Genomic DNA, 57671 nt, shown 5'->3' on the forward strand with positions numbered 1-57671 from the left:
CGTCATGAAAAACAAACTTTTCTACCGGCTCGGTTTTACTGTTATAGACATTCCAACCCAATCCATAGGATCGTGTACTGCTCCCCATTCTGAAAGCCTTACCATCTGACAATGTTAGCGGAGTAAATGCCATCTCCATCATTTCCGGGCTGATTAGTTTTCCATTAGATAGCGCTTTGTCAAAAGACCAAAGATCTTGTATCGTGCTCACGACGTTATTTGAACCCGTAATTCCGCCTAAATGATAATAAGTCTGGTAACGATTGTGATCGAGTGAATCAACATTTCGAAATTCGGACTCGTACATAACCGGCCTGTTATATCTGGTTGTATTAGGCATTTCACGTGACCTGATATAGGTGCCCTTCATTCCGGCAACTTCAAAAATGTTCTTCTTCATATAACTGGCAAAATCATCACCGCTTACTTTTTCCACAATCAGTGCAAGAATCAGATAATTCATGTTGTTGTAGTTCCATTGTGTCCCGGGGATGAATGACAATGGTTGTCTCGACTCGACCAGGTGTGAATAGACCGTTTCATTGGCAACGATTTCGCCAGGGTGGCTTTTAATGTATTCTCTTTCACTTCTTTCCAAACCAGGCAGTCCCGAGGCTTGGTTTAACAGGTGCCGGATGCTTATTTGTTTGTATGAAAAATCGGGCAGGTGGGATGTAACAAAATCGTCCAATTTGAGTTTTCCTTTCTGGATCAGCTGTAAAATAGCAAGGGAAGTAAATGGTTTTGATAAAGAAGCCAGGTTGAATGGAGTGTTCTCTGAGTGATTGATGCGGCGGCCCCTATCCGCATAGCCAAATGATTTTTTGTAAACGATCTCTCCTTTTTCTGCAACCAATATACTCCCGTTAAATAGTTTGTGGTGTGCCATCAAGGTGAGAAATGAGTCAATTTTGGCTACCCTTTGCCCTACAGGGGCAAGTTGCTGACCGAACGATGCGATTGTTAAAAGGACCATTAAGCTGGTCAGGACTCCCGGATAAACAGTTTTTCTTTTCATGGATCTAATAAGTGTATTATTTTTTACTGCTAGTAAGAAATATTTCTTATGTTCAGTGCATTGATTTACAGGGCACCGGACAATATTATCAAAAAATATTTAACATAAGAAATATTTCTTATGTTTTCTAAGAAACTTTTCTTATGTTTGAAACATGAAAGATAAAAACCAGCAAAAAGACACCAATCAGGAGCCGACCAGGTCGGAGCTCGAAATCCTTCAAGTGTTGTGGGAGTTCGGTCCGTCAACGGCACGCTTTGTAAATGACCACTTGAACCAACATACGCGGCAGGTCATTTATATGTCGACCTTGAAGCTGATGCAGATCATGGTAGAAAAGGGTTTTTTGAAAAAGGACGAAAGCCAGATGAAGCATATTTACTGGGCTGCACAGGAAGAATCCAAAACGAAAAGCCTGCTTCTTGACCGGGTAGTGGATACCATATTCAATGGTTCTGCCAGTAATTTGATGATGCAGTTGCTCGGCAACAAAAAGATGTCTGACCAGGAAATGGAGGCTTTCAGGGAATTGATTAAAAAGATAGATGAAAAATAGCGAAACATGAATGCATCCCTGCTTCCAGGAATTTTTGAAGATGAACACATCCGGGTCATCTGCTGGACGCTGATCCATTCATTATGGATTGGTCTAATTGCTGCTGTGTTGGCCGGTGCAATTCTCGTTTGTGCTCAAAAATCGTCTTCACATCTTCGCTACCATTTGCTGTGTGGTTGTTTGATCATTTTTGTCCTGATTACCGGTTTTGTTTTTTATCAGGAAAGCGGATCGTTTGATCGGGTGAATATGGTCACCAGCATTCCGGATCGTATAACGTTAACCGTTTTTTCGTCATCCGAGAGTGCATTTGTCCGCAGGGACATCGACGTCCTGGTTCATCTGAACGCCTTTATCAACCAAAACGCGGGGTGGATATTTACGGTTTGGTTTCTTTGTTTTGCGCTCAAAAGCCTGGGATTGATCAGCGGACTGTTCTATGTGCACCGGATACGCTTTTACAAAGTGCACCAGGTTAGCAGAGAATGGAAGGAGAGAATGGGGAATTATACTCAAAAACTTGGTATCTACCAATCAATCAGCCTACTGCAATCTGAGTTGGTAAAGGTCCCGGTCACGGTCGGACACTTCAAACCAGTAATTCTGATTCCCATTGGTCTGATTTTTCAACTTCCTGCCGAACAGATTGAGACCATACTCATCCATGAACTGGCTCACATAAAGCGAAGAGATTATCTGGTCAACCTTTTACAGAGTTTGCTGGAAACGGTCTTCTTTTTTAATCCGGGATTGCTTTGGTTGTCTTCACTGATAAAGGAAGAGAGAGAAACTTGTTGCGACGATATTGTACTTACCAATACAACCGTCAAAAGCAACTACCTGGAAGCTTTGCTTGCCTTCCATTCCCAGCAACCAGCGAGGTCTGATCTGGTTCTCGGGCTTGGCAGCAATCAATTGGTAAACCGTTTAAAGAGAATTATCAACCATGAAAATAAACGACTGAACAAGATGGAAAAAATCGTTTTGCTTGCAGGACTGCTGATTGTTTCGGCCTTTTCCTACATCCCAAATCCGGAGCCGCTGCTTAAAGCTGTTGCATCTCAAAAGGTCAAGCGCCATGAAGTGACTCAGGTTGTTTCGCAGGAACATACATCCACAAAACAAGAAGGTTTTAACGGAAAAGAGCGTTTGACTGAAAGGTCTGGGAATGTTGGTGTTGCACAGGATATTTTAGAGGAAATCCCAGTTGATACGAGCTGGAAGTTTCAAAGTTTCAGGTTTTTTTATACCAATGAAGACCCTGCCAACCGCGACATGGAAGTACGTGACGATAAGGATAATATGTATCGCGTGAAAATCGAAAACGGCAAGGTGGTCTCCCTTAAAGTAAATAACGCTCAGATTCCGGAAAGCGAGCTGGGGCAATACGAAAAACTCCTGGCGGAAATCGATAAGTCGTATTACGCGGCACGTGAAAGCAAGCGTGCCTCCATGGAAAGGGCACATAATTACTCCCGAAAGGAAATGGAAATCAGGGAGTTAAAAAGCAAGGACTGGGACAGGGCTAAATTCAGCAAGGACACGGACTCCGCTAAATCTAAATTTGAAAAGTCGGGTGATTTTGCCTACGAAAAAAAGAAGCTCGAAAAAGGCGAGGGCCGGGATTGGAATGGTAAAGGTGGAAGGGAAGTTCGCAAAGAATTCAAGATCGATAAAAATAGCCAGAAAGAATTCAAAAAAGATAAGGACAATCAAAAGCATCCCAAATTCGAGAAACAAAAAGACAAGGAGTGGAAAGAGGATAAAAAATTCAAGAAGGACAAAGCATTTTCCAAGGCTGACTTCGAGCAGGGTTCTAAGACGGATCAGGCTGTTTGGGCAAAAGGGAAGGGAATGGATGGAAAGTCGGAATACAAACCCGGTAAATCGAGTCCTGATGTCCACAGGGCTGCAAGAGTAAAAAAAATGCCAGAGCCAGCCGATATTTCTGCCGACCAGGAGCGCGTCAGAGGCGTAATCTCGGAGCTGGTACAGGAAAAGGTAATTTCCAAACCGACAGATCTGGAATGGTTCGGCCTCAGCGAAGATGAACTGGTTGTCAACGGAAACAAACAACCGGTTGAACTACAACAAAAATTGAAGGAAAAATTTAAAATCAAAGCCGATCACGGTCTCTATTACGGACCAGTGAAAATGAACGGCAGTGGCGTATTTTTGGATAAGGGCGATTTGTAAAGACGTTATCTCAAAAACTGTGTAAGTGAAGAATCGAGGTTAATGATCTCGATTTTTTTTAACAAAACACAGCTTATAGACGAGAGGATCTGTTAGCCGATGATTTTTAAGAACAGTTCAAAAGCCGTGATGCGCTAAATGAGTCCCTTGGCAGTTGCAAAAGCGAGGTATGAGAAGGTGCTCGAAGGCGAGCTGGATGGATATTTAGCTACGACAGGAACGAGCATCAAGGGGAGCGCGACATTGGGTATTTTTCTTTTCCTGACATCAACATTCTTAACCTGCCCTCCTCATTCCGATCTTTTCGCTCGGGCCAGTTCTGAATCTTTTGCCTTGTAATTTTGAGCCATATCCTCCCGAAGTCAGCCGCCAAACCCGGCCCCCTGGCTTCTAGACGCGCTGGATGGCGTGATCGTCCAAAGACTGATATGTAAGTGTCCCGATTTTCAGACAATAATTTGCTGCTGGGCTCCCTTTGCAAAACGCCTTACGGCCCCTGTAAAGCTGGTGCACAGGATTATACACGAAACCCGAATACGTTGCTTGTTAGTACCTGCCGCAACAAATAAATAATGAAAATATTGGTGGAGCTAAACGGTCTCGAACCGGTGACCTCTTGTAGGCTATGTTTGCCAAAGGTGTTTGTACGTGCACACTAGTTTTTATTGGAGTACGGTGATATTAATTGGTGTTATGTTGACCATCAAGACATTTAACGGGTTTAGTTCCCACCCGTACCTTTTGTTCCGACAGGTAGTGCGGTTGGAGGGATTGTCAAGGCATTGCCGTTATTCAGCTGATCCGCACCGATATCCAGTATACTCCCTCTGTCGGCTCCGTCATAATCCTTTTCCACGAGATTCTCCAGCGATTTGCCCTTTCCGATACACGGACTGCCGCCGGACAAATGATACTGTGTATTTAGCCTAGGATCAACGTTGGAGCTATTGGAGTCGAAGCCGGATTTAGATTTCCAGAGTGAAAAACCCTCAAATTCTTCGTAATCATCCTCGCCTCTGTCGATCCGATAAGTAAGGCCCCCTTGCCGGTAATAGAAGTTATTCCCAATATCGTTGGTTCCGGTTGGCTTAAGACGAAGCCGGGCCATGGAGCCCTTCGCAGACGCAGACTGAATAAAGATGTTGTTTGCTATTTTCAGGTCTTTGCAAACTGGGTGCCGGTCGCCGCCCGGGGTACCGTAAATTTCACCCCGGGAGATGATCAGCGCAGAACTACCTTCATCGGTGGCCGCATTGACAATCGTATTGTTGTAAACCTGCGCTCCGGAGGCGGCATATAACCCAATGCCTTCGCGTTTGGTATTGACTACGATATTGTTTCGGATGATGATGTCGATGCTTTCGTGATAATTTGGATTAGTCGTTGTATTGAACCACTCGCTGTCTGTATCCAGGTAGCCTGCAAGCAGACCGCCCTCGCCACAATTCATGATCAGGTTTTGCTCAAAAACGCAATCCTTTGCTCCCCCTTTGGCATAAAGTGCATTGGTGGCAATGTCGTGGAAATAGCAGTTTTTGACAACCATCCGGTCAGCATTTACATTGTCAATACCTTCGGCATTTTGGGCCTCTATGTTCGCTGGACCAACACCCGATTTATAAATTTCGCAGTTAAGAATCTGGATATCCTTGCAACCGGGGGTGATCTTGATACAATCGCGACCTGTATCGTGAATTTTACAACTTAGTATCCTGACATTGGATATCCCTTTTTTGTTGGCATACGAAACGCTCCGGTCATCGTCCCAGTCGCTTTCAAACTTGATGCCGTAGTAGAATCCCCCTGTAATTTCCAGATTCTCAAGAGTTACATTGGCTGTGCCGGGTTCTCGGAACCAGATGCAACTGGCAATGTCTTCCACGTTGGTAACTGCCCTGATCACGGCCCACTCCCCCGGAAAGGAATGCATGTACACATTGGATGTGCGAAATTTTATTTCCCTGCTTTCGTAGGTTCCGTCTCGCAAAATGATTTCAATTCCCTTTGAAGGGTCGGCGCTGTCGGCAGCTTTTTGGATGGTTTTAAATGGTTTGCTTTCGCTACCGTCGTTGTTGTCGTTACCCGAAGGGGAGACGTAAACCTTGCCGCTCAATGCTCCGGGGTTTTTAATTTCAGTTTCGCAACTCGCCGGTGCTTCGGGGCATCCGCAGGCAGTGGGGGCGGCATTGCACTCGTCGGTAGCAACCTCTTGCTTCTGGCAAGCCAACAGGGGTAGAAACAACACCCAAAAAAATAAACGTCCCAGGTATTTCATGGTTTGGTTGATATCGGGTTAAAACAAATTATTGCCTGGCAAATGAGGCAGCGGCGCTGATGCGAGTCGGGACACTTCCCAGCCCCGGTGCCGACATGATATTGGCGGCCATCAGGCTTTCATCTCTGAACACGCCGAACAGACCTGCACTATCCTTGCCTTCGAAGTTCCCATTGCTGATTGTCAGAATTGGGCCGTTGAGTGTGTAATTCCCACCACCGCCGATGACGGTCGGTATTCCCGCATAATAAAACACCAGGCGGTCGTTGGTAAATGTGAGCAGCCAGGAGTAAGGGTCGAACCACTTTGAATCACTCAGTTTTACGGGGTACTTTTCAATCTTGCTAAGTTCCAGAATGGCCCAGTCGTTGTGATTCACGTTCGCTTGGCCTGTCAGTTTTTTGTCAGAAACAATAAACGTTGTTTCGTGTTTGTTGAGATCAAAAATGATAGTCAGCTTACCATCGGTTAGCTTCCAGCTACCGGTATACATGCCTGAGGCGTCATGCCATTCAAAGCGATCACTTTCTTTCAGGTACAGGCACATGACACGTTCCAGCGTGCCCGAGGAATAATGGAACCGGCCATACCAATAGCTATTTTCCAGCGGATTTTCCGCTATGGGCTCGTTGCTTTTGGAGCAGGAAAATAGGCCGGCGGTAAAGATAATCACGCATAAAATGGCAGCTATGGACATGGATCTTCCATACGCCTTGGCTAAGGTTTTCATGATGTTGGTTTTAAAATGTAATCGGATTAGTAGGCAGAATGTTGTTACCGCTTGATTTACAGGTAAAATTGCACTAACAGCAATATTGCATCATGGCTTTCTTTTCATCCACCATCTTAGTACTTTATAGTCAGAGCTTCCAACGTATGGATTACCGGTAATCACCCAGCCAAATTCGTTATCGTCAATTATTTCCAAGTGCCCGACAGTTTTCTCACCGTACACGGAGGCTATGTCCTTATTGTCGTTGAAGAACGTTAACTCCCCGGTTCCCGCAGCCGCGTTCTTAACCTTATAGCTCCATCGGCCCTGTTTCGCACAGGTTTGTTTGTGGCAGCCATCCATAGTCCCGTCGGCATAGAACTTATAGCCCAGAGCCCCGTCTTTAATGGTAAGGGTTACTTTGTCACTTTCCGATTCAGAATAGGTTTTATACACATCCCAACGTCCGCCGACAAGGAGCTTAATATATTTTTCATCAGGTGCAGGATCTTCACTTTTATCGCCGCACCCGGCGCCCATGTTCAGGAAAACTATTCCGGAAAGTATCAGATAAGAGAGTAGCTTTTTCATGTTCATTTTATTTACCTGCATTGTAAATACTCATTAAAAATGCCTTGCTGATTCGCACCGCGGCTTTTTCACAAAGGTGTCCCTGCCCTTCTGCTGCGTCCACGCCCTGATTTTTGCTGGAACAACCTGCCGTAGACCGGTTTTCGTCACAGATCCTGAGCACATTGCCCAACTTGCAGGTGCCGTTGTTTGATTCGATCTGCTGTAATTCGTAGATTACATCCTTGTCCTTAAAAGTGTCTTTCATCCACTGGGCGACATTCATTTTGGCTGCATTGCCGTCGTCCCTTGTTACGATGTAAATGAGCGGCGGAGTGATATGGACGAAACGGATACCGGTAACCTGTGTACGCAGTTCGTCTATCATCTTTTTGTATGCTGTTTTTATATCCTCCTTGTTGGTATCGCTGATGTCTGCGTACCCGAATTTGAAAATGGCAATCTTGACACTCGCCTGGTGGGCGATTACATTCTTTTTGAACTCTGCCATCTTACCCATTGGATCACCATTAGACACGCTGAACACGTTTCCAGACGGACCTTTTGGCGCAGAGGCTAGATCGAAATATTCAAACTTGAATCCGTTGGCTTCGGCCCCGTCTTCCAGGTCACCACCGACCGACTGGTGCATGAATATGGCGTTCCATCCTTTTACCCGGTTTCTTTCCGCTGAGGTAAGTTTGTCCCAGGCCTCAATGCCCGACATGCCCACGATTCCCGGTTCTCCTTTGCCAGGGCCCGTTTGTTCCCCAATCGGTTCGGGATCAGGGTCGCCTGAACCATCCGGATCAGTGCCTGACTTTGAACATGCAAAGAAACCAGTCAGTAATGCGAGAAATAGTAGCTTTTTCATAGTACGTCGTTGCGTTTTTGTTCTGAATCAAAGTTTCTGATAGGTGATCACCTCGCCGTACTCGCTTTTCCAGATCATCTTGTTTCCGGAGAATGTCAGGGTATACGTATGTCCGATGCCCTCCTTCCCGCCGATAAATATTTTTGAGCCATCTATTTTCCACACGTTTTTTGAGTAAAGTCTCTGCTGGATATTGACATAACTGGCATCGCAGCCCGAAGCGGAAGCATCAAGGCGGTAATTACCGTCTGAGGTAATCCGATATACGATTTTGGATGCGCAGGGACGCTGACTAAGCAAGGCGGCATGTGAGTCAAAGGCTTTCCCCTCATAGGTGGCCATGTGTGAGAGCATTTTCCAGTTACCCACCGGAGATTGTCCATACGTTGTGAAAGCTCCCGATGCTATCAAAAAGATAAATGTGAGATTTTTCATTTAAGTCTTTATTTGTTAGTGATCTTTTTGTGACATGTCAAAACTATAAGATCCCGAATTCACAAATCGCAACGAATCGCTCAACTGCATTTTAAATAGATGAACAACAAGTTTTCATTATGTTTAGCCTGAAAACTCGCCTTCTAAACAATGTCTGGGCCGCAGCTATCCCGCATCTTCATCGACAATGACAAAATTGACCGTCTTACGACACTGTCATATGCGAAAAAATCCATTTCTGAATGTTGCCGGAGTTTTCTCGTCGGCCACGCAGGCACTTTCTTCGGTGAATCAAATGCCGGTTGATGTGATGCTCAGTGACATCGATATGCCTGAGTTGAATGGCCTGGAATTCCGCAGCAAAATGATGAAGATCCCCGTTTGTGTTTTCATATCCGCGTATCCGGACTATGCGGCTGATAGTTTTGAAATGGAAGATTTCTTTTTGCTGAATAAGTTCGCATGCACTTTACATAACGCTCCGAGAAGAAATCTTAGAATCGGTATTCTCGTCGGAGCGTTTCGAAAAAGAGGATTGGCAATCAATCGAATCATTGGTAAACCAAGCCAAAGCAACCTAGTTCGGAAGCAGATCGCGTCAGAAAGGAGTATGAATTATTCTGAACCCACCTTGCTGGTAATCTCAGGTCCGAACGATGCAGGGAAGTCTACTCATATCCAAAACATGCTTCCAGAAGCATTTGAAGGAATTGTATCATTCGAGTGGAGTAGTGGTCAAATGGAAGGGCAAGTAAAAATCAAACGAACGATGTATGGCAAAGCAAAATTTGATTTATTACGACTGCGGGTGTTGACACGAAATGGACGTATCCCCCAAAGTGGTGCTGAACCTGTTTCACCGGAATTTCCAACGGATGAAATATCTGACGATTTTTCAAGACAGACCCTGTTAGTTTTATAAAGAGGTCAATCAAGCATAAGCGTATCACCTATCAATAATTCGTCACGAACTAGCATTAAGCAAGTAGCTATGCTCCCACTTACATTTTTACCTTCACTTTCAAAATCCCTGATGTTGAACCGTTGCTTGGCATGTATTTAACATACAATAGTCCGCTGTAATTTTCCTGCGTGTTGGTAGTATCCACAGTCCCGGCATTAATTACAATTTCTCTCGTAGCTACTGGTAACGGTGACGAATATTGTATTGTATCAAGAGGCATGCTATCCCAAATTAATTTTGCCTGTTCGCTGATTTCGCCTTGGATTGTAAAGGATGCCTGCGTTTTTGGCCCTTTGCTTCTTATAACAAATGAGGTGTCCTTCTGGGCATTAAGTTCGTAGCTAAATTCTTCCACCTTCGGGACAACATTGTCTATGAGTTTGCAGCCAGTGTCGGATAGTGCCACAAGTATGATGAGTATATACCGTTTCAACATAGAATATGATAGTTTACTAAGTAACTGATATTTACATTTTGTATTATTTCTTGAAGCGAGAAAATTTGAAATGCGGCTTACTTGATAAGCCTGTGCGCTTTAATTCAACCCTGACGCCTTTGCTGAGGATACCTGACGCTACACATCGCTAAACCACTAGCGGAAGTTACAGCGAGGAAAGAGGTGAAATGAGTACGCCACGCCAGATCGTCAAAATTGGAGTCAAAAAGAAGTACATACCTTCCAATCCCATGGAAGGCTTCAACTGTTCAGGTGGCGATGTTGAGGTAATTCCGTTAGAATTTTGGCAGGTCAAACCACTTTCCGGAAGGCGAACCACTGTTATACTGACCATAGATTCCCGCATAGACTTTAGGAGCATTTTCGAGATTTCTCATGATTGAAAGGCATTTAAGTTGCTTTGGCCCGGCGGGGCCGCCCCAGCTTTGTACTCAGGGCAATCGCTGCCTATCGATCGAAGAAAAATGACGGGGCTCCTCCCCTTGGTTGTAAGCCCATCCGGCGGTTTAAGGCGCGGCTGGCTGCCGTGTGGCCAGCTAAAAATCCGGGTGGGCTTACAACCGTCATTTTTTGCTTTGTAACTTTCGTTTGCACTGATCGCATTGTTAACTTCGGCTCACATTCAAGTATCATTCATTCCGCAGTTTATGAAATGTCCTTTGCTGTTAGTTGCACTTTCCTTATTGGCTGGATTAGCTCATGCTCAGACATCAAAGGTTGATTCGTTGATTATCGGGAAGTTGAAAGACCTGCATGTTCCAGGCCTTGCCGCAGCAAAGGTTGAAAATGGCAAGATTTCCTGGACACGCTATTACGGCTTCCAAAACATGGAGCAAAAAATACCGGTGTCGGATTCAACCGTTTTTCACATAGCCTCTATTTCTAAGACAGTAACGGCCGCGGCGGTTATGCAACTCGAAGCAAAGGGATACTTCAAGCTGGATGATGACATTAACCGGTACCTTCCGTTTCAAGTTGTCAATCCATCGTTTCCAGCTGCTCCGATCACGTTCAGGCAACTGTTACGGCATCGCTCCTCAATAGCCGATAATATGGACTACCTGCTCCCATTTTGGGAGAATCAATATAAGGGAGCCGACATCCCATTGGGAACATTTCTTGCAGACTATCTATCTGCCGGTGGCAAGCACTATCACGCAAACAAGAATTTTGCCGGCGCCGAACCGGGTAGCAGGTTCGAATATTCCAATATCGATTTTGCATTGCTAGGTTATCTTGTCGAACGGATTGCGAAGATGCCATTCGATCAGTACTGCAAAACGCATCTATTTGCTCCGCTTGAAATGCATCATACCAGTTGGTTTTTAGAAACGCTCGAACCATACCGACTGGCAGTACCTTATCAGTATTCAGACTCACTTGGCCAGTATCAAAAACTACCCCAAGGCAAATATCCAGATTATCCCGCAGGTCAGCTCCGCTGCACGGTAAGTGATCTGGCGAAGTTTCTTGCCTGCTGGTCAAACGACGGAACGTATGATGGTAAGCGTGTAATTGAAGCCAGGTCAGTGCAAAGCCTGACGCCAAAGGACATGACCCTGGGGTTTCACACCTGGTTTATGTATTTGCTTAACACGGAGACACCCGCGTACAGCCATAGCGGGCATGGCCCCGGTATATCCACCTACATGCTTTACGACCCGTTTTCAAAAAAGGGTCTGATTATTTTGATGAATGGGGAGCTTTCCGATTACTTCGAATGGAGAAAATTGATTGATTTACTCTGGAAGTCCTGAATAGAACCAGCTCATAACCTTACTTAAAACCAACCGAGATGATCAGCAGAAAAGCGCTCCTGATAATTGACATGCAAAAGGGCTCTTTTACAGAAGCCACGCCTCGTTATAACACGGAAGGCGTCGTGCAAATTATTAATTCGCTCACTGCGGCTTTTCGTGCGAAATCGTGGCCCGTGTTATTTATTCAGCATGATGGTAGCGCAATGAACGAATTCGTGCCCTTTACTACGGAGTGGGAATTGCTGGACGATCTGAAAATTGATACCGATGATATCCGCATTGACAAATATGCCAATGACGTATTCTATCGCTCCGAACTCCAAAAGAAGCTCGGCCTGTTAGCCATTAACGAATTGGTCATTACAGGCTGCGCCACAGATTTCTGTGTTGAATCCACGATTCAGTCAGCAGTTTCCAAGGATTATAACATCACAGTCATCGAAGACGGTCATACCACTGGAAACAGACCAAATATGAACGCACGCCAGGTGATTGACCATTACAATTGGGTATGGAAGAACATGATCCCAACAAAAGGGAAAATTGAAGTTTTGCCCTATCACATGTTCCTTCAACAGGTTCTCAGTAACTGATTCCATTTTTCTTCAAACCGGCTTTGTGATAAGAAATAATCTGATGTTGAATCTGCGGAATTTCTTTTACAAACTGCCTGATTGCGAACAGGTCGCCATTCTGACGAAATGTATCATTGCTGGCATCGGCATTGGAAATGGTTTGCAGCAACATTTCAACTTCGTCACCAGTAAAAATCTCATTGATTACAAAAAAGCCATCGCTGGCGAATTGGCGCTGGACGTTGTCATAGTTGATCACTGGGACTTGCGGGTAGGTTTGCAGCAAAGTAAGTGAAATATGCTTTTACAGAAAATACAGGCTACAAGCATTCTCCGTTGGTATAGGACATGATGCCATGATACTGGGCTTCACAAATATTCCCGTATGTCTTTCCGTCCGACCCGCAAACCGGCCTGTAAATATCCGGGCAATTAAGCGGTTCCGGCGCATCCTCTTTACAGCTAGGGCAAGCCGGCATTAATGCAAATCGTAAGATGTTGCTCATTGACTAGCTATTTGTCAAAAATATTTCAACTATGATCTTCTATGCAAGCATTGGATAATAGCAAGTATCATCACTTGGATCCTGAACATTCACCGTTTTGATAAGAAGTAATTCCATGGGCGAGCGCTTCACATTCGTTGCCATATGTTTTGCCGTTGCAACCACAAACCGGGTGGTAAATATTAACATCCTGAGTCATTTCGGGGCTGCTCGTGACAGCTGGGATCAGGATCTTTGTCCCCGTGGCAACTTGAAGCTACTACCACCATGAGTACCGGCAGTAGAAATGGCGCGCGTAAAAATTTTCGAACTGTCATGGTCTGGTGATTTTATCTGGGACGAATCGAGGATATGGTGATCCAGTTTCCTTGTTTTTTCGCTCCGTCGCTCTCATCTTTTTCAAAACGTATCCACACGTCCTGATTCCCTCCCTTATACGGCTCGGAAACATTCGCCCGGTATGTAATTGAATCAACCGTCACAAACCATCCACCGCACCAACCACAAAACAACGGATCTGCTCTGCCAATGTATGCAGCTTTCTCCTCTGGCCGCGCATCGCGACAGGCATACAAACCCAGTAGCAAAACGAGGTAAGGCAATTTGTTAAATGCAGGGCTCTTCATACGCTCAGACTTTGTTTTCCAAAAAGACACCTACGCTTGTTGTAACGTTGGAAGAGAGTCTCTTTCAAAAAATCATATCTAAGCACACAGCATCACCAATTTCAAGGTGCTTTCGAGAGTTCCTTTTCCAATGTCCTGAAATGATCGTCAGGAATTTCGCCGGAGTGATATGCTTTTTTTATTAATGGGAAATATTGGTCCTGATATGGCCTGTTCGCATGCCATACTATCATCCATGCAGCATTGACTCCTTCCTTTCCAACCACGCTTAATTTTGGCCAGCCCATATGCGCTATAATCTTTGTCAAAATCGCCTGGTTGGCTTTGTCATTTACTATCAGCTTTGAAACATAACCCAAGTAACGTTTATCTGTGCCGGGCACACTCATTAAGCTATCCCGATACAGCTGGTCAACCATCTCCATTTTTGAAAGTAAGTCGCGGATTTGCGCTACGCTATGCTCACGTACCCTTATGGAAGTGTCGATATCGGCCTTCGTTTCTTCGTTGCTGACAAACCAGCCGACTAGATATTGCTTGTCATTACTCCCTGCGCCGGATTGAGCAAATGCATCGACAGCGACAAACATTAGTCCAACGCAAAATAGGCAAGATATCAATTTCATTTCTGAATTAGATTTATGTTGACTGGCACATCCGATTGATACAATGCAATCTAGCGATTTCAAATCGATCTACCGAAAACCGGTGCTAGCTCTCACCCTGGTGCCCAGACCCTTTGTTCGGCTTTCAAAATTAGGAAAAAAGCTTCTAGTAGCGCATACTGAAATACTTCATTGCATTCTCCCGTAGTGTCTTCAAAATTTTTCTTACAAACCCTCCGTAATTGGTGACTGTTGCACAACTCATCGGGATTAAACCCACTTTGAGGAATTTCCATGTTGTACGATCCAGTCAAGGATTTAGAAGTATTGATTAAAACCACGGCTTTGGTTAATTTCAGTACATGCAAGGAAAAAAGATTCAACAGGAACGATTATTCATCAACTTTCAGAGAATGTTCCGGCTGATAACTTCTACCGTCAAGCATCCGCACAGATCATTGAAGGGACTAACACCAAATCAAAAGCGCATACAGCTGAAAGAAAGTGCTATGAAAAAAGAAGAATTAACCATTGCAATCAACAACGAAGTCTAAATCACAGCTCCTCTAAAAATGGGAAGCCTACATTTAGGGTAAGGCTTCATTAACCTATCAACCTAATGGAAATAAATCCTGTGTGTCTTGCGCTGGCCTGCCTGCTCGATGTTGAGAAGGTAGATGCCTTTTTGAAGTTGTTCGGACGGTTTGATCAGGATCATACCACCTGCTTCGGCGGTGGCATTCATCTCGACATTTATCCCCATCTTATCTGTGAGGGTCATTGCCGTTTTTCCATTAGGAATCCAAACCCTGAAACCACCTTTATCGGCCGGATTGGGAAATGGTTTAGTCGACTTGAACTGATTGGGTTTGTCATCGGTCGCCATTGCTGACATTTTCGCTGTGGTCGCTGTGGTCGCTGTCTGGAACAAACCAAACCTGGTTCCAGCGTCCAAAACAATTGCCGGTTCATAAATAGAATAGAAATAACGACCGTCCCGATATACTCCCCAAGGAATTTCAGCATCACCGACAGGCTCCCATGCCCCACGCCACATCTTCATTTGAACAGGTAGGCCCGCAAGATAGCCCGATGACTCAGCCGCCGGTTCCCAACCGAGCGAAACGTTCCATCGCCCGGCAGGCAATTGATATTCAACGTTGACCCTTCCAGGCGCGGTCCCGCTGTCAGCCACCCGGTTAACGCCAACCGAAACGCGGCCGCCCCTGAATGGTGATTCAATACTGGTCAATGTAGCAGGCGTATACAGGTGCTGGGTAGGTCCTACTGGAAACGTTCTGCTGAAATCGGGGCGTGTATCCAAAATACTTAGGAGGGTCGGGCTATCCTCTAAAACAAAAAAATTCTGATTGCTAGCTCCCATAATTCTTTCAACGAAGACCATCGAATAGGATCTCGCAAACAAGTTTCCCTTCACAAACCTGAAAGTGCACTCGGTCGGACCGCTCCTCTCTTCAAAATGAAACGAACTGCCCGTATATAATTCCACCCCGGCGGGATTGTCAACAGCCACATTCTCGAAATTGGTGCGGTTGTAGACGAGATCACCCCCTGCGATTGCCTTAAGTGACTGGCGGGACATTCCGCAGAAACGAATGCCATGAACGCTCAATCGCCCCCACGGAACAATCTCCAAATCGCCCAGCACATTTAGCGTTACAGCCCCTTCGGACCGGAGCAGAAAATCCCTTCCAACAAAAAGCTGATAGCAATAAGCATTCGACCTTATGAGGACAAAGCCATTGATAATCACATCGTCGTATTTACGAGGTATAGACCCGGTAGACCAGGCAGCAGGATCGTCCCAATATTGATATTTATAACTTCTGATACTTGTAAGTTGGATTGGAATGTAGGCGGTTAACGGATTTGGCACAGGGGAGCAAGTCCATCCGGTGAGAGGAGGAAATTTGTAAGTTATACCAGACTCGATAAGCAACCGGCTTGCATGTCGGGAAATCGCCATAACTTGTTCAGAAATGGCGCCGCCAATGTTTCTGTATGTCCTGAGCTCCCACCGGCCACTTGATACGTCCCATTTGATCTTTTGTGGGGACAGGTATTCTCCGTATGTGCGATTGGCACGAAATTCGGTGTAACGATCCGGCCCTGTTTCATAAAAGGAATATCTTCCATTGACGACGCTGTAAACGGAAGACTCTCCTTCGATTGCTATTTTGTGATCAAAAATCCCTGCGAAGGCGCGTGCAACTGACAAAATAAGTACTAGTAAAGTCAGATATTTCATGGTGCTACCGTTTTGAAAGAATGATAATACTTTAAGGGAAGTGCATTCAGGTCAACGCGGATTTTCATCCGTGTCGTAAGGAGCAGGACAGGCAAATAGCCGAAATGCGGTATCGCCTGCACGGTCAAATGAGGCTAATACCAATATCAAGATAAACAGAAAGGGTTATATTTTACCCAAAAATCAGGGTTTGTTAGTTTACGGACGAGGCAGCATTATCTAGTTAGGCTGACTTGAATACTAAATGACAGAAAAACCGTCAGGGATTCCGTTTATCGCTACTCTACATTGGAGATTAAGGGGATACTAACGAACTGATTTCAATTTGGGCTGACCAGATCATTTCGGACTAGATTGACCATTCTACCTTTCTTCTCACCAGAAAGTTGCCCCAAAGGCTGCGAATTGTGGCTGGTGCTCAATTCACCACGGAATGGGGGGCTGTGGTGCCGTATTTTCCACTATGGCCGCTAGCCGATGCTTTCCACACTGATTATCAACTCCTTAAAGTTTAATGTACTATAATTTGAAATTTTTCAATTTTTCAAGGGTTACAAAGCGGGCTGTATCTGTTCTTTAGCACTAGTTTAAATATTCAATTTTATTTTTGTCCGATTTGAAGATGGATTACAAAAATTTTACAATTGAAGACTTCCTGGCCGACGAATTTTTCCAGCAATGGGTGCTTGCTCCTGACAATAAAACGGACACTTTCTGGAAAAGCTGGATTCAAGAAAATCCTGATAAAAGGATCGTCATACAACAAGCGGTACGGATAGCCTGCCATATTGATTTTTCCGAAAAATGGACCGATCAGGAAAGATTTCAAATGTGGGAAACGATCAAGCAGGAACTGATACCAGCGGTAGAAACGGAGGAATTACCTTTCATTGCCAGACGTAAAATATGGCTCGCTGCGGCCAGTCTGGTTTTCATTTTAGCTTCCGCAGGCATTCTTCTGACCAAATTCCGAATGAGTGAAAAGCAGACTTCATTTGGACAGATCAGCAAAATAACGCTGGCTGATGGATCTGTGATCACACTGAATGCGAATTCAAAACTGCGATATGCCAGGGATTTTCTCAGTAAAAACAGAGAGATCTGGATTGACGGAGAAGCCTATTTTGAAGTTAGCAAACGCGTAGTAAATGGTAAAAAGCAACCTTTTACGGTTCATGCAAACCATCTTTCGATTCAGGTTTTAGGGACTGCATTCAACGTCAACAATCGCCGTGGGCGAGTGAATGTAACACTTGAGCATGGCCAGGTGAAAGTGGTTGACCAACACAATAACGCAAACAATGTGCTTCTTAGGCCCGGCGAAGCAGTTGCGCATTCTGAGAAGAAACCTCACCTTCATAAAGAAAAAGTCGCCGTTGAAGATTATTCTTCCTGGAAAAACAGGGTAATCGTTTTTAGAAAAAAATCACTGAAGGAAATCGCCGAAATGATGGAGGACCTCTACGATATGAAGGTCATCATCGATAATGCTGCCCTCGGGGCTGAAACCTTCACCGGATCATTCCCAACTGATTCATCAGAAGTCCTGTTTGAAAAACTTGAAAAGATGTACCCTTTGCAAGTCAGCCAGGTCGGGAACGAATACCATTTGAAATAAACAGGTCGCTAACCGGTTCGATCTAGGGTTCAAAAGAAATCCGATAACTCAAATCTCAATAGCAAAATGTATAGAAAATTACATATCGTTGTTTTTCTCTTGCTGGTGGACTACCTCTGCGGAATGACCAAACCAACACACGGACAGACGCTCGCAGCCAACTTTGTTCAAAAAAATGAACAGGAAGAAGGCAAGTCGCCCACGAGCATTTCCCTGAGTGATGCACTCGACAAGCTTAGCAAAAATTATGACGTCAATTTTGAGTTCAACGACCGCCTGATGAAGGATAAGGTTGTCAATACCAAACTGCTCAATGGAAATGAAAACCTGGATAAAAAGCTTAGACGTATACTTGCTCCGTTATCTTTGAAATACGAACGTTTTGGTAAAAACTCTTACGTGATCTTTGAGCAAGAAAGCACGGGAAGACCCGGCGAGAAACCACAGGCGAGAAACATTAAAAATGAAAGCATCCTATCTCCGGTCAACGTGGAGCATCAACATCCCAACCTCGCACAGCCATCCATCGAACAAACGGAAACATCAAAAGCCTCCGTTGACATCCATTTGAAGGGAATAGTTTCCGATGAAAAGGGTGACCCGCTGCCTGGCGTCAGCGTAATCATGAAGGGAACCCAGCAAGGAACGATTACCGACACGGACGGCAAATATTCCCTGGACGTACCCCATGCAAATGTCCAGATCGTATTTTCCTTCGTCGGCTACTTGCCGCAAGAAGTGAGGGTGGGCGGCCGGACGCTTATTGACATCGTTTTGAAACAGGATACCAAAGCATTGGAGGAAGTCGTCGTTGTGGGTTACGGGAGTGTAAAGAAAAGTGACCTGACCGGCTCGGTTGCCAAGGTGAGCGAGGCGAACATTAAAGCTACGCCGATTGCGTCCCTGGACCGGGCGATGCAAGGGCGTGCCGCCGGTGTGCAGGTAGTATCCAATTCGGCGCGTCCGGGCGGAAGCTCCACGATCCGCATCCGCGGCTCAGGCTCTGTAAACGCAGGTAATGACCCGTTATATGTGATCGACGGATTTCCAACAGGTAACCTCAACAGCATCAATACAGATGATGTTGAATCCATCGAAATTTTGAAGGATGCCTCAGCAACTGCCATTTACGGCTCGCGTGGCGCGAACGGAGTTATACTCGTTACGACCAAAAGAGGCAAAGCAGGAAAAACAGGCATCAGTTATGATGGTTATTATGGAAGTCAATCGGTGCGTAATACGATTGATTTGCTCAATGCCCGGCAGTTTGCCGAACTGGTCAACGAAGCCCAGGTCAACAATGGTGGCAAACCTTATTTTGACGGCAGCAGTGCGGACAAACCATTGCCTGCTACTTTGGGTGAAGGGACCAACTGGCAGGAAGCTGTTATGCGCAACGCGCCGATCCAGAGCCACCAGCTATCCGTGTCGGGCGGAACCGAAAAATCCCGATATGCCATTTCGTTTGGCTATTTTGGTCAGGATGGTATCATTTTAAATTCCAGTTTCAAAAGATACACGCTCCGGGCCAACCTGGACAACGATCTTAACTCTAAAATCAAAGTAGGCCTGAGTATGCAGGGCGCTTACACGACCGGAAGCAATGCCCGTACCGAAGTAGATGGCAATGCAGGCGGCGGTATTATCAGCTCGGCACTGAGCTATTCTCCCACGTTTCCAATATGGAGCGCGGACGGTTCATACTTTAAGAACCAAGGCACCCTGAACGGCCTGGCGGTGGATAATCCTTTGGCGCTGGCCAATGAATTCAAAAACAAGGCGACTACGATCCGCATTCTGGCCAATTCATACATTGATTACAAAATTATAGAAGGCCTGGATTTCAGGACCAGTTTTGGGGCAGACCTGATCATCGACAAAGCCAACAACTACATAACCCGGCAGGCCATTGCAGGGGCAAGCCTGGGAGGAAGCGGGGTGGTATCCAACTCGCAGGACCTTAACTGGCTTAATGAAAATACACTCCATTACAGCAGGCAACTAAGTCCGCGGCACAGTTTAAGTGCACTGCTGGGCTACACCATACAGGGCCTGTATGTCGAATCTGTGACTGCCAGGGCGAATACCTTTTCAGATGATTTTGCAGAATACAATAACCTGGGTGCGGGATCTACTTTGGTGGCACCCAGTACGGGAGCCAGTGAATGGAGCCTGATTTCTTACATTGCACGTGTCAACTACGGCTTTGACGACCGCTTTCTGGCGACTTTTACGGCAAGACGGGATGGTTCTTCCCGGTTTGGCCCGGACCGCAAATTTGGTATTTTTCCATCCGGCGCCCTAGCCTGGAAAATTGCCAATGAAAAATGGGTGAAAAACATCAGCGCGGTTTCAGATGCGAAGCTCAGGGTAAGCTATGGCCTGTCCGGTAACCAGGATATTGGCAATTACCGCTACCTGGCCAACATCATCTCCACACCTTACGTGCTCGGAGGCACGCTTTACACAGGCTCGGCCACTGCGGGTATTGCCAATCCTGACCTTCGCTGGGAGAAAAACGCACAATTTGACGCGGGGTTTGACATCAGCCTCTTCAATAACCGCATCCAGCTTTCGGCCGATTACTATATCAAAAATACTTCCGACTTACTTTTCAATGTGGGCGTGCCCACTTCATCAGGATTTTCCTCAACATTGAAAAATATTGGCAGCGTCCGAAATTCAGGATTTGAATTCTCCTTCAATACCATCAATGTCGATAAAGGAGGGTTCAGGTGGTCTTCAGAATTCAATGTAACCTTTAACAAAAACAAGATTCTTACCTTGGACGGACGCCAGGAGTTCAGGGCCGGTGGTGATGCGACCATTCACAACACTTCCCAGAACCCGATCCTTTTGCATGTCGGAAGTCCCCTGGGAGACTTTTTCGGGTTGGTAACGGATGGTATTTTCCAAAACCAGGGAGAGGTGGACGCTTCTTCGCAAAAAAGTGCCAGGCCGGGAGACCTTCGTTATAGGGATCTCAATGGAGACGGCGCCATCAGTGATTTGGACAGGGACATTATCGGTAACTCCAATCCCGATTTTTTCGGTGGTTTCAACAACACATTATCCTTCAAAGGTTTTGATCTTAATTTCTTCCTTCAGGGAAGCTATGGGAACGAAATACTGAACTATGGCACATTTGACCTTCTGAATATGACCGGTGGGAATAACCAGTCTGCCAAAGCATTGCAGAGATGGACGCCGACAAATCCCAGCAATTCTGTCCCAAGGGCAAACGCCGCGGGAGGTTCTCGCTTGCTGTCGAGCCTGCACATCGAAAATGGCTCTTACCTGCGTCTCAAAAATATTTCGTTCGGCTACAACCTTCCCAAATCATGGCTTAACCGTGTTTCTGTCGGCTCTGCAAAAGTATATGTCACCTTACAGAATTACATGACTTTCACTAGGTATTCCGGGTTAGACCCCGAAGTAAACCGGTACGGAAGTTCGTCATTGAGCCAGGGGCTTGACTACGGCGCTTACCCGGCGGCCAAAACTATTTTGGCTGGCATAAATCTTGAATTTTAAACCTGTCATTTATTATGAAGATTTATAAAGTACTACCTGCAATGGCCATTTTATTGTATGCGTGCGAAAGCAAGCTGGACTTGTCGCCTGTCACCAACCTGACCAATGTCACGTATTACAAAACGGCCGAGGATGCCAAGGCCGCTCTAGGTGCTTGCTACGCGGTCATCAGCAATCCTGACCCTAATCTAGACATTACCACATCCGACGATGCAGTGCCATTCCTGACCGGCGCTGCCGACAGACCGTTGCTCTGGCGTTACGACATCACCCCTTCCAACTCGCTGATTACGGCTTATGCTGGGGCGTACTCGGGTATAAACCGGTCCAACATTGTCATTGAACGTCTTCCGGGCATTACGATGGACGAGGATTTGAAAAAACGTTACATGGCCGAAGCCAAATTTTTAAGGGCGTTGCATTACTTTACTTTGGTCCAGTATTACGGGGAGGTACCCATAGTAACAAAGGAAACCGCTTCCTTGGAAGGTCTTGAAATTGCGCGCTCACCCGTTGAGCAGGTTTACGAGCTTATCGAGGCTGATTTAAAGGAAGCTGATAGTATTTTGCCTAAGACTTACCCGGCAGGCGAATCAGGCAGGGCAACACAGGGAGCTGCCAAGGGCATACTGGCCAGGGTATATCTGTATAGGGCAGGAGCCAAGAAGGCATCTCCTTTTTGGGCCATGGCCGCAGCCAAGGCCAAAGAGGTAATCGACTTGGACATCTATGATCTTTATGCTGAATTTGCGGATGCCTTTGCATTGACTGCCCGTGGTGGTAAAGAGAATATTTTTGAGGTACAATATCTGACCGACGTACGGGGGCACGGCCTTGGCCGGGGCTTCGGCGTGCGCTCGGCGCAGATATACCCGGGAGGCGGGGCCGGGATTGCCAGGCCCACCGAAAGCCTTTACAATTCCTACACAAGCAATGACAAAAGAAAGGCAGTCACTTTCATTACCTCTTTCGTCTACAACAATGTAACTACTACGCTTTCGATTTCCGACCCCGACTTTACCAAGGCGGTTTCTTTTCAGAAATTCTGGGACAAAACGGCTAAAACCAATGGAGGGGAAGGTACCAGCAGACCGGTATTGCGCTACGCGGATGTACTATTGATGCATGCGGAAGCACTCAATGAAAGTAATGACGGCCCCAATGCCGAGGCTTACGCTGCGCTGAATAAAGTGCGTACCCGGGCAGGGCTTACCCCGTTGTCAGCACTGACCTACCAGGCATTTAAGGAAGCAGTTTGGCTGGAAAGGCGGCTTGAGCTCACTTTTGAAAACAGCCGCCGTTACGACCTGGTCCGCACGGGCAGATTAATAGAGGCGGTAAAGGCCGAAAACAGTTTCAACCGTAATGCGCTGATCCTACCGCATCATGTATTGTTGCCCATCCCGCAAAATGATATGGATGTGAACCCGAAACTGGTACAAAATCCGGGATACAAATGAACGCGATGGTTAGATGCCAATCCAGCGAGCGGCTATGGTTACCATTCCCAAAAGTGTGGGATTAGGGACGAGCTAACATATTTATTTATAAATAGTTATTCTTTTTATTGTTATAGATTATTAACTTCCCTAAGTTCCTTCTCAAACCTGATGCGCGCGTTTTTACCTGTTGTAGATGAAGCTAAAATCTGGCGGCGACTCTTAAAAGGAGATCAGCAGGCACTGGCATTTTTTTACGAAAAATATGCTGACGTGCTTTTGAAATACGGCTTGTCGGTCAATTATAACAGGGAGATGGTCCAGGATGCCGTTCAGGAGCTTTTCGTTCATATATGGAACCGGCGCCAGAACCTGACCGTGCCAGAGTCGGTGAAATATTATCTGATGGTTTCACTGCGCCGGATTATCTTAAAGGAGGTTAGGAATTCGCTGCTTTCCACTGATGCCTTTTCTGACGATTCATTTTCTTACCGGTGTCATGAAAAGCATTTTGCCGAGGAAATAGAAGAAGATGTACACCGCAATTTGCAGCAGGCAGTACGATCACTGCCGACGCGTCAGCAGGAAGTTATTTTTCTCCGTTTTTTCGAAAAGCTTAGCTACGAAGAGATCGCCTCGGTAACCGGTCTAGACTATCAGATCCTGCGCAATACGATTTATAGGGCGATCAAGACCCTTCGGCAGGTTCTGCTCGAGAAGATGCCCTACATTTCATTGATTTCCATCATCAGCTCATTGATCTGATCTGTCCAGATAAACCTTATTTCGATGCTGGACCTGATACAAGTCTGGAACCCGAAAACTCTGTCTTTTTAGCAAAATATTTAACCAAAAAACATGATCAATCACGCAATTAACCAGGACAGAAGAGACTTTATGAAGAACTCGGCAGCGGTTGCTATTACTTTGCTGGCGCCGTTGAAAGGTTTTTCAGCCCATAAAAATCCAATTATCATACTTCGTTCGTCCTGGCAGACAGTTAACATTGGCGACATTGGACACACACCAGGCGTACTGGCGCTTCTTGAAAAATACATTCCCGAAGCCCATGTTAGGCTGTGGCCTTCCGATGTTGGAAACGGTGTGGAAGAGATGCTAATGAAGCGGTTTCCATACTTAAAAATCATCAAGACCGACCAGGATAAAACACAAGCGATGGCAGAAGCAGATTTTATGCTGCACGGCTCGGGGCCTTCGCTAGTGGCGCGGGTAACGCTGGAAGACTGGGTCAAAACAGGCAAGCCTTATGGTGTATACGGCATCACTTTTCCAGGTGTTTATGGCACCCCGGACCAGGCTAAAAAAGCTTCTCCGAAAGACATTGAGTTGTTAAACAATGCGCGTTTCGCATTTTTCCGGGACTCTGTTTCGCTGGAAATTGCCAAAGAACTGGGCGTAAAATGTCCTGTTATGGATTTTGGCCCCGATGGCGCTTTCGCTGTGGATGTCAGGGATGAGGCCTCGGCGGATGCTTTCCTGAAATCACACGACCTGCAAGAGGGTAAATTTCTTTGCGTCATACCTCGTTATCGCTACACGCCGTGGTGGAAAATTCCGAGCAAAAAGCGAACGATCGACCAGGAAAAGGACGCGATAAACCAAAAAATGAAAGAGCATGACAATGGTCCGGTACGGGATGCGATTGTGGCCGTCGTGCGCCAGACTTCGATGAAAGTGCTGATTTGCCCGGAAGACGAAACCCAGGTGGAAATTGGGAAAGAGATGCTCTACGATAAACTGCCCGACGATGTGAAAGGGAAAGTGGTGCTGCGTGGAAAATACTGGCTGACCGATGAGGCCGTAAGCACTTACCTGCGCTCGGCAGGGTTGTTCGGCCTTGAAATGCACTCGCCGATTATGTGCATAGGAAACGGTATCCCGGCTACGGTGGGCCGGTTCGGGGAGCAAAGCAGTAAAGGTTTTATGTGGAAAGACATTGGTCTGGGAGACTGGCTTTTTGATATGGACACGCCAAAAGATGTGGCGGCGATGACACCTGCCGTGCTGGAAATGGCAAAAAACCCGAAAGATGCAAAAAAGAAGGCGCTCAGAGCCCGGGACTTTGTTGTAAAAAAGCAACAGGAAACGATGGCTGTTTTAAAGAAAAACCTCTATTCCTAACCCTTTATATCAGCTTTAATGCAAAACCGAAGAACATTTATACAAAAAATACCTGCATTATTGGGTTTGCTGACCAGTATCCCGGCTATTGCCGGCGAGGGGAGGGCCCAAAAAACGATCATTCTGAGATCCTCCTGGCAAACGGTCAACATCGGGGACATTGCCCATACGCCTGGCGTTCTGACCTTACTAGAACAAAACTTCCCGGATGCGGAAATCAGGCTTTGGCCAACGGATGTAGGCGATGGCGTGGAGGAAATGCTCATGCGTAGATTTCCCAAGCTTATCATCCTTAAAACCCATGAACAAAAAACGGCTGCCATCAATGAAGCTGATTTCTTTCTGCACGGCTCCGGGCCATCGCTCACTGGTAGAAAAGAATTGAAGTTATGGGCCGAATCGTCGGGGAAACCTTACGGTATTTATGGCATTACGTTTCCGGGAATTTACGGTTTTGCTGACGATCGGGAGAAATACGATCCGGGAGACATTGAACTGATTACCAATGCGCGGTTTGCGTATTTCCGCGATTCGGTATCCCTTCAATTTGCAAAAGATAAAGGAGCCAAATGTCCCGTCATGGAGTTTTGCCCTGATGGCGCATTTTCTGTGGATGTGAAAGATGATCGGTCGGCGATTGGTTTTCTTAGGAAACATCAGCTGGAAGACGGCAAGTTTCTATGTGTGATCCCGCAGTTCCGGTTTTCGCCCTGGTGGGAAATCCCTGCGAAAAAGCTGCCAGTAAATGAGGTTAAAAATGCCTACAATACGAAAATGAAAGAGCACGATAATGCTCCGATACGTAATGCCATTATCGCGGTGGCCCGCCAGACAGACTTGAAAGTGCTGATTGTTCCCGAGAACGAGACACAGGTGCATATTGGCAGGGAAATGCTCTACGATCCCCTGCCGGAGGACGTAAAAGCAAAAGTGGTTTGGAGGGACCACTATTGGCTGACCGATGAAGCTGTTAGTACGTATGCCCGCTCGGCGGGTTTGTTCGGCCTGGAAATGCATTCGCCGATCATGTGCATTGCATTGGGCATACCAGCCATCGTGTGCCGTTTTGAAGAGCAAACCAGCAAAGGTTTTATGTGGAAAGACATTGGGCTTGACGACTGGCTTTTTGATATGGACACGCCCGGGGATGTAGCAGGTATCACCCCGGCTGTATTGAAAATGGCCAAAAATCCAAAACTGGCAAAATCCAAAGCCGCCAAGGCTTTAAAATTGGTAAGGCAAAGACAGCAGAAAACGATGGATGTCTTAAAGAAAACGCTTTATGGTACAGGTTGATGGAGAATTGCCATTATTTTCGTTTTTCCGGGGCAGAAAATGGACACGGCTGGTTTCGTTCGGAGCGAAGTTTGGCCTACTGGTTTGGCAGAAACGGGACTAAAGACAATGCAGGAAAGCAGATTTGTCCCTTCTTTCATGCATTGACATCCATATTTCAGGTCCTTAATTTTTGTCAGAAGCGCGATACAAATGCCTCCAATTACGAAAATTAGCAATAGTACGGATGCACCTATATCACCGGGAGAAGAACAATACACAAGCGTCTGAAAATCTAGATCAATTATCTAATTTTCAGGCGCTTGCATATTATTCCTTGCGGATACTGTATTTACCTATTTGCACGGTATATTATATTTACATAACTCATTATCAGCAAATTAACCAATTTAAGAATCAAATAAGATACAAAAACAACTGGTTTCTGACGAGTATACTTATGATGAGATTTGTCACGATATCCATCTCTTCTGGCTCGCTGGCTGCGGCAAAAAGAGTAAGGGTGGCAAGGGCCTCGTTTAATAAGACTTTACAACTCGGTAAGTCACTGACAGAGAGCTCCAATTCACTGTTGATACATTAAGTTTTCTGAATTCTATTCGTATCTTGTTGATACCGACTTTTAATATCACATATAAAAATGAAGCATTATAACCTATTGCTCGTCACCGTGCCGTTGCTAGTGCTGACTATCGCGATAGGGGGCGTGGCAGTTGCCCAAAAAATGCAATTGACTTTAACCAAGGAGCAAGCCGCGGACGATTTTAAGTGGCTCAGACGCGCTCTTGAATACGCTCATCCGCGCTTATACAAGTACGATAGTAAACATACCGTTGATGCCAGATTCGACAGTCTGGGCAGCATGATCCAAAGCGACATTAAAGCAATAGACTTTCTTTCGCTGGTGAGTACAATGAACGCATCTGTTCGTTGCGGACATCTGTATACGATTCCTCAATATGAGCTGGCTGACGAAGTCCTTAACAAAAAAGTGATGCCGTTGTATTTCAAAATTATTGACAAAAAACTGTACGTCCTATTCGATTGCAGTGACAAGTCAGTTCAACGAGGCTCACAAATTACCTCGATCAACGGCAGGACAATTGACGAAATACTGGAAAACCTGCTGCCGCGCATCGCCGCGGACGGATATATTCATACCAGAAAAATAGGGCTGTTAGAGCGGTATCATTTCCGCCTGTTCCATGGATTTGATTTATACTATCATCTACACATCGACCGCAGCGACAGTTTCAAAGTGGAGTATATTGAACACGGTTCCGGCAAGTCCAATACTGCTATCCTTAACGGTTTGACGTTTGACGAAAGACAAAGAACATTGCGGGAGCGCTACAACCGTGACGAACAGGGCTGGTTCACCACACCTTCTCCCGAATTTAAGATCAACGAAAAAGAAAAGTATGCTACACTCACAGTTCCCCGCTCGTTTTACTCGAAGACCGACCCAAATTTTGACTCGCTGTTGAGCGCAGCCTTCGCCCGGATCAAGGATTTGCAAATCAAGAACCTGATATTGGATCTTCGGAACAACGAGGGGGGCAGCGAGCAGCAACAGCAAACACTCATCTCATATTTATCGAAACGTCCCTTCAAACTTTACCAGAACATCTTTTTAAGCCACCTGGATTTCCGCCCACTCCGGGAAGTCATAATCGAAAGGGATACCTCTAAACTATTATTTGATAATAGCGACGAATATATGCGGAAGCTCACAGAAACGCTTTGGATCAACAATTATGATTACGACAAAAGTCTTCAGTTACAACTACCAAAAAAAAATGCTTTCGAAGGCCAACTATACGTACTGATGAACGGCGTTAGTTTTTCAAGCGCGGCAGATCTCATCGCTGATATAGAGAAAACGACGAATACCATCTTTATTGGCGAAGAGAGCGGCGGAGCGTACGAAGGGCCGACCGGCGGCGATAACATAGTTGTTCAACTTCCAAATAGCAAAATAATGGTCCGTATTTCTCCGAATATCCATATAGGATACAAATACCGGAAACATCCCATCGGCCGCGGTGTCCTGCCGACCCACCAGATCAATTATTCGATAAAGGACGTTCTTTCTGAAAGAGACCTGGAGATGGAAGCAGCGAAGAACCTAATTACAGGCAAACCAAATTAAACAGTTATTAAACGTCCTCTTTCTAACGCAAACAATTTTGTAGTAATTTGTAAATACACGACAGCTATCGATGTATCTGGATAATCCAGAGCCTCTGATCATCCCAATTCGGAATTCAAAGAAATGTCATTTCGGGAGAAACTGACTATGCTAAACAATTCATTCGTAATTAATTGCGACCTACAATACACTCGGCATCCCGATAACACCTCCGAAACCAGATAACTGCGATCGCCCTGTTTTTTATACCTTCTCGGTTGAGCCCCATCAGGGTTGCTCTGGCCGATTCAGCCTCATCGGTGATGTCATGCTGGCTGGCTGGCTCCAACGGGTTACATGGGTGCGTGCTGGAAAGATCGTCGAAATTGATCGTTTTAAAAGGCGGGCGGGACTTTGCAGCTGGCTTTTTATTTAAGCCAATGATTGTGGGCAATCATGGATTGATCATCTAATTTATAATCAAAAGGTTAAGAGCTAATTTACATACAAAAGCCGGTACCCAAAACCATTCCTGGTTCCGGATACCGGCTCGTCAAATGCTGCCTCTCTCCTATTTACCCAACACTTCGAGCATCGCTAGCCCTACCGCCTTTGCCGACTGCGGGTTTTGGCCGGTGATCAATCGTTGGTCGGTCACCACGTGCGTTTGCCAGTTGCCTGATTTCTCGAATTTTGCCCCACGTTCTATCAACTTCGTCTCCAGAGCAAATGGTACGACTTTCTCCATTCCTACTGCAGCCTCCTCTTCATTGGTAAATGCATTGACTTTTTTACCATTCACCAGGGAACTGCCGTCGGTGAGTTTGATATTGACCAAACCGGCCGGGCCATGGCAAACGGCCGCCACCAGGCCATTTTGCTCGTAAATTTCAGAGGCAATGGCTGCGATCTTGACATCGTCGGCGAGGTCCCACATTGCCCCGTGCCCTCCGGCGTAGAAAATTGCCAGGTACTCCTTCGGTTTCACAGCCTCGGGAGCCAGTGTATGCTCTACTTTCTTGCGTGCCTCTTCATTTTCCCAAAACTTCTTGTTAACTGGGTCGGTCAGATCGAAACCGTCGACGGGAGCCTTTCCACCTTTCGGGCTTACAAAATCAATTTCATAACCTGCCTCGCTGAGCACTTCCCAGGGATGAGATACTTCACCGAGATAATAGCCGGTAGGCTCGCCGGTATTGCCTTTTGTATCGTGGCTGGTCACCACGAAGAGAATTTTCTTTTCCATTTTTTGTCCTGTCTGGGCCATCGCGTCACTGTTCGAACTGATCACAGAAGCTGCGAGAGCGAGTTTCACCAAAGCATTTGCCATGTTTTCTGAATTGTTTTGACAATGCAAAGTTGCCACCCGCGCCCGGGATGCGACAGGAACCATGTCACTACTTTGGTGTGATGTAGGTCACACTAGGCAGACAAACGGCTGAGCGTTTCGCGCGACACGCCCAGGTAAGAGGCCAGCAAGGTTTTCGGCAGGCGCTGCGCCAGTGAGGGGTACATTTGCAGCAATTCGTGGTAACGCTCGGAAGCGCTTTGGTTCATAAACGACAGGATGCGCCTTTGTAGGGCGACATAGCCCGCATTTGACTTCTTCCTGAAAAAATGCTCGATCTGGTGAAGTTCCCTGCAAAGTTTTTCCCGGTTCGCGAGCGACAAGCAGAGCACTTCCACATCTTCCACACAGGTGATGTCGAGCGTGGCATCGGTTTGGTTGAAGTACGCTTGGTAGTCGGATATCCACCAGTCCTCCATTGCCAGTTGAAGAATATGCTCTTTTCCCTGCTCATTGACGAATGACGATTTCAACAGGCCTTTTACTACAAAAAAGTCAAGGCTCACCGGCGAGCCTTGTTGGACGAGGAATTGATGTTTTCTGAATTTACGGCTGGTAAAATGCGAACTGACATACGCAAACTCTTCGGGTGTGAGCGATACCAGTTTACCAAAATGGGTTTTAAGTTCCTCAAACATTAGGTACAGATCAATCCGTAAAATGTCACAACGGCAATTCTACAAATTTATACATTAAATCATTCAGCGTTCCCCGCCTAAGTTTTGCACGAGACTTGGGTGGGGGGGTTTTTTATGAAGATAAGGTTCCGGCCATAGCCGCGGCACAACCCAAATAAGTGTATACGGGCCTCGATAAGTTAAGCCGGGTGGGGGCGTCGATACGTGGAGAATTCGAAGCCACTGATCACCCAATTAGGAGTCGCTTTTGAAAAACTTTGCAAAAGGCATCAAGGATGACCATCACGCCGTCGGACAAGCAATTAATTCTGATATCTCAAGCGGGAAAATAGAGGGCTAACAAACTGAAACAATCAAAAGATCTGCGTACGGACGGGGCCGGAATTGACCTGCTTACAAAAATGTTACTAGCTCAAAATAGATAGAACCACCACCAAAAGCGATGAAGAACCCTCTTTGGTCCGGAATATCCACACTGTATTTGCTACACCGGTATGGTGCGCAACACCGTAAGGCTAGCTTTTACGCTTCCAAAGTCATGCAGGCCTTTCCCAATTTACAACAACCAATTCCATCGGAACATCCAGGATTTACCCTGGCGCCAGAACGTGTTTATCAATGGCGATTTATTGAAAAATTTGCAGCTTGGTTTGGCCTGATAGAGCTTGAACAAGCCTCTATTGGAGCTATTCACGAGGGCGGAATTCTGCTACGAAAATTACCGATCTTCGGCCAGCTTTTTCAATTCGATGCGCCTGAAAGTTGTCATAGCTGAGTACTTGCGTTTTGTAACAGAACTTTAATGGACAAAGATTGTATTTTCTTGCTTTATTGAGACACTCGTCGGACAATGATCAAAGAACGGCACCCCTACGAACCCTGCTCAGTGTCTCCTTGGTAATTCCAAGATAGGAAGCAATGATGTGTTGTGGAAAGCGCTGCATGAAATTGGGATACTCCTTTACAAATTCTGCATAACGGGAATCCGCGGCAAGGCTGATCGTAGAATTCAAGCGCTTCTGGTTGGCGATCGAGTTCTTCTCTTCCATTATTTGAAGCATCTTCCTTACTGAGGGTATTTGGTCTAGCAGAGAGATGGTATCTGCGTGGCTAATTGTAAGCAGCTGGCAATTTTCCCACGCATCTATATTGTATTTTGATGGCGTCAGCGTGACGATGCTTTCCCTGTCGCCCATCCACCAATTCTCGATGCCCAGTTGTATGACATGCTCGGCTCCCTTCTCATCAATGCTGTACTGCCTCATTGCTCCGCTGACGATAAAACAAAAATGCCCGCAGACTTCGCCCTGCTGAAGGAAATACTGCCGCTTTTTAAGTCTCTTGAAAAAAAACATCCTTCGGATAAGATCCTCTTCCTGCGCGTTCAAGGGGACTCCGGAGTACCTATTAATATATGAAATCAGTGAATCATGCATGATGCGAAAATTTAGGGTTTGAGCTGCACTATCCTTTGTGGTAGTACTGCACGTGGCCACCCTCCCTAAGTGTACATCTAACACTAACCAAGCTTGGCCCGTAAGCCAAGTCCCGCGCCGCCAACCATGAACGAATATACACATCCGTTGATATTTATCAACGTTCTTTTTTATCATTTGTCATCGCTCGATGGTACTGCGAGGGAGTAGTTTTGTTGAACAATTATTAATTTAAAAATCAGAAAATCATGACACAATCAAACAATGACATTTCGAGTAATTCAACTGAATTAAACAAGCAAATCGTGTTGCAGGCCTATGCCTCTTTGAAGGCAGGGAATGTCGCGGGCTACTTCGATAGCATGGCCGATAACATTACGCTTACCTACTTCGGCAACCACCTGTTCACAGGAACATATCGCGGCAAGAAGGATATTTTGGACAACTACGTGCCGGTATTGCTCAATCGTCTGGAAGGCCCCATCAAAATTACGGTTACTAACGCGATTGCGGAGGGTGATCAGGTTTTCGTGGAGGCGGTGGGCGAATCCAAAACCAAGGACGGGCTCGATTACAACAACCTTTACGGCATCGTGCTTCGTTTGCAAGACGGAAAGATTACCGAAGTCCGTGAGTACATGGACACGGAGCTAGTTAAGGCCATCTTCGGCTGAATCGCGGTAATATACAACTTAAAGGGTAACAGGCGCTCGCCGGCGTTCAGACTGTGAGGTTGTACGGCAAGATAAACCGGTATGAGTCCAAGTCAAGGGACTGGCGGCTCGTACCCCACTACTAGATGCACGATTACAGCGCCATACTAAGTAGCGAGGAAGGTAATCACACCATTCATTAACTAATCATGAATGGTGTGATACTTTTAAATGAGTTTTACGATGGGAATGTGGGAAGTCTATAAATAACGGCATTATGTTTAGTGAGAAATAACATTACGAGTCCTCGTAAATTTGGGCAAGGCGGAGTGCTTTGCAGCTAAGACTATTGTGAGCATTGAATCCCGAATTCTTGGGGAAATTTGGTTCTTCTGGTTTCTTAGGTTTCAAATTGGGGTTCGACTCCGTATAGGAGAATATACTTGATCAAACCGGAGGGCTTCGCACTTTGCCTTTTGATTATACCAAAATCCATGTTTGCGATGAAACAGACAAAAGGGTATCAAAAGTCAGCAGTAAAAGCAGTTTCGATGACGATCGTAAATCCGAATGCGGCCGGTATCGACATTGGCGACACCATTCATGCAGTCGCTGTACCAGGGGCACAAACGCCAGTCCGAACGTTTGGGACGATGAGTTGTGATTTGGATGAAATTGTCAATTGGTTACAGCAGTGTCGTATTGACACGGTGGCTATGGAATCCACCGGCGTCTATTGAAAGCCGCTTTTTGGTCTTTTGATACGCCGGGGGTGATCAGTGGCTGCGGATTCTCCAGTCTGTCGTGCGAAACACCGCAGAGATGAATAATCGCTGACGCCCCTTTTACCGCTTCGAAGGGCGTTTCAGCACCAGCAACGTTTGCCAAGAAATTAGAAATAGATAAAAATTCAAACCTCCACTTCTTCTTAAGGGTAAGGCTTCACACGCCGGCTATAACTTTCGGTTTGGGAGGACTGACCGGCCGCCGGCCGGCTCAAATGTATTTCTGGCTGTTCAAACTCCTGTTTGGTTTCAGATGTGAGAAAATCCCACCACACGGTATCCACAGTGGAACCTTTTAAACATCCTAAAAATTCTCGACAGAGAACCTAGCCCTACTCACCTGTCTCCATTTCTGGGATATCTCAGCCGATAGACTGTTACCGCATTGGCAAACATATAGGGCTCATCTGGTTGGTGATTTGCTTCGTGGACGAACTCATAGAGTTTACGTGCTTCGTAGTCGTAGAGTAAATAATTGTTTTGCCCAGCCTTGGTGTAACGTCTAATAAGGTCTCGATCATCATTGATGCCAAATCCTTCCAGCTGGAGATGCGGGGATGTCAATCGAACACTTAACCAGACTTTTAACACTGATACAGACTATTAAACTGGAAGATTCGGATGAGTTTTCAGATGCACATCGCATTACATAACAGGTCATTGACCACGCCGTCTGAAATACGCGTTACCGTCGCCTTCTGTAGTCCCGCGGCGAAAAGCAAGATACAGGCCGTTGCCGTGGCAGCTTTGTGAATTGTGTCGACTCCGGGAAAAACGACTGCGGACAACAATAAAATTTCAACTAATACCGGAATAGCCTGTCAAATGATGCTACAATCTAGGTACCAATTAAAGTTTACCCGTTTCAAAAAGTCGGAAGATAACGAGTCCTTTTACTCTTAGAGCATTCGGATGTTCGTCTCAAAATTCTCGCTCGCGAGACAGCACCACCTTCCAGTGTCATCATCCAATAGCTCATTCAGCGCTAATGTAACTTTCCCGAGGAGAAAAACCTTACTGACTGGATAATCAAAAGCGGAAACAGCCCTGCTGCCAAAATCAGTCGCAAAGAAAGCATATCCAGATCCTGCAATGAAAGCATTTGTTTTATAAAAGGAATGTAATACGTTGCTAAAAGGATCAGGATACACAAAGCATGTGCATGCCAAATGAATTTGTTTCGGGTGATTTCGTTGCCAAAAAACTTTCCTTTCCCTGAATAAAGGTTGAAAACATGCAGCAACTGCGCCAGCGACAAAGCGTAAAAAGTAACCGTATTGCCTTCCTGATGACTCAATCCCAGCTGACTTGTTCCAAACCAAAATGCGCCTAAAACACAGAGCGTCATGACCAGCGCATAATACACGATCCTGCGCCAGTCTTTCAATTCGAGAACCGGCCTTTTCGGATCTCTGGGCGTGAATTGCATTAATTTAACATTCTCTTTACCTACACCCAATGCAAGAGCCGGAAATACATCTGTGACGATGTTGATAAAAAGGATTTGCAAGGGCAGCAACGGATTGCCTACATTCAAAAAACCTGCAAAAGTGACGACGAAAATCTCGCTCATATTACAAGAGAGCAGGAAGACAATGAACTTTCTGATATTCTCGAAAATGACGCGTCCCTGGCCAATGGCTTTCACAATAGATGTAAAAGAATCATCCTTTAAGATCATATCCGCGGCCTCTGCGGCCACGGCCGTGCCCCGCAGGCCCATGGCAATGCCTATGTCGGATTTTTTCAGAGCCGGTGCATCATTCACCCCGTCGCCGGTCATGCCGACGATGTCGCCCTGCTTTTGGTAAAAATCGATCATATCCAGTTTTTGAGCAGGATTTACCCGCGCGAACACCTGGCATTTCAGCATTTTTTCCTGATCGGTTTTGCAAGAAAAATTAAACGATTGAAGATCCTTTCCTGTCAAAACCAGCTGCTCATCCGGTTGAACCAGATTGACTTGCTTGGCAATGTTCAAAGACGTCGCGGGATGATCGCCCGTTACCATAATCACCTTAATGCCAGCATCATGGCAAGCCATCAGGGCTGGCGTTACTTCTTTTCGCGGCGGATCGAGGAAACCAATAAGTCCGAGGTAAATCAGCTTCTCTTCCTTGGTGAAATCCGCCGAAGGCATTTGCGCTGACTCGCGGTAGGCAAAGGCCAGCGTACGCAAACCGTCGGCAGCCATGCGCTCGGAAATTTCAAGTTCGCTTTTCCTCTCGGTATCATTCTTCCAATCGCACAGTTCAGATACTTCCTCCACAGCACCTTTCACAGCCACATAATAGGTCGCCGCTGACTCGTGCAGCGTGGCCATGATGCGCGTATCCGAGCTGAATGCTTCCTCGGCTTTTCTAATGTAGTTAGAACCTAAATCTTCCAAATCGACTCCTGCGGCCTGGGCGAATCGCAATAGCGCAATTTCAACCGGATCACCGATTTGCTTTCTGTTCGAATGCCCGGAAGTCAGTTGGGCATTGTTAGCCAACGCCCCTACCCTCGCCAACAATGCAAATTCTCTGGAATTGGAAAGTCCTGCGTCTTCACCTGTTAGCTCCATCGCCTCGTCCCCGGCTTTTTCCGGGTGCAGGATCACCGATAAATCACCGGCCGGAAAATGAAGCTGACGCACTTCGATTTTGTTTTGAGTCAGCGTGCCGGTTTTATCCGTAAAAATAACATTGGTCCCTCCCAGCGTTTCAACTGCCGAAAGCCGTTTGACAATCACTTTCTTTTCGGCCAACCTGAGCATTCCGTAAGCCAGCGCGACCGTGGCGACAACCGACATTCCTTCCGGTATGGCTGCAATGGCAAGTGCAACCGCCGTTTCTATCAATTGCTTGGTTTCTTCGCCACGAATCAGCCCCACTACCAAAAACGACATCGCTAAACCGATCGTGATCCAGATCAGCACTTTGGCTAGCGAATCGAGTTTGGCTTCGAGCGGCGTCGCGGTACGTTTCGCCTGCTGGACCATCGTCGCGATTTTGCCCAGTTCAGTTGCCTGTCCAATGCCGGTAACAATGGCTTTCGCATTCCCGCTGGTGATCGCCGTTCCTTTGAATAACCGGTTATGCTGGTCACCCAAAGCCGCCTCCGCGGCCGACGGATCAACACCCTTGGCGGATGGGACTGATTCGCCTGTCAAAGCCGATTCATCGACTTCCAGCTGGTTGGTCTGGACGATGTTGGCATCCGCCGGGATCAAATCGCCTGCTTCAAGGACCAAAATATCGCCCTCTGTGACGCGCTCGGAAGGGATTTCGTCGATTTGCCCATCCCTCAACACTCTCGCCGGCGTGGTATCGAGCTTGCGGAGCGCCTCCATCGACTCGCGCGCGTTGTATTCCAATATGAAGCCTGTTGCTGCATTGATGATGATGACGGCAAGTACCGCGAAGCCTTCAATGGTGTCCTCTAACCAAAATGATACGATGGCCGCAGCCGCCAATATCCACACGATAAGGCTATTGACCTGCCTCAGCAATATCGACCAAAGGCTCTCAGGATTTTCCCGGCTGAGCTCATTGAGGCCCAAACGCTCGTTTCTTGCTTCCGCCTCCGCAGTAGAAAGCCCTTTTGTAATATCCGTTTGGAGCGCTTCCGCCAATTGCTGCGCACTTATTTCCTGAAAGGATTTCGACATAGATTTTCATTCAAAAACATGTATTAAACCACTCGTTGCAAAATGCGTGCTACCTAATGTAAAGACGGTGTTGATACTCATTTCAAAAGATGATCCTGATCACCATTCTGCAGGCTCGATAATAGTAACTTGTATGAAACAGGATCCGATGAAAAGGCTTGATCAATATGAACACGGAGAAATCACTGCTTATCATCAATGGAGGCTCATCAAGCATCAGGTTTGCCTTTTATCGGGTAGCTGAGGCGGCGTTTACATTATTGCTTAAAGGGAAGCTTTATAACATAGGGAACAACACTACTGAGCCCGTTTTAACTACGAATACTTCTGAAAAGCCCCAAAACCTGCGCGTCCGGGAGAACACCTTTGAACATGCCGCACGGTTTCTGGTAGAATGGCTGGAAAATCAGCAAGAATTTCCCCAGGTTTCTACCGTCGGCCACCGGATCGTTCATGGGATGGAACAGACAGAACCGCAGGAAATAACGCCTGAATTATTAGCCTATCTCAAAACGATCAGCCCTTACGATCCCGAGCATTTACCGGAAGAGATTAAGCTGATCGAACTTTTCAGCCAACGCCATCCTGCATTAAAACAAATCGCCTGTTTTGACACTGCATTCCATTCAAACATGCCCGCCGTCGCAAAACGGTTGGCTATCCCCCGTCGGTTTAGCGAGAAGGGCCTACATAGGTACGGCTTTCACGGCATTTCCTATGCATATCTGATGCAAGAACTGGAACGCCTGGCAGGCAAAGAGGTTGCTAGCGGGAAGGTTATACTGGCACATTTGGGAAACGGAGCAAGTGTGGCTGCTGTAAAGGAAGGCCGATGCCTCGATACAAGCATGGGCTTTACCCCGGCCTCGGGCCTGATGATGGGAACCCGCAGCGGAGATATTGATCCGGGGATTGCCTCGTATATGATACAGTTTGAAAAGCTTAGCGCTAAAAAGTTTAATCACCTGGTCAACCATGAATCGGGACTGATCGGCGTATCTGAAACAAGTTCGGACATGCAGGAATTAATGCAGCTACAAACAACCGATCACCGCGCCGAAGAAGCAATCGCGCTTTTTTGCTATCAGATAAAAAAACACATCGGCTCTTTCGCTGCTGTGCTGGGAGGTGTCAATAACCTCGTTTTTTCGGGAGGTATTGGGGAAAACATCCCGCATATCCGCAGCGAGATTTGCAAGGATCTTAGTTTTCTGGGCATCGGTCTGGATGAAGAACGAAATCGAAAAAATGAGGCAATTATTTCGGACATCGCTGACAAAGTGACTGTCCGGGTGATTGCTACGAATGAAGAATTAATGATCGCAAGGCTCGTCAGCCAGGTTTTAAATTAAGTCATTAAACAATAAGGATGATGAAAATGCAAGATGTCGATATGGGGGTGAAAACTCTATCGCCCGAACTGTTAAGGAAAATGAATGCTTACTGGCATGCGGCTAACTATTTGTCGGTCGGCCAGATATACCTGTACGGCAATCCGTTGCTGAAAGAGCGATTGACGCTCGAACATATCAAACCACGGCTGCTCGGCCACTGGGGCACGACGCCCGGACTGAATTTTATTTACGTCCACCTGAACCGTATTATCAAGCAATATGACCTGAACGTCATCTACGTAGTAGGTCCCGGCCACGGCGGACCCGGACTGGTGGCCAATACCTATCTCGAAGGCACTTACAGCGAGGTTTACCCAGATATTTCAGAGGATGAAACCGGAATGCAGAAACTTTTCAAACAGTTCTCCTTTCCAGGTGGCATTCCCAGTCACGTGGCGCCGGAAACGCCTGGATCCATCAACGAGGGCGGGGAACTCGGTTACTCACTTGTACATGCATTCGGGGCTGTTTTTGACAATCCGCACCTGATCGCTGCTTGTGTGGTGGGTGACGGCGAAGCCGAAACCGGGGCACTGGCCACGAGCTGGCATTCCAACAAGTTCCTCAACCCGGCCCATGACGGCGCAGTACTTCCAATCCTGCATTTGAATGGTTATAAAATCGCTAATCCTACTGTGCTGGCACGGATTCCGAAAGTGGAATTAGAGCAGCTTTTCCGTGGATATGGCTACAATCCATATTTCGTGGAAGGCGACGATCCGGAAACCATGCACGAATTGCTGGCTTCGACTTTGGACATTGTCGTGGAAGAAATCAGGCAGATTCAAAGTGCTGCGCGGGTTTACGGGTTCAAAGAACGCCCTGCCTGGCCGATGATCATTTTCCGCACGCCCAAGGGATGGACGGGCCCTAAAACCGTGGACGGCCTGCAAATTGAAGGCACCTGGCGCGCGCATCAGGTGCCATTGGCCGAACTGGCTACCAAACCTGAGCATGTGCAAATGCTGGAAACGTGGATGAAAAGCTACCATCCTGAACTGCTTTTTGACGGAAATGGAAAGCTGGCTGGCGAACTGGCCGAACTCGCCCCGGCAGAGAACCGGCGAATGGGTGCCAATCCGAGTGCCAATGGCGGCTCGCTTCTGGTAGATTTACAAATGCCCGATTTCCGCGCGCATGCCGTGCCGGTGCCCTCGCCTGGAAACAGTAAGGCCGAAGCGACGTCGGCCATGGGTGAATTTCTGAGGGAGGTGATGAAAGCAAACTGGCACGAACGGAATTTCAGGATATTCGGGCCGGATGAAACATCCTCCAACCGGCTTTCCCATTTATTCGACATTACCGACCGGACTTCCACAGCGGAAATTATTCCGGGCGACAACCATATTTCGCCCGATGGCCGCGTGATGGAAGTTTTAAGCGAACATCTTTGCCAGGGCTGGCTGGAAGGTTACTTGCTCACCGGCAGGCACGGGCTGTTTTCCTGCTATGAGGCATTCATTCACATTGTGGATTCGATGTTCAACCAGCATGCAAAATGGCTGAAAGTTTCCCGGGCCCTACCCTGGCGCAAACCGATCGCCTCGCTGAATTACCTGCTTACCTCGCATGTATGGAGACAGGACCACAATGGAAACAGCCACCAGGATCCCGGATTTCTGGATGTTGTGGCCAACAAAACAGCGGATATTGTCCACATTTACCTGCCACCGGATGCCAATACGCTGCTTTCGGTGACTGATCACTGTCTCAGAAGCCGGGATTACATCAACGTGATCGTCGCTGGAAAACAGCCTGAAATGCAATGGCTGGACATGAATGCGGCTGTAAAACACTGCACGGCCGGGCTGGGAATCTGGAAATGGGCCAGCAACGACGAAGGTTTCGAGCCCGATGTGGTGATGGCCTGCGCCGGAGATGTACCCACGCTCGAAACGATCGCCGCCGTTCAAATCCTGAGGGAACATCTACCGGAAATTAAAATAAGGGTGATTAATGTAGTGGACCTGATGACGCTCCAACCCGAAAGCGTGCATCCACACGGCCTGAACGACAAGGATTTCGATATCCTTTTCACCAAGGACAAACCCATTATTTTCGCATTTCACGGCTATCCGCTATTGATCCACCGCCTCACCTACCGCCGAACAAACCACAAAAACCTGCACGTTCGTGGTTACAAAGGCGAGGGCACGACCACCACACCTTTCGATATGGTGGTACTCAACGACCTGGACCGGTTCCATCTGGTGAGCGACGTGATCGACCGCTTGCTCGACCTAGGCTCAAAAGGTGCCTATACCAAACAATATCTCCGCGACAAGCTGATCGACCACAAAGCCTACATCGAAATGCACGGAGAAGATATGCCTGAGATTTTGGAATGGAAATGGAATGCGGATCCTTCAATGTATCCGGTTTAAATGACTGTTGAGAACAAAATGCCAGTCTTCAAGCCAAACAAAGCCTTGATTTAGATGGGTAGATTGACAGGCATACCCAAATAGAGAGAAAAATGAGCTCGTTATCGGGCTTAGCGAAACGCTCGATTTGCAATTTTTATACAAGCAGACTCGCGAGCTGTATGGCAAAACGGGAATCCATCAATTGATCCCTTCGTTTCCTTCAAATTGATGCTGACAGGCTATCTGGAAAATATCACATCTGATCGTCGTCTGTTAGACCATTGCTCAATGCGGATGGGTATTCTGTACAAGCAAGTAAATTGGCCGAAGTAAATTCTCCGGCCAAGGTTAACCACTATACCTAAATGCGCCCCGGTGCATGACCGAAGTGCCAGATCGCCCTACGCGCAATCCATTACAATTACCTGATTTTAAAAAACCTTATCGATCAAATTAAGTACAAACTATTCCTACCAGGCACCTTTCATTACTGTTTAAGTAGCTTGATGACTTTGCTTACCCCACCCATATGCAACCTGATTAAATGCAGGCCAGGGCGCAGCGTCTGACCGACCAAGGTTCCATCTTTCCCCTCGCCACTTTCTACTTTCCTGCCTACCGAATCATAAATTTCATAGGTAAAATCAGAATTTGCTCTGATCTGGAAAAGTTGGGAAGATGGATTAGGATAAACCATTGCCCTTCTCTCAAATTCTACCAGTTCCGGACCTGCCACCCGAGAAGCGCTTGCCGTACTTACCTGTTCGAGCCGGAATTGCTGGTTGGTTGCATTGTTACAGGCCCATTGCTGAATGAGGGCTCCATTAGCCACCGAAGCGGCTGCCACGTCGAGACATTTACCGCTATGCCTGGCCTTGATCTGGTAATAGCCGTCTCCGACATCAATCAACTGAAACTGCTGGTTGGTGCCTGCGCCAGCTGTCCACTGCTGCACTTTCGCGCCGTCATTCAGGGAAAACCCACTAATGTCCAGGTTTTTGCCACTATGAACTACCTTTAAAGTATAGTACCCGCTTCCGTCGGCTGCCACTACCCAATGCTGGTTAGAGCCGCCATTGCCAGGCCATTGGTCTACCTGCGCCCCATCAGCAGTCGACGCGCCGACGAGGTCCATCAGTTGATTGCTGTGTCTTGCGATAATGCGGTAAGTTGCTCCCGAAATAACCGAAGAAGAATTTTGTATATCTCCGTAAATAATTCCCCGGCCGGTTCCTCCCAGGTACAACCTGCCGTACACACGCGGATCGCCGGTAATGGTGGTAACCGTGCCATATTGGTGCTGGGCATCGTTTATACGCGTCCAGCTGGCACCACCGTCGTCCGAACGGTAAAAGCCGGCAGTGCCGTTCACCGTACCGACGATAAAAACCGCAGGATAGGTTTTGCCGGGTGCTGCTTTTCCAAAGGAAACTGCCGTAGCATTTTGTGCAGTGCTCACTTGGGCAAAAGTGGTGCCGGAGTTCGTAGAACGATACACGCCGCTGGGATTAGCGAGCCAAATGTCACCTTCCGAGCCAAAAACGGTCCGAATTCTGGTTAACCACGCCTGATAGTCGGGAACCGCCGGCAGTCCGGTAGCCTGTATGGAAAAGGAAGCTCCTCCGTTGGTACTCACCCAAATCCTGCCATTCACAGGGTCGTATGCATAAAATTTCTGGGAATTCACGCGGTCGGATGTGGGCTTTAAATTAGCCGGCACGCCACCGCAGACGGTCCAGGATGTTCCGTGGTTGGTAGAAAAATACAACCCGGAAGCGCCCTCGGGAGCCCACACCAGTCTGTTGCCATCGGCGGAAACTGAGATATTGCCCCCACCGGTTGTTCCGGCTGGTGCGTTGGCAAAGGACGTCCAGCTACTGCCGCCATCGGTAGAATAGGAGCCGTACTTACCACCAGCATTGTTGTAGGTACGAGCCATAAAACTGGGAACGCTCTGCGCAAAATCGATACTGAGGCTGGTGCCATATTGAGGCGATAAGCGACCGGCCGCCGGCGAAACATCCAGGTTGTCGTGTTTGAAACCGTCGATATCACCCAATGCGCTCAAAAGCGGAGCACCGGCAGGCGGGCTGATCAGTTCCAGGGCGGCAGTTTCTTCCAATCCTTTGTTTTGAAATATCCAATTGGTCGGGCTCGTGCCGAGATTGTTCGAGTTGTATACTCCGTAACCCGTTACAAACCAGGCATTATTAGCATTAAATGGATCGATCTCTACATCACCCAACCAGTGCGGATTCATGGTAGCCGCATACGGAGCTAAGGAATGATCCCATGTAGCGTTGGTCAGCAGGCCGGTCCAGTTGCTGCCGCCATCTGTCGTGCGAAAAACTTCATCGCGTGGCCACCAGCGGTCCATAGTGCTTACGATCACATGATTGGCATTTTGTGCATCTACTGAAATGCCCCCGTAGCCCCCCTGTCCGGACGGTGGGGATATATTCGTCCAGGCATTGCTGGCCGGATTCAGCTTCCACACCGCCCCGGCACCGACGTTATTCGGGCCGTTGGCGTCAGAATAGGACAGATAAATAATGCCATTGGAAGCCCGAGCCGCCTGATGTGGCATCAGATTGGTTGGCTGGCCGGATACAGCCGTCCAGGTAGCTCCTCCGTCGGTACTTTTGTATAGGTTGGTACCTGTCTGCATGACGCCCACGTAGATAGTTTTCGTCGCTGTTCCGGACGAACTACTGCTTTTATCAAAAAGCACAAAAGAAATACCACCAGAACCAACCGGACTGGAGCTGACCGGAAAACTACCGACTTTACTCCACGTAGATCCGTAGTTGGCGCTTTTCCAAAGCCCGTCTGTACTGGAACCCAGGAAAAGGGTGCTCCCCAGGTTCGGATCCACTTGCAGGCGTTCACCGGCTGAGCGCCCGTTTTCATTCCCCCCGAGTTTAATCGATAGGTTATTACGTGTCCACGTCGCCCCTCTGTCGGTTGAGGAATACACAGCACCTGTTGCACCCCAAGACTGCGTGTAAAGGCCCGTGGCCATATACACCCGATTGGCGTTAGAAGGATCGGTCGCCATGCTGACCACGCCAAAGTCATCGCCGGAAGCGAAGCTATCCGAGAGCGGTATCCATATTTTATTGGCAGCATCCCAGCGATAAGCTCCCCCTATGTCGGTGCGCGCATAGATCAGGTTTTGCTGAGTAGGACTATAAATAATGCCCGTCACAAATCCTCCACCCAGCATCTGAACGTTTTTCCATTGGTAGGTCTGAGCAAGCAGCGTGGATGCCGAAAGAAATGTCAGCCAGCAACTCACCAGTAATGACAACTTCATAACCGGCCAGGCTGTTCTACCACTATTTTGGTTCACATGGCGAGCTCCTTTGCGGAACCGCGAAAATTTCCCATACTGGCCTTGATTTTGGATCAGCTGACAGCCGTGTGTTGGTTTCATTGCGTAAGTTTTGTCCATATTGTATGCATGTGTTTAAGTGATTGCTAAAATAGTTCTGATGAACCGCAGCTTTGGCTTCATGCCCATTCCTAAGACCTATAGTCCGGAGCTCGGCGCGTTCATGCCCAATGTAGGGCAGTACAATAACAGGGATTTCTTGCACCAAAGATAGATCGCCAACAGACTATGAAGGGGTACGGAATAGTCCAAATGAAGGGAGTAAAAAGTCCAAAATGGTACTAAATAGTTAAAAAATGGAAAAAAAATAATTTTTCAACAGAGGCGACTCATAAAAACCGCATACATTCGGATATCAAAATGAAAGATCAAAAACCGGCAAAGTCACTACTACTTCGGACAGCACAACGACACTTTACGAACGCTTCACATCGACAATTGACTGCTGGAAACTGCGGGGATACTCGCCACCGCCGGGCGGCCCGCTGATTTCATTTTGGGCTGACCAGGTCATCTCGGCCTATACTGACCACTCTATCTTTTTTTTCACCAGCGAGTTACTCCAAAGGCTGCGAATTGTGGCTGGTGGTCAATCTGCCATAGAATGGGGTGATCTGTGGTACCGCATTTTCCGCTTCTCAGGGTCAGACTTCCGAAAACCGCAATTTTGGGGCCCAAACAAAACAAGAAGAAAAGAAAGCTCAGCCCCAATCCCCGCCGCCAGGGGCAAAAAGGAAGTGGAATAAGAAAGCGGGCGCTAGGCCGCGGTTATGCCGAACACTTTTGCCAGGCTAATAGAAAGTCTGCCCCGGACGGGATTATATACACGCAGCACGGTCTGCATCGAAAAGCAATATCCGCCTTTACTGACAGTACAAAACAGTCGACCAATAAACAGCAAATGTTATACGAATTACAGAATATGATCGAGCGATCAGGCAAATCCGGGGTTTGTATCCAAATCTACAATCTGTCCAGGCTGGTATACTAAAGTGGCGCAAGTGGACTTCCAAGCCGAATTTGGGACATTTCACTCCACCCAAAGACTTACCTGCATGCACAACGAGCCCTATGATTTTTTCATGCTCAGGCGGGCGGCCATGCCCAACGGCGAGCTAACAACTCTTCACCAGCGGTGCGGAGATGATTTTGAAAAGTGGGAAGCTGCGCTACTTGAACTATGTCAAACTGAGCCCTTCCGTCAGGCTATCTGGCTTGCTTCTCCTTCGCTTGAGGCCGCCGTAGAAGCTTACGATAAACAAGCCCCGGAAAAATCCAGACGCAAAGTACTCTTCTCACTTTACAAGTATTTGATCAGAATAAGCGCGCGGGCAACCCCTTTTGGGCTTTTCTCTGTGACTGGTGCCGGAGCCCTCGCTGATCACAGTAAGCTCAGCGGGCCCGCGATCAGTGAAAAGAGAAAGACGATCAGGTTACAGATCAACGCATTAACACATATTACCCGCTGGCTTGACAGCCAGCAGCCGTCGGGGCAAACCCGGTATGTGGCCAACAGCAGCTTACATCTGACCCCGACAGGATACCGTTATATCGAGATTAAAAAAAGTGGACAGACCACAGAGCCAGTCATTTCAGAAGTCGATGGCTTTCCAGAGCTCACCTTGCTTTTGCAGGCGGCAAAGACTCCGCAGACGAAAATCGAACTCGCAAAAAGGCTAAAGGACGCATTTACACCGGACCAGTCCAGCCGTTTGATCCAGGATTTGATCGACTCGGGCCTTCTGGTCAGTGAGCTCTCACCCAACGCGACCGGCCCTGATTTCGAAGACCGCGTCAAAGCCTGTCTTGACGAGTATCGTCAAAAATCCAGACAAGCCCAGCAGCTCTATGAACTGGTCTGCGGGCTTTCCAGCCAGGATTCTACCGCCGGCCTGCAAGGTGTGGCCAGAGAACTAGCCGGTCTGATACCTGCGCTTTCCACGCAGCAGCTATTCCGCGCCCAGATTAGCGCCACCCAAAAAGGGCTGATGCTTGGCAAAAAAGCGGTGGCCAAGCTGGCTGGTGATTTTGCAGCAGTAAAAGGCCTTTTGCGCAGCAGCGAGCAGTTAAGCCCATTAACTGTGCTGAAACAAAAATTCAGGGCCAGTTACGGCTATCGGCTGCTGCCGCTCTGCGAGGTGCTGGAAAGTGAAATGGGGATGCAGTATGCCCGGCTCGCTATGCAGGAGGGCAAACCGCCTACCCTACTGACGCAGCTGGAATTCTCCCAAACCGCCTACACTGCGGCATTACCGGAAACAGCCGCAAGCCGCATCAAGCAACAAATCCTCGATCAAGCGCTATCTGAGCAACTATACCAAATCGAGATTCAGGAAAGTGACTTAAAAACGCTTACTAAACAACCTTCCCAAGAGCGAGGATTTTACTGGCTGGGCGAGATACTTGCCAGCTCGGCCAAAAACATAGACCGCGGCTACTTTCAATTCTATCTGAAAGCCGCTGGTGGCCAGTCAGGTCTTGAGCTCATGGCACGCTTCGCTCAGAATGATCCGCTGCTGGCAGCCTATCTTTCTGATGCAAGCAGAGCGCTCGCAGAGCTCGATCGCGAAAGCATCCACGCAGAAATCGCCCATGTTCCAGAGATCAGAACAGCCGCCGTTGTGAGCAGGCCTCATCTGTGGCCTTACGAGATCCCCTATCTTTCTCATTCGGTAATGCCCGCATCCAGGCAAATTGCTGTCAGCGACATACTGGTTTCAATCTCAGAGGATGAGAGCTTCATCCTGACCAGCAAAAGCCTTGCAAAAAGAATCATCCCACATAACACGACCGCCCACAATTACAGCCTCGGGCTTCCGGTTTATCAATTTTTATCTGATGTAGCCAATCAGGACAGCCAGTTAATGGCATGGGATTGGGAGCATCTTGCAAGCTTTTCGTTTCTTCCCAGGGTCTTATTCCACCGGTTGATATTGAGCCCGGCCCAGTGGAATCTTTCGGGAGAGACCCGTCAAAAAATCCTTGATGCACTTGATACAGACGAGCACTGGAACGTGCTGCTCAGTAAGTTAAGAATTCCAAGGATGATCCAGATCTGTCAGGGTGATAATCTGCTTCTGATCGATTTTGAAAGCTGTTTTGCCCGAGCGCTCTTCAAAGCAGAGCTGCAAAAAACAGGCCACCTTAAAATTCAGGAATACCTGCAATCTAGTGCCTCTCAGCCGGTAGAAGATAAAGCAGGGCGCTATTCACATGAGCTGGTACTGGCCTTTAAACCCGCGGCAACCCAGACGCTAGTCTCCCCGCCGGCGCAGATGAAAGAGCAACGGCTCTTTCATCTGGCAAGCCAGTGGCTCTATGTAAAGATCTTCCTTCCCGCAGGTAAAGCCGACAGGCTGCTGACAACGACACTGGCCACGATCTGCGAGCAGCTGACTAGCGAAGGGCATCTGAAAAAGTGGTTTTATGTCCGGTATTTTGACCCGTCGCATCACCTGAGAATCCGCCTCGAGCTTGCTAGGCCGGAATGCTGGCACCTGGCCCTGGACCGGATCCAGGCTTCACTTGAAGGTAGTGCTTTCCAGGACGTAATCGAGAAAATCCAAACCGACACCTACGAAAGGGAACTTGAAAGGTATCATAGCCTCGACTTTGAAAAGGTCGAATCAATCTTCTACCAGGACTCGCTGGCCTGCATTAAGGTCGTCTCGCTACTCGAGTCAGAGACGGATGACCAGGCGCGATGGCTTGCCGCACTGTACGGGGCGGATGTTATGCTCGATGATTTCGGTTTGAGCTTAAACGAGAAAGCGGCTTATGCCAAAGTAGCCTATCAAAACTTCTTATCCGAATTCGGTCAGAACCAGGCGCTGACCCGTCAGCTGGACTACAAATACAGGCATCACCGCATGCAAATCCAGCAGACACTCACAAGTCAGGCACTTTTGCCGCTAATGCTTGACGGCTGCTTTAAGGAAAGATCCGAGCAGATTCGGGTCGCGCGCACAACAACAATCACAAGGGCAGAAATTTCCAGCTATGTTCACATGTTCCTGAACCGGATTCTTGAAAGCAATCATCGAAAACAGGAAATGATCTTGTTTCACTTTTTAAGCAAATACTATCGATCGGCAGCCAAACTTTGCACGAATCGACTAATTAATTGAATATCAGCACGAAAATCAAAAACACACTTTTAATCTTGGGTTACATACATTATTTTGTAACCAATTGGTTAATTAAATAAACAAGCAAACTACTCCTCGCCCACTCGCTAAGAATCTACCTTGAAAATTCTACGAAATGGACACCAATTTTTCTCATGCAATTTCCTGCCTTGTGATCGACGACGAGGAGGCGGCTCACCTTGCACTAATCAGGCTGATCGATTCAGTCCCCTGGCTTAGCTTGAAAGGTCGCTGTTACAGCAGCGTCCAGGCAGCCGATATGATCGCAACGCTACGCCCGGAGCTAATTTTTCTGGATATTGAAATGCCCGGGCTCAGTGGCATGGAGTTGATCGGTATGCTGACCGAACCCAGGCCACAGATCATTTTGACAACCGCTTTCCGTGATTATGCGTTTGAGGGCTTTGAAAACGAAGTAAATGCTTTTCTGTTAAAACCCATCAAAGCCACCAGGTTTTACCGGACAGTCATCAAAATCAGGAAAGACTTACGGGCAAGACATTTGCATTCGCTGCCAGGGGAGCAAGGCCAGCAGCAATTAGCGGAGTGTAAAACAGCAAGGGGCGGCCGGGATGAAAAAATGCATGACTTAACCTGCTCTGTCCAGGACGATTCGATCTGGATTTACTCAGGCAAAAAATTTCACCATCTCAGACTGAACGAGGTTTATGCGATTGAGGGCTTGAAGGATTACGTAAAGGTGCATTGCTCGGAAGGTACAATCCTGGTGAAAGGCAGTATCGGCTCGATCGAGCGCAAACTACCATCGTCGCATTTCATCAGAATCCACCGCTCGTATATTATAAACCGGTCGGCCATCCGGCTCATTGAAGGCAACATAGTTCGAATGCCTGATGGTTCTAAATACACCATACCCAGCTACAAAAGCAGAGAAAACATCATCAACCGACTACTGGACCGCCAGCGACGCATATGAAAAGCGAAATAAATAAAGGGGTCTATTCCAGGCTTTTATTGCCGGATGCGTTGCATACACGCGCATCCGGTCACATGCTCTTTTGGCTGATTTTTATCGGCTATCATATGATCTTTTTTTTTCCAATCTTGCCCGACAGGGTGATGAGCGCAGACACCAGACTTGCTTATCTGCTGTACTATGCCCGTTTCATTCCGATTTATTATGGCTCGATGATTGTCCTGGCACTTACCGGCCAGCCCTCGCAAAAATGGTTCAGCCCGTTTATCGTTCTATTTATCTTTATTCTGATAACGCACCTGTTCACAAAACCGCTCTACCATTTCTACCAGGGCCTAATCGGTCTTGAAAATCTGCCAACAAACTTCCAGCTTATCGGAAAGTATTATTTGCGGCCGTGGATCCCCGAAAAAAGCAGGGATTGGTATGTGCTGGTTTATGATCTGGTGGATATGCAGCTTCTTGCGCTGCCTATTGGGCTGAGATGGTTAAGGCTGGGCGCGATGGCCAATCTAAGGCGCTCGGAGGCGGAAAATCGAAAACTCGAAGAAGAGCTCAAAGAGCTTAGGGCGCAGCTTACACCCCACTTCATCCTGAATGTGCTTAACGCAGCCAGCACAGAAGTAGCCACCTTCTCCCGGAAAGCGTCCGACTATCTGATACATGCTGCCGATATGATCCGTTTTGCACTCTACGATACACGCTCGGAGTTTATTGAGCTCAAAAGAGAGCTTGAATTCATATCCCAGTATCTGAAACTGGAAGCGATGAGAAGCAGTCAGAGAAGCAAAATCGTCTTTGATTGCTATGGAGATGTAGATACCGGTAAACGTGTACCGACGCTTTTGATCACGACCCTGGTTGAGAACGCGCTTAAACATGGCGTGCACGCAACGCATGAGCCTTCCTATGTCAAAATCGACTGCCACATCGAGCAGGACAAGCTTACCTTCCAGGTTTTTAACAGCAAACCTGGCATCAAATACCCTGTATCAGAGAAAACAAGACACGGCGGACTCGGGCTTGCTACACTCAAGCGAAGGCTCGAAGGTTACTTCCCTGAAAACCACCGGCTCAGGGTAAGTGACAAGCCGGAAAGCTTTCTGGTTTATTTACAAATCCCGCTGGTCCTCTGACTAATAATCAATAGGCCCCTGGTTTGACACCAGGCATATGTGCTTAAAAATCAATCACTTACTAGATAGAACTTATAAGTATTTCTTTACTCGCTACACAAATTGAGACACAACTATTGGTTGTAGAGATTGTTGAACTCCAAATCGCTCACATCATATCGACATTTCCGTAGTCGTTCTGAGATTCTTCGAGTTCCTTAATAGAACAAACGATATATACAAAGGCCCGGCTGACTTCAGCTAAACAGCGCATCGTCTCGACCTACGGCATGATCACCATGCGATCTGATGGCCGGAACGCGATCGTTGCCCAAAAACTGGAAAAACCAAGGTCATCGTTCCTGCGATAAAGATAGCAACAACACCAGGACGGTTAAGTGTAAACGTTTCAGGTTCATACGTTTCAGTTAAGTTAAGGTCATGTGCAAACCCGGCGCTAAGCCCCTTGTTCGCAGTTTATTTAGACCTGGAAAGGCATGAAATAGTTACTTATCGTTTCGCCAGATTAATCATGCATTTATTGTAGTAAATATGCCACATACAAATCCTTTCATGGTAACAGAGGACAGCGGAATTTTGAACTTAAAAGACTGCATCATTAGATGCAGTCTTTCGCCCGCATGAGAATTTGAATTCGCATACGCGTATGGAATAGCTTCTCTCGTAACAGAACCTACGATATGTTTCGTATTTCTGTCGAATAATATTAGCACAATGAAACAGTCCAAAATTTGCTTGAAATCACAATAAATGACAATACGGTCAGCTTGCCACGGAATCTGGTGGTCACACCGTTCGAATTCTCCACCCAGATTTTTCAATTCTTTATAAATCTTTCCGCTGTCCCATCTGCAAATTTCAAAATATACTGCCCACTGGCCAGTGACCGGATGTTGATCTGTTGCTGGCCAGTGGTGATCACAATCGTTTGCAACTTCTGCCCCGTCACATCATGCAATGTAGCGGTGGTTTTTAACAATGCATTACTTACTTGAAACGTAAGGTTGTTTGTGCCGGATTAGGATATACGGCCAATACGCTGCTATTTCTAAAAACAGATCTAATATCTATAATTTCACTTTTAAAACCATCTAAGTAAAGAATTTTCCGCTTGCAATTCAGTATATTTGTAATACAATAGTATCAATTATTGATATATATAGCAGATAAGTACTAAAATGATATCACTTATATCACCATCTAAGGCGCTTCGTAAGCTTGCTGAAAATGTGCGTTCCAGGCGTTTAAATGCAGGCCTTACTCAGGAAGGCTTGGCAGAGCGTTCAGGTGTTGCCCTTCCGACTTTGAGAAAATTTGAGCAGAAAGGGGTTATCTCTCTTGAGTCATTCCTTAGGCTTCTTTTAGTAGTTGGCGGCCTCGAGGAACTGATTGAGGCTATCAAGCCAGTTAAACCAGCTTTCTCTTCTATCGATGAAGTATTGAAAGAAGAGGCTTCACCCCGTAAACGAGGCCGTCACAAATGAAGCGACCTATCACAGAACTCAAAGTAGGATTGGATTTCGGAAGTAAAATTCTTCCGGTTGGACGTTTGGCTATTCGCGACCGTACCATTTATTTTGAATATCAAGCCTCGTTCATTCAAAAAAGGTTGGAGATTTCTCCACTACGTTTGCCTCTCAAACCGGGACTTACCGCTTTTGAAACAAGACCATTCGAGGGATTGGCGGGTGTTTTTAGCGATAGCCTGCCTGACGGCTGGGGCCGTTTATTATTTGACCGTCTTTTGCGTTCTCAGAACATATTGCCTTCCGATATTACTCCACTGGATCGTTTGGCACATGTCGGATTTCATGGAATGGGAGCCTTGGTCTATGAACCGGATCATAGTCCGTCTGATATAGATGGCTTGATTGATCTGGATCATCTTGCTCAGCAAGCCGGTGAGGTTCTTACAGGTAATTCAGAAGAGATTATCCAGGAGCTGCTGTCTTTAAATGGGTCATCTGCCGGGGCAAGGCCTAAAGCACTCATAGGGGTTGATGAGACCCGTCAGAACATCTCCCATGGAGCAAAGCAACTCGCCCAAGAATTTGAGCCCTGGCTGGTCAAGTTTCCGAATTCCCAAGACGGGTTGGATTCCGGCGCTATTGAATACGTTTATGCTTTGATGGCAAAAGAGGCGGGTGTTGCAATGTCGGAGGTGCATTTATTTACCGCCACTAAGGGGGGGGGATATTTTGCAACAAAACGTTTTGACCGGGATGGTACAAAACGATACCACATGCATACAGTAAGCGGGTTATTGCATAGTGATTTTCGGATACCGTCATTAGACTATGAAGATTTACTGACGCTGACTGGTGAGCTTACGAAGGACATCCGGGAAGTTGGGAAAATGTATAGACTGGCAGTGTTCAATGTCCTGGCCCATAACCGAGATGACCATGCCAAAAATTTCAGTTTTCTCATGGATAGCCATGGGGAGTGGAAATTATCACCAGCGTATGATCTGACCTTTTCCAATGGCCCTGGGGGAGAACAGAGCACAATGGTAATGGGCGAGGGAAGAAGCCCCGGTGACAAGCAGCTTATAAAGTTGGGGCTTCAAGCTGGTCTGTCAAAAGCACTTGTCGAGGAGAGTATAGCCCAAACCAGGTCTGCCTTGGGGCGGTGGAATTCTTTGGCAAAAGAATACGGCATTAGTCAGTCAACAATAGACTTGATAAATAAAAGGCTGGCCGGAAATGGATAGTGATAGTCTATTATCTAAGAAAATCTACGGTGACGTGGCCGCATACCCATCAGGGCTGGTGGAAGAAGATGCCACTTTGCTGACACCATTCGCCAATAAATGCAAATCACTGGGAGAGATGGACAAATCCGGGCAGCTCACAAAAAGGGTGACTGTATGTAGTCAAACCAACTTGGACAACAGCTTAGAGAGTATTTTCAGGTTTATAAAGCTATTAACTTTTGGTTTAGATACTAGATTTTCCGCTGTTTCAGGGTCTGAGTTTTGATCTGCTCCCTTCTTTTCAAAATGAGCTCACCCCGACCAAAATACACGTCGGCTGGCGTCAGGTTGTTCAAGGATTCGTGATACCGCTGGTTGTTATAGCGGTCTACAAATTGGCCGATCGCTTCCCTGAGCTGGTCTGGGTGGAAGAAGTTTTCGAGCTTGACCACATTTCTCATGGTCCGGTGGTAACGCTCTATCTTTCCGGCTCCGGCCGCCCGGTTGCGTCTGCGGATGGGCCGGTCTGCCGTGCACCGGCTGCATTTGAAGCGTATTTTTCAGATAATCGCCCAACTCGCTGGATATGTAACACGCACCATTGTCTGAAAGTAACTTGGGTTTGGCTTTGGTTTTAATTCGAGCCTTTTTTATTGCAAGCTCAACGGTCCTTTTTACATCATCAGCCTTCATGCTGCTACATTGGCAAGGAAAAGTATTGGTCAATTCAAGTTCCCTGCAAAGGTACTCCAGATGTCCTGTTTGTAAAAAGAAGAGCAAGTCAATCCATAGTTATTATCATCGCCAGCTAGCTGATTTGCTTGTTTCTAACTATCAAGTGAAGATCAACCTCCGAAGTAGAAGGTTCATATGCCGAGACCACATCTGTCCATGGAAGATATTTACTGAACGATTCTGCTCAGAATTAGGCACTTACAGTCGCCGCTTACAACGCAGCCGGGACCTTTTGACAAATATAGGTTTGGAATTGGGAGGTGTCAAGACGGCGATGATCAGCAGGTGGGTAGGTAGCTCCGTAAGCGCGGCCACGGTGATCCGAATGATTAAATCGCTCCCGGGTGTTAGTGGCAATATCTGCTCCGGCGTTATCGGAGTGGACGACTGGGCATTAAAAAAGGGCAGAACCTATGGTACAATCCTGGTAGACCTACATCAGAATAGGGTAATCGATTTATGGGAAGGTCGCAGTGCAGAAGTGCTCGAAGCTTGGCTTAAACAACACCCGGAGATGCATATTGTGGCCAGGGATAGAGCATCGGCCTATGCATTAGGTATCCGCAAGGGTGCCCCGCAAGCCAGGCAGGTAGCCGACCGCTTTCGGACGAGCCGGAATTGACCTGCTTACAAAAATGTTAATGGCTAAAAACAGATAAGCCCACCATCAAAAGTGACGAAGAACCCTCTTTGGTCAGGAATATCCAAGTTGAAAATCTGTTTCGTATACAAAAGCTCAGGATTGATCTACTAAATTTGAGATTGGAAAGAGAATGCATGTGATTTGGGGTGGTTCAATGTCTCACACAAATCACAATTCAGATGCAAACGCAACAGACAAATCAGTATTCCGGCCTTAAAAAACGTGAAGTCGCCAGTCTTGCGCTGCTGGGCCACGCGACAAACCAATACGGGAAACAGGACACAATTACCACCAGCGGAACCACGTGTGGTTTCCGCAGGCACCATCGCTAGGAAAAGCACCCATTTTACCAAGGCCAGCCGCCCTGCGGCTGGCTTTTTCATTTGCTTCCCCAGAGGCATCTCTCAATACATCTACGCTGTCTTACCCCATCCGCTATACAATTTCCCTTGATTGGTCTACTTAATTTGACTCGCTAGCGCTCAGAAAAGACATTTACAGCTACACCCTCCCACAGCCCAAATGCTCAGAAGCTGCTTTATCGGTATAGGACGTAGATCAATCTGGTGGATGTAAATGGACGAAAAGTATGCCCTTCGGTGGCTTGATCTGGTGGTCACCACGATTTTGGACCCTGCCAAAACAAATGTATCAACGATCGGCTCACAGGAGCTTGAAAACTTCAATTCGCTGATAAAGCAGGAGATCTCGCAGAGCAAGACGCTACTTTCAGAAGCCGCCTTCCGAATTTTCAGCAAACGCAAAATCAAGCGTATGGTTGGCCAGTACCACCGGTCTCTTTTCCTGCTTCTGGAAACCGTTTTTGAACGTCACCCCCCGATCGCTACCAGCGAAAAGGCCACGAGCCTGGGGACGACCGCCATCGAAGCAATTAATGAGCTGCTTGACTTTATTGAGCACCGTTTTGGGGAATACATTGACCTGGACAGCTGGGTACCCACAGCCCACCTTGCCGGCATCAAAGAAAGTATCGCCGAAAGACTTGAAAAACTTAAGCCATGGCTTGACGCGGTGGCGGTGGGCACTCCGCTGGCGCCCTTGGTACTGGACGCATTTAGCACTTTTACTGATGAGCATCACAAGAAACGACGGGCCACATTTAGGGAGGTGTTTTACAAAAAAGAGCTGATCGATCAGCTCGAAAAGCTGGCAAGCTCCTCACATAAGGAGGAGTTAAGCCCCGATCGGCTCATTCAGATGCTTGTATTTATGAATTTTAACAGCCGCCACTTTGTCGATTATTACACCAGCCGCATAGCTGCACGCGTCCGGCAAACGCAGTCTACTGCCGAAAAAATGGGGGAGCTGCTTTTGGCCCACAAGGATTTTAATCAACTACATCACCAGTCCCAGCTCTGCCTGCACGCCGGTTACGTAGATGTCAGAACGGCCATCGGGCGATGGTTTGATGCAGAGCTGCAATATCTGAAAAGGCAAAGGCAGTGGGAAACGGCTGCAACTGCTCAAACTTTTGGCAACATCCCCAACACGTCCACCGAGCACACAAAGATCCTTTGCTTTCTTTCGATCGACCAGATCGCGCTGCTGCTCAGGGCGCTCGATTCACTTCGGATCATACAGGCAAGATCAATGAACAGTGTGTTCCAGAGAATTGCCCCATACCTATCCACGCCACGGAAAAAGGATATTTCCTGGGAGAGCATGCGCTCAAAGGCTTACCAATTCGAAGAATCTGACAAGCAGCGCGTGCTCACCATCCTCGATTCGGTGAGCCGCTGGATCTCCGAGCTGGACGCTCAATAAGCAGGATGTGATGAGGGAAAATGATCTGATCGGCTATTTGTCACAGGCTTACCAGCAGGAAGATGCTCTCTGGCAGCTACTTGACTCGATGCCGGTCAGTAAAATCCTCAGGCCCGGACAGATGCTTTTCAAAAACGGCCTTCATCCCGAAGCCTTTTTTGTTCAACGGGGCATTGTCAAAGGTTTCTTCTATGACGATAAGGGGCGCGAGCACGTAACAAGGTTCTGGCAAGAAAGGCAGATTATCCTCCTGGCGGATGCGCATGAGGTTAATATCACAACGGCGGACCATCTGCAAGCACTGGAAACGGCCAAACTCTCGGCGATCACCTATGCAAGTGCCGGCTCACTAAAACTTTCCGCGGCTCAAATTGCCCGGTTTGCCACAAAAATCCTTCTCGCAGACCGCAATATGGCCGAGCTAAAGGCCCACCTGTGCGCGCTGCCCGCCCGCCAGGCTTACGCAGAATTCAGGAGCTTCCTGCCCGAAAGCAGGGTCCACCTGCGTGACATTGCCAGCTTCCTGGGTATCACCCCGCAGACAATCAGTGAAATAAGAAAAAACACCAGGTAAGGATATCGCCTTAGCAAAACATTCAGAAACTGACTTCACATTCCCGAAGTCCGAAGAGAATTTCCGGGGCTAATTTTCGAAAACAACCCGCTAGAGACCCGTTAATTCCACCACCTGACTTTCGACCGGCGTCATGATTAGACAGACAGCCTTGACCATTATCACCGCTTTGCTGATCATACTTTTCAGCTACACGGCGGTTTCCAAAATAATTACTCTCCAGGTTTTCAACTCGCAGCTTGCCATGCAGCCATTTCCTGCATGGAGCATCTGGCCGCTCACGCTACTGATACCCGTCTCTGAGCTGGCAGCAACGGCGCTGCTTCTGATTAAATCAACCAGGCTCTGTGGCCTGTATGCGTCGGCGACGTTAATGGCCGGATTTACCGCTTACATGGGACTTGTGGTAGCCGGCTTTTTCAGCAAAACACCTTGTAGCTGTGGCGGTGTCTTGCAGCAAATGGGTTTTGAGGCCCATCTGCTCTTTAACCTATTCTTTCTGACCATCGCGCTGATTGGTATATACATCATCCACCAAATGAAAGGAGGTCTGCTTTCAAAACTCTAAACTAACCGGCCAGGCTCCCAGGGAGAACGTCCAACCGGGCCGCAGGCACCCGCCCTTCCTGCAAAGAATCTCAATTTCAAACGCTAAACAATTACTGTTATGAAAACCAGAAGCAAATTAAGTATCCTTCCGCTAGTTGCCCTATTGCTGGGTGGCACTCTCGCCCTGGCAGCAAACTTCCCAGGCAGACAGGCTCAACGGTGGACCCGGACGGGCGGAGCTGCCA

At 47.3% G+C, this 57671-nt stretch carries 48 protein-coding genes and 2 pseudogenes (2 of these 50 only partly in view); 30 read left to right on the top strand and 20 right to left on the bottom strand.

The window, feature by feature from the left end; translation table 11 throughout:
* Positions 1–1018, bottom strand: partial view of a serine hydrolase domain-containing protein gene (locus tag ACTJJJ_RS29120; protein WP_188927786.1) — the 5' portion only. 524 nt of this gene lie to the left of the window's left edge; the window shows 1018 of its 1542 coding nt (coding positions 1–1018); the start codon lies at positions 1016–1018; its stop codon lies beyond the left edge, outside the window.
* 154 nt (positions 1019–1172) lie between these two features.
* On the opposite strand from ACTJJJ_RS29120, the gene ACTJJJ_RS29125 reads away from it, so the two are divergent.
* A complete protein-coding gene (locus tag ACTJJJ_RS29125; protein ID WP_188927784.1) occupies positions 1173–1574 on the top strand; it encodes a BlaI/MecI/CopY family transcriptional regulator in 402 nt (133 codons plus the stop codon).
* A 6-nt stretch (positions 1575–1580) separates the two neighbouring features.
* Positions 1581–3770, top strand: coding sequence for a M56 family metallopeptidase (locus ACTJJJ_RS29130; RefSeq protein ID WP_440703725.1), 2190 nt, complete (start codon positions 1581–1583; stop codon positions 3768–3770).
* 721 nt (positions 3771–4491) lie between these two features.
* Here ACTJJJ_RS29130 and ACTJJJ_RS29135 read toward each other — a convergent pair.
* From ACTJJJ_RS29135 to ACTJJJ_RS29155, 5 genes are all read right to left on the bottom strand, one after another.
* Complete coding sequence (locus ACTJJJ_RS29135) at positions 4492–6045, bottom strand: right-handed parallel beta-helix repeat-containing protein (RefSeq protein ID WP_426293810.1); 1554 nt, start codon at positions 6043–6045, stop codon at positions 4492–4494.
* A gap of 28 nt (positions 6046–6073) precedes the next feature.
* Complete coding sequence (locus ACTJJJ_RS29140) at positions 6074–6775, bottom strand: hypothetical protein (RefSeq protein ID WP_188927778.1); 702 nt, start codon at positions 6773–6775, stop codon at positions 6074–6076.
* Positions 6776–6865: 90 nt separating this feature from the next.
* The gene (locus ACTJJJ_RS29145) at positions 6866–7348 is read right to left on the bottom strand and encodes a hypothetical protein (protein WP_188927776.1); all 483 of its coding nucleotides are present in this window, start codon (positions 7346–7348) and stop codon (positions 6866–6868) included.
* 7 nt (positions 7349–7355) lie between these two features.
* On the bottom strand, positions 7356–8201 hold the full coding sequence (locus tag ACTJJJ_RS29150) for a hypothetical protein (RefSeq protein WP_188927774.1): 846 nt from the start codon (positions 8199–8201) through the stop codon (positions 7356–7358).
* 27 nt (positions 8202–8228) lie between these two features.
* Positions 8229–8636 carry a hypothetical protein gene (locus ACTJJJ_RS29155; RefSeq protein ID WP_188927772.1) on the bottom strand — a complete coding sequence of 136 codons (408 nt, stop codon included), beginning with the start codon at positions 8634–8636 and terminating at the stop codon, positions 8229–8231.
* Positions 8637–8856: 220 nt separating this feature from the next.
* On the opposite strand from ACTJJJ_RS29155, the gene ACTJJJ_RS29160 reads away from it, so the two are divergent.
* Entirely contained in the window at positions 8857–9558 is a 702-nt protein-coding gene (locus ACTJJJ_RS29160; protein WP_426293808.1) for a response regulator, read from the top strand.
* A gap of 79 nt (positions 9559–9637) precedes the next feature.
* Here ACTJJJ_RS29160 and ACTJJJ_RS29165 read toward each other — a convergent pair whose 3' ends face one another.
* The gene (locus ACTJJJ_RS29165) at positions 9638–10036 is read right to left on the bottom strand and encodes a hypothetical protein (RefSeq protein ID WP_426293807.1); all 399 of its coding nucleotides are present in this window, start codon (positions 10034–10036) and stop codon (positions 9638–9640) included.
* A gap of 668 nt (positions 10037–10704) precedes the next feature.
* Between ACTJJJ_RS29165 and ACTJJJ_RS29170 the strand changes: the two genes are divergently transcribed.
* Together ACTJJJ_RS29170 and ACTJJJ_RS29175 are read left to right on the top strand one after the other, a co-directional pair.
* On the top strand, positions 10705–11814 hold the full coding sequence (locus ACTJJJ_RS29170) for a serine hydrolase domain-containing protein (protein WP_440703726.1): 1110 nt from the start codon (positions 10705–10707) through the stop codon (positions 11812–11814).
* 38 nt (positions 11815–11852) lie between these two features.
* Positions 11853–12410 carry an isochorismatase family protein gene (locus ACTJJJ_RS29175; protein WP_426293806.1) on the top strand — a complete coding sequence of 186 codons (558 nt, stop codon included), beginning with the start codon at positions 11853–11855 and terminating at the stop codon, positions 12408–12410.
* Here the strand turns inward: ACTJJJ_RS29175 and ACTJJJ_RS29180 are convergent.
* The 6 genes from ACTJJJ_RS29180 to ACTJJJ_RS29205 form a co-directional block, all read right to left on the bottom strand.
* Positions 12400–12678, bottom strand: a complete 279-nt coding sequence (locus tag ACTJJJ_RS29180; protein WP_188927759.1) for a hypothetical protein — start codon at positions 12676–12678, stop codon at positions 12400–12402. The two genes, ACTJJJ_RS29175 and ACTJJJ_RS29180, sit on opposite strands and share 11 nt — an antisense overlap.
* A 34-nt stretch (positions 12679–12712) precedes the next feature.
* Positions 12713–12898: a Kazal-type serine protease inhibitor family protein gene (locus ACTJJJ_RS29185; RefSeq protein WP_188927757.1), complete on the bottom strand. Its 186-nt coding sequence runs from the start codon at positions 12896–12898 to the stop codon at positions 12713–12715.
* Between the two features lie 70 nt (positions 12899–12968).
* Complete coding sequence (locus ACTJJJ_RS29190) at positions 12969–13097, bottom strand: Kazal-type serine protease inhibitor family protein (RefSeq protein WP_426293805.1); 129 nt, start codon at positions 13095–13097, stop codon at positions 12969–12971.
* Between the two features lie 130 nt (positions 13098–13227).
* The gene (locus ACTJJJ_RS29195) at positions 13228–13524 is read right to left on the bottom strand and encodes a hypothetical protein (protein WP_188927755.1); all 297 of its coding nucleotides are present in this window, start codon (positions 13522–13524) and stop codon (positions 13228–13230) included.
* 101 nt (positions 13525–13625) lie between these two features.
* Entirely contained in the window at positions 13626–14150 is a 525-nt protein-coding gene (locus tag ACTJJJ_RS29200) for a DUF6624 domain-containing protein (RefSeq protein WP_188927753.1), read from the bottom strand.
* 595 nt (positions 14151–14745) lie between these two features.
* Positions 14746–16398 (bottom strand): T9SS type A sorting domain-containing protein, encoded by a 1653-nt coding sequence (locus ACTJJJ_RS29205; protein WP_426293804.1) that lies wholly within the window; start codon positions 16396–16398, stop codon positions 14746–14748.
* Between the two features lie 829 nt (positions 16399–17227).
* On the opposite strand from ACTJJJ_RS29205, the gene ACTJJJ_RS29210 reads away from it, so the two are divergent.
* The 7 genes from ACTJJJ_RS29210 to ACTJJJ_RS29240 all read left to right on the top strand — a co-directional run bounded on the left by ACTJJJ_RS29210 (position 17228) and on the right by ACTJJJ_RS29240 (position 28579).
* The gene (locus tag ACTJJJ_RS29210; protein WP_188927749.1) at positions 17228–18016 is read left to right on the top strand and encodes a FecR family protein; all 789 of its coding nucleotides are present in this window, start codon (positions 17228–17230) and stop codon (positions 18014–18016) included.
* Positions 18017–18082: 66 nt separating this feature from the next.
* The gene (locus tag ACTJJJ_RS29215; RefSeq protein ID WP_229221096.1) at positions 18083–21550 is read left to right on the top strand and encodes a SusC/RagA family TonB-linked outer membrane protein; all 3468 of its coding nucleotides are present in this window, start codon (positions 18083–18085) and stop codon (positions 21548–21550) included.
* A gap of 14 nt (positions 21551–21564) precedes the next feature.
* A complete protein-coding gene (locus ACTJJJ_RS29220; RefSeq protein WP_426293803.1) occupies positions 21565–23010 on the top strand; it encodes a RagB/SusD family nutrient uptake outer membrane protein in 1446 nt (481 codons plus the stop codon).
* Positions 23011–23160: 150 nt separating this feature from the next.
* Entirely contained in the window at positions 23161–23754 is a 594-nt protein-coding gene (locus ACTJJJ_RS29225; protein WP_188927745.1) for an RNA polymerase sigma factor, read from the top strand.
* Positions 23755–23847: 93 nt separating this feature from the next.
* Positions 23848–25131 (top strand): polysaccharide pyruvyl transferase family protein, encoded by a 1284-nt coding sequence (locus tag ACTJJJ_RS29230; RefSeq protein WP_426293802.1) that lies wholly within the window; start codon positions 23848–23850, stop codon positions 25129–25131.
* A gap of 18 nt (positions 25132–25149) precedes the next feature.
* Positions 25150–26427, top strand: coding sequence for a polysaccharide pyruvyl transferase family protein (locus ACTJJJ_RS29235; protein ID WP_426293801.1), 1278 nt, complete (start codon positions 25150–25152; stop codon positions 26425–26427).
* A gap of 640 nt (positions 26428–27067) precedes the next feature.
* Positions 27068–28579 carry a S41 family peptidase gene (locus ACTJJJ_RS29240; RefSeq protein ID WP_426293800.1) on the top strand — a complete coding sequence of 504 codons (1512 nt, stop codon included), beginning with the start codon at positions 27068–27070 and terminating at the stop codon, positions 28577–28579.
* Between the two features lie 550 nt (positions 28580–29129).
* Here ACTJJJ_RS29240 and ACTJJJ_RS29245 read toward each other — a convergent pair.
* Positions 29130–29888: a type 1 glutamine amidotransferase domain-containing protein gene (locus tag ACTJJJ_RS29245; RefSeq protein WP_229221094.1), complete on the bottom strand. Its 759-nt coding sequence runs from the start codon at positions 29886–29888 to the stop codon at positions 29130–29132.
* Between the two features lie 92 nt (positions 29889–29980).
* Positions 29981–30544, bottom strand: a complete 564-nt coding sequence (locus tag ACTJJJ_RS29250; RefSeq protein ID WP_426293799.1) for a Crp/Fnr family transcriptional regulator — start codon at positions 30542–30544, stop codon at positions 29981–29983.
* A 442-nt stretch (positions 30545–30986) separates the two neighbouring features.
* On the opposite strand from ACTJJJ_RS29250, the gene ACTJJJ_RS29255 reads away from it, so the two are divergent.
* Positions 30987–31319: a hypothetical protein gene (locus ACTJJJ_RS29255; RefSeq protein ID WP_426293798.1), complete on the top strand. Its 333-nt coding sequence runs from the start codon at positions 30987–30989 to the stop codon at positions 31317–31319.
* Between the two features lie 79 nt (positions 31320–31398).
* Here ACTJJJ_RS29255 and ACTJJJ_RS29260 read toward each other — a convergent pair whose 3' ends face one another.
* Entirely contained in the window at positions 31399–31980 is a 582-nt protein-coding gene (locus tag ACTJJJ_RS29260; RefSeq protein WP_426293797.1) for a Crp/Fnr family transcriptional regulator, read from the bottom strand.
* A gap of 248 nt (positions 31981–32228) precedes the next feature.
* Here ACTJJJ_RS29260 and ACTJJJ_RS29265 point away from each other — a divergent pair, with 248 nt between their 5' ends.
* Positions 32229–32654 (top strand): nuclear transport factor 2 family protein, encoded by a 426-nt coding sequence (locus ACTJJJ_RS29265; RefSeq protein ID WP_188927702.1) that lies wholly within the window; start codon positions 32229–32231, stop codon positions 32652–32654.
* A 482-nt stretch (positions 32655–33136) separates the two neighbouring features.
* Positions 33137–33373, top strand: a complete 237-nt coding sequence (locus ACTJJJ_RS29270; RefSeq protein WP_426293796.1) for a hypothetical protein — start codon at positions 33137–33139, stop codon at positions 33371–33373.
* 1030 nt (positions 33374–34403) lie between these two features.
* On the opposite strand, the gene ACTJJJ_RS29275 is transcribed toward ACTJJJ_RS29270, so the two are convergent.
* Positions 34404–37070 (bottom strand): cation-translocating P-type ATPase, encoded by a 2667-nt coding sequence (locus tag ACTJJJ_RS29275; protein WP_440703727.1) that lies wholly within the window; start codon positions 37068–37070, stop codon positions 34404–34406.
* Between the two features lie 167 nt (positions 37071–37237).
* Here ACTJJJ_RS29275 and ACTJJJ_RS29280 point away from each other — a divergent pair, with 167 nt between their 5' ends.
* The 3 genes from ACTJJJ_RS29280 (at position 37238) to ACTJJJ_RS29290 (ending at position 41163) form a co-directional block, all read left to right on the top strand.
* The gene (locus ACTJJJ_RS29280) at positions 37238–38422 is read left to right on the top strand and encodes an acetate/propionate family kinase (RefSeq protein WP_426293794.1); all 1185 of its coding nucleotides are present in this window, start codon (positions 37238–37240) and stop codon (positions 38420–38422) included.
* Positions 38423–38439: 17 nt separating this feature from the next.
* The gene (locus ACTJJJ_RS29285) at positions 38440–40848 is read left to right on the top strand and encodes a phosphoketolase family protein (protein ID WP_426293793.1); all 2409 of its coding nucleotides are present in this window, start codon (positions 38440–38442) and stop codon (positions 40846–40848) included.
* Between the two features lie 210 nt (positions 40849–41058).
* Positions 41059–41163 (top strand): hypothetical protein, encoded by a 105-nt coding sequence (locus ACTJJJ_RS29290; protein WP_188927619.1) that lies wholly within the window; start codon positions 41059–41061, stop codon positions 41161–41163.
* 154 nt (positions 41164–41317) lie between these two features.
* Here ACTJJJ_RS29290 and ACTJJJ_RS29295 read toward each other — a convergent pair whose 3' ends face one another.
* Positions 41318–44146, bottom strand: coding sequence for an RICIN domain-containing protein (locus tag ACTJJJ_RS29295; protein WP_426293792.1), 2829 nt, complete (start codon positions 44144–44146; stop codon positions 41318–41320).
* Positions 44147–45279: 1133 nt separating this feature from the next.
* Between ACTJJJ_RS29295 and ACTJJJ_RS29300 the strand changes: the two genes are divergently transcribed.
* From ACTJJJ_RS29300 to ACTJJJ_RS29310, 3 genes are all read left to right on the top strand, one after another.
* A complete protein-coding gene (locus ACTJJJ_RS29300; RefSeq protein WP_440703728.1) occupies positions 45280–48351 on the top strand; it encodes a lantibiotic dehydratase in 3072 nt (1023 codons plus the stop codon).
* Between the two features lie 136 nt (positions 48352–48487).
* Positions 48488–49309 carry a LytR/AlgR family response regulator transcription factor gene (locus ACTJJJ_RS29305; RefSeq protein WP_426293790.1) on the top strand — a complete coding sequence of 274 codons (822 nt, stop codon included), beginning with the start codon at positions 48488–48490 and terminating at the stop codon, positions 49307–49309.
* A 107-nt stretch (positions 49310–49416) separates the two neighbouring features.
* Entirely contained in the window at positions 49417–50445 is a 1029-nt protein-coding gene (locus tag ACTJJJ_RS29310; RefSeq protein ID WP_426293789.1) for a sensor histidine kinase, read from the top strand.
* A gap of 817 nt (positions 50446–51262) precedes the next feature.
* Here the strand turns inward: ACTJJJ_RS29310 and ACTJJJ_RS29315 are convergent.
* Positions 51263–51442, bottom strand: a pseudogene (locus ACTJJJ_RS29315) (T9SS type A sorting domain-containing protein); the annotation flags it as partial.
* 181 nt (positions 51443–51623) lie between these two features.
* Here ACTJJJ_RS29315 and ACTJJJ_RS29320 point away from each other — a divergent pair.
* On the top strand, positions 51624–51929 hold the full coding sequence (locus ACTJJJ_RS29320) for a helix-turn-helix domain-containing protein (RefSeq protein ID WP_188927608.1): 306 nt from the start codon (positions 51624–51626) through the stop codon (positions 51927–51929).
* Entirely contained in the window at positions 51926–53158 is a 1233-nt protein-coding gene (locus ACTJJJ_RS29325) for a type II toxin-antitoxin system HipA family toxin (protein ID WP_188927606.1), read from the top strand. The genes ACTJJJ_RS29320 and ACTJJJ_RS29325 overlap by 4 nt, the downstream gene beginning before the upstream one ends.
* Positions 53159–53391: 233 nt before the next feature.
* Here the strand turns inward: ACTJJJ_RS29325 and ACTJJJ_RS29330 are convergent, their stop codons facing one another.
* On the bottom strand, positions 53392–53697 hold the full coding sequence (locus tag ACTJJJ_RS29330; protein WP_440703737.1) for an integrase core domain-containing protein: 306 nt from the start codon (positions 53695–53697) through the stop codon (positions 53392–53394).
* A 134-nt stretch (positions 53698–53831) separates the two neighbouring features.
* On the opposite strand from ACTJJJ_RS29330, the pseudogene ACTJJJ_RS29335 reads away from it, so the two are divergent.
* The 7 genes and pseudogenes from ACTJJJ_RS29335 to ACTJJJ_RS29365 all read left to right on the top strand — a co-directional run.
* Positions 53832–54011: pseudogene (locus ACTJJJ_RS29335) on the top strand (transposase family protein); the annotation flags it as partial.
* A gap of 96 nt (positions 54012–54107) precedes the next feature.
* Positions 54108–54497: a transposase gene (locus ACTJJJ_RS29340; protein WP_229221056.1), complete on the top strand. Its 390-nt coding sequence runs from the start codon at positions 54108–54110 to the stop codon at positions 54495–54497.
* 200 nt (positions 54498–54697) lie between these two features.
* Positions 54698–54850, top strand: coding sequence for a hypothetical protein (locus ACTJJJ_RS29345; protein ID WP_188927598.1), 153 nt, complete (start codon positions 54698–54700; stop codon positions 54848–54850).
* A 244-nt stretch (positions 54851–55094) separates the two neighbouring features.
* The gene (locus ACTJJJ_RS29350; protein ID WP_426293788.1) at positions 55095–56303 is read left to right on the top strand and encodes a hypothetical protein; all 1209 of its coding nucleotides are present in this window, start codon (positions 55095–55097) and stop codon (positions 56301–56303) included.
* Positions 56304–56313: 10 nt separating this feature from the next.
* Positions 56314–56877, top strand: coding sequence for a Crp/Fnr family transcriptional regulator (locus tag ACTJJJ_RS29355; RefSeq protein WP_426293787.1), 564 nt, complete (start codon positions 56314–56316; stop codon positions 56875–56877).
* A gap of 133 nt (positions 56878–57010) precedes the next feature.
* Positions 57011–57445 carry a MauE/DoxX family redox-associated membrane protein gene (locus ACTJJJ_RS29360; RefSeq protein ID WP_188927594.1) on the top strand — a complete coding sequence of 145 codons (435 nt, stop codon included), beginning with the start codon at positions 57011–57013 and terminating at the stop codon, positions 57443–57445.
* A 99-nt stretch (positions 57446–57544) separates the two neighbouring features.
* Positions 57545–57671: the start of a hypothetical protein gene (locus ACTJJJ_RS29365; protein ID WP_188927592.1), read on the top strand. 152 nt of this gene lie beyond the right edge of the window; the window shows 127 of its 279 coding nt (coding positions 1–127); its start codon is at positions 57545–57547; the stop codon falls past the right edge of the window.

Origin of the sequence: Dyadobacter sp. 22481 (assembly GCF_052044875.1) — a bacterium.
Taxonomy (GTDB): domain Bacteria; phylum Bacteroidota; class Bacteroidia; order Cytophagales; family Spirosomataceae; genus Dyadobacter; species Dyadobacter endophyticus.

What these genes read in the sequence shown, in the direction of transcription:
- ACTJJJ_RS29230 (WP_426293802.1), top strand. Translation starts at nt 23,848, where the DNA reads ATGATCAATCACGCAATTAACCAGGACAGAAGAGACTTTATGAAGAAC.
- ACTJJJ_RS29160 (WP_426293808.1), top strand. Translation starts at nt 8,857, where the DNA reads ATGCGAAAAAATCCATTTCTGAATGTTGCCGGAGTTTTCTCGTCGGCC.
- ACTJJJ_RS29135 (WP_426293810.1), bottom strand. Translation starts at nt 6,045, where the DNA reads ATGAAATACCTGGGACGTTTATTTTTTTGGGTGTTGTTTCTACCCCTG.
- ACTJJJ_RS29130 (WP_440703725.1), top strand. Translation starts at nt 1,581, where the DNA reads ATGAATGCATCCCTGCTTCCAGGAATTTTTGAAGATGAACACATCCGG.
- ACTJJJ_RS29155 (WP_188927772.1), bottom strand. Translation starts at nt 8,636, where the DNA reads ATGAAAAATCTCACATTTATCTTTTTGATAGCATCGGGAGCTTTCACA.
- ACTJJJ_RS29165 (WP_426293807.1), bottom strand. Translation starts at nt 10,036, where the DNA reads ATGTTGAAACGGTATATACTCATCATACTTGTGGCACTATCCGACACT.
- ACTJJJ_RS29240 (WP_426293800.1), top strand. Translation starts at nt 27,068, where the DNA reads ATGAAGCATTATAACCTATTGCTCGTCACCGTGCCGTTGCTAGTGCTG.
- ACTJJJ_RS29325 (WP_188927606.1), top strand. Translation starts at nt 51,926, where the DNA reads ATGAAGCGACCTATCACAGAACTCAAAGTAGGATTGGATTTCGGAAGT.
- ACTJJJ_RS29270 (WP_426293796.1), top strand. Translation starts at nt 33,137, where the DNA reads ATGAAACAGACAAAAGGGTATCAAAAGTCAGCAGTAAAAGCAGTTTCG.
- ACTJJJ_RS29225 (WP_188927745.1), top strand. Translation starts at nt 23,161, where the DNA reads ATGCGCGCGTTTTTACCTGTTGTAGATGAAGCTAAAATCTGGCGGCGA.
- ACTJJJ_RS29210 (WP_188927749.1), top strand. Translation starts at nt 17,228, where the DNA reads ATGTGGGAAACGATCAAGCAGGAACTGATACCAGCGGTAGAAACGGAG.
- ACTJJJ_RS29220 (WP_426293803.1), top strand. Translation starts at nt 21,565, where the DNA reads ATGAAGATTTATAAAGTACTACCTGCAATGGCCATTTTATTGTATGCG.
- ACTJJJ_RS29310 (WP_426293789.1), top strand. Translation starts at nt 49,417, where the DNA reads ATGATCTTTTTTTTTCCAATCTTGCCCGACAGGGTGATGAGCGCAGAC.
- ACTJJJ_RS29305 (WP_426293790.1), top strand. Translation starts at nt 48,488, where the DNA reads ATGGACACCAATTTTTCTCATGCAATTTCCTGCCTTGTGATCGACGAC.
- ACTJJJ_RS29185 (WP_188927757.1), bottom strand. Translation starts at nt 12,898, where the DNA reads ATGAGCAACATCTTACGATTTGCATTAATGCCGGCTTGCCCTAGCTGT.
- ACTJJJ_RS29235 (WP_426293801.1), top strand. Translation starts at nt 25,150, where the DNA reads ATGCAAAACCGAAGAACATTTATACAAAAAATACCTGCATTATTGGGT.
- ACTJJJ_RS29215 (WP_229221096.1), top strand. Translation starts at nt 18,083, where the DNA reads ATGTATAGAAAATTACATATCGTTGTTTTTCTCTTGCTGGTGGACTAC.
- ACTJJJ_RS29355 (WP_426293787.1), top strand. Translation starts at nt 56,314, where the DNA reads ATGAGGGAAAATGATCTGATCGGCTATTTGTCACAGGCTTACCAGCAG.
- ACTJJJ_RS29350 (WP_426293788.1), top strand. Translation starts at nt 55,095, where the DNA reads ATGGACGAAAAGTATGCCCTTCGGTGGCTTGATCTGGTGGTCACCACG.
- ACTJJJ_RS29195 (WP_188927755.1), bottom strand. Translation starts at nt 13,524, where the DNA reads ATGAAGAGCCCTGCATTTAACAAATTGCCTTACCTCGTTTTGCTACTG.
- ACTJJJ_RS29170 (WP_440703726.1), top strand. Translation starts at nt 10,705, where the DNA reads ATGAAATGTCCTTTGCTGTTAGTTGCACTTTCCTTATTGGCTGGATTA.
- ACTJJJ_RS29175 (WP_426293806.1), top strand. Translation starts at nt 11,853, where the DNA reads ATGATCAGCAGAAAAGCGCTCCTGATAATTGACATGCAAAAGGGCTCT.
- ACTJJJ_RS29255 (WP_426293798.1), top strand. Translation starts at nt 30,987, where the DNA reads ATGAAGAACCCTCTTTGGTCCGGAATATCCACACTGTATTTGCTACAC.
- ACTJJJ_RS29295 (WP_426293792.1), bottom strand. Translation starts at nt 44,146, where the DNA reads ATGAAGTTGTCATTACTGGTGAGTTGCTGGCTGACATTTCTTTCGGCA.
- ACTJJJ_RS29140 (WP_188927778.1), bottom strand. Translation starts at nt 6,775, where the DNA reads ATGAAAACCTTAGCCAAGGCGTATGGAAGATCCATGTCCATAGCTGCC.
- ACTJJJ_RS29265 (WP_188927702.1), top strand. Translation starts at nt 32,229, where the DNA reads ATGACACAATCAAACAATGACATTTCGAGTAATTCAACTGAATTAAAC.
- ACTJJJ_RS29250 (WP_426293799.1), bottom strand. Translation starts at nt 30,544, where the DNA reads ATGTTTGAGGAACTTAAAACCCATTTTGGTAAACTGGTATCGCTCACA.
- ACTJJJ_RS29300 (WP_440703728.1), top strand. Translation starts at nt 45,280, where the DNA reads ATGCACAACGAGCCCTATGATTTTTTCATGCTCAGGCGGGCGGCCATG.
- ACTJJJ_RS29345 (WP_188927598.1), top strand. Translation starts at nt 54,698, where the DNA reads ATGCAAACGCAACAGACAAATCAGTATTCCGGCCTTAAAAAACGTGAA.
- ACTJJJ_RS29260 (WP_426293797.1), bottom strand. Translation starts at nt 31,980, where the DNA reads ATGCATGATTCACTGATTTCATATATTAATAGGTACTCCGGAGTCCCC.
- ACTJJJ_RS29285 (WP_426293793.1), top strand. Translation starts at nt 38,440, where the DNA reads ATGATGAAAATGCAAGATGTCGATATGGGGGTGAAAACTCTATCGCCC.
- ACTJJJ_RS29145 (WP_188927776.1), bottom strand. Translation starts at nt 7,348, where the DNA reads ATGAAAAAGCTACTCTCTTATCTGATACTTTCCGGAATAGTTTTCCTG.
- ACTJJJ_RS29200 (WP_188927753.1), bottom strand. Translation starts at nt 14,150, where the DNA reads ATGAAATTGATATCTTGCCTATTTTGCGTTGGACTAATGTTTGTCGCT.
- ACTJJJ_RS29245 (WP_229221094.1), bottom strand. Translation starts at nt 29,888, where the DNA reads ATGGCAAATGCTTTGGTGAAACTCGCTCTCGCAGCTTCTGTGATCAGT.
- ACTJJJ_RS29190 (WP_426293805.1), bottom strand. Translation starts at nt 13,097, where the DNA reads ATGACTCAGGATGTTAATATTTACCACCCGGTTTGTGGTTGCAACGGC.
- ACTJJJ_RS29360 (WP_188927594.1), top strand. Translation starts at nt 57,011, where the DNA reads ATGATTAGACAGACAGCCTTGACCATTATCACCGCTTTGCTGATCATA.
- ACTJJJ_RS29320 (WP_188927608.1), top strand. Translation starts at nt 51,624, where the DNA reads ATGATATCACTTATATCACCATCTAAGGCGCTTCGTAAGCTTGCTGAA.
- ACTJJJ_RS29275 (WP_440703727.1), bottom strand. Translation starts at nt 37,070, where the DNA reads ATGTCGAAATCCTTTCAGGAAATAAGTGCGCAGCAATTGGCGGAAGCG.
- ACTJJJ_RS29290 (WP_188927619.1), top strand. Translation starts at nt 41,059, where the DNA reads ATGCTGACAGGCTATCTGGAAAATATCACATCTGATCGTCGTCTGTTA.
- ACTJJJ_RS29280 (WP_426293794.1), top strand. Translation starts at nt 37,238, where the DNA reads ATGAACACGGAGAAATCACTGCTTATCATCAATGGAGGCTCATCAAGC.
- ACTJJJ_RS29125 (WP_188927784.1), top strand. Translation starts at nt 1,173, where the DNA reads ATGAAAGATAAAAACCAGCAAAAAGACACCAATCAGGAGCCGACCAGG.
- ACTJJJ_RS29205 (WP_426293804.1), bottom strand. Translation starts at nt 16,398, where the DNA reads ATGAAATATCTGACTTTACTAGTACTTATTTTGTCAGTTGCACGCGCC.
- ACTJJJ_RS29150 (WP_188927774.1), bottom strand. Translation starts at nt 8,201, where the DNA reads ATGAAAAAGCTACTATTTCTCGCATTACTGACTGGTTTCTTTGCATGT.